General features: G+C 61.5%; 36 protein-coding genes (1 of these 36 running past the window's edge). 20 read left to right on the forward strand and 16 right to left on the reverse strand.

Annotated features, from left to right (window positions below; all coding sequences use genetic code 11):
• Positions 1–192, forward strand: the end of a protein-coding gene (locus tag KZX66_RS23265; protein WP_248083588.1) for a DUF726 domain-containing protein. 1,362 nt of this gene lie to the left of the window's left edge; the window shows 192 of its 1,554 coding nt (coding positions 1,363–1,554); the start codon falls outside the window, past its left edge; its stop codon occupies positions 190–192.
• Between the two features lie 41 nt (positions 193–233).
• The gene (locus tag KZX66_RS23270; RefSeq protein ID WP_248083589.1) at positions 234–1,553 is read left to right on the forward strand and encodes an Nramp family divalent metal transporter; all 1,320 of its coding nucleotides are present in this window, start codon (positions 234–236) and stop codon (positions 1,551–1,553) included.
• Positions 1,554–1,607: 54 nt separating this feature from the next.
• On the opposite strand, the gene KZX66_RS23275 is transcribed toward KZX66_RS23270, so the two are convergent.
• The gene (locus KZX66_RS23275; RefSeq protein ID WP_248083590.1) at positions 1,608–2,540 is read right to left on the reverse strand and encodes a LysR family transcriptional regulator; all 933 of its coding nucleotides are present in this window, start codon (positions 2,538–2,540) and stop codon (positions 1,608–1,610) included.
• 117 nt (positions 2,541–2,657) lie between these two features.
• Between KZX66_RS23275 and KZX66_RS23280 the strand changes: the two genes are divergently transcribed.
• The 3 genes from KZX66_RS23280 to KZX66_RS23290 all read left to right on the forward strand — a co-directional run bounded on the left by KZX66_RS23280 (position 2,658) and on the right by KZX66_RS23290 (position 3,863).
• On the forward strand, positions 2,658–3,146 hold the full coding sequence (locus KZX66_RS23280; protein WP_248083591.1) for a DMT family transporter: 489 nt from the start codon (positions 2,658–2,660) through the stop codon (positions 3,144–3,146).
• A 4-nt stretch (positions 3,147–3,150) separates the two neighbouring features.
• Positions 3,151–3,603, forward strand: coding sequence for a DMT family transporter (locus KZX66_RS23285; RefSeq protein ID WP_248083592.1), 453 nt, complete (start codon positions 3,151–3,153; stop codon positions 3,601–3,603).
• 89 nt (positions 3,604–3,692) lie between these two features.
• Positions 3,693–3,863, forward strand: coding sequence for a metallothionein (locus KZX66_RS23290; protein ID WP_248083593.1), 171 nt, complete (start codon positions 3,693–3,695; stop codon positions 3,861–3,863).
• A 42-nt stretch (positions 3,864–3,905) separates the two neighbouring features.
• On the opposite strand, the gene KZX66_RS23295 is transcribed toward KZX66_RS23290, so the two are convergent.
• From KZX66_RS23295 to KZX66_RS23315, 5 genes are all read right to left on the reverse strand, one after another.
• On the reverse strand, positions 3,906–4,178 hold the full coding sequence (locus tag KZX66_RS23295; protein WP_248083594.1) for a hypothetical protein: 273 nt from the start codon (positions 4,176–4,178) through the stop codon (positions 3,906–3,908).
• Positions 4,179–4,198: 20 nt separating this feature from the next.
• Positions 4,199–4,441: a DUF6555 family protein gene (locus tag KZX66_RS23300; protein WP_248083625.1), complete on the reverse strand. Its 243-nt coding sequence runs from the start codon at positions 4,439–4,441 to the stop codon at positions 4,199–4,201.
• A 212-nt stretch (positions 4,442–4,653) separates the two neighbouring features.
• Entirely contained in the window at positions 4,654–5,682 is a 1,029-nt protein-coding gene (locus KZX66_RS23305; RefSeq protein ID WP_248083595.1) for a purine nucleoside permease, read from the reverse strand.
• A gap of 14 nt (positions 5,683–5,696) precedes the next feature.
• Positions 5,697–6,644 carry a nucleoside-specific channel-forming protein Tsx gene (locus KZX66_RS23310; RefSeq protein WP_248083596.1) on the reverse strand — a complete coding sequence of 316 codons (948 nt, stop codon included), beginning with the start codon at positions 6,642–6,644 and terminating at the stop codon, positions 5,697–5,699.
• Positions 6,645–6,799: 155 nt separating this feature from the next.
• Positions 6,800–7,738: an AraC family transcriptional regulator gene (locus tag KZX66_RS23315; protein ID WP_248083597.1), complete on the reverse strand. Its 939-nt coding sequence runs from the start codon at positions 7,736–7,738 to the stop codon at positions 6,800–6,802.
• Between the two features lie 209 nt (positions 7,739–7,947).
• Between KZX66_RS23315 and KZX66_RS23320 the strand changes: the two genes are divergently transcribed.
• Together KZX66_RS23320 and KZX66_RS23325 are read left to right on the forward strand one after the other, a co-directional pair.
• Positions 7,948–9,258, forward strand: coding sequence for a sugar ABC transporter substrate-binding protein (locus tag KZX66_RS23320; protein ID WP_248083598.1), 1,311 nt, complete (start codon positions 7,948–7,950; stop codon positions 9,256–9,258).
• A gap of 20 nt (positions 9,259–9,278) precedes the next feature.
• Entirely contained in the window at positions 9,279–10,052 is a 774-nt protein-coding gene (locus tag KZX66_RS23325; protein WP_248083599.1) for an L-iditol 2-dehydrogenase, read from the forward strand.
• Between the two features lie 42 nt (positions 10,053–10,094).
• Here KZX66_RS23325 and KZX66_RS23330 read toward each other — a convergent pair whose 3' ends face one another.
• Positions 10,095–10,787: an NUDIX hydrolase gene (locus tag KZX66_RS23330; protein WP_248083600.1), complete on the reverse strand. Its 693-nt coding sequence runs from the start codon at positions 10,785–10,787 to the stop codon at positions 10,095–10,097.
• A 146-nt stretch (positions 10,788–10,933) separates the two neighbouring features.
• On the opposite strand from KZX66_RS23330, the gene KZX66_RS23335 reads away from it, so the two are divergent.
• From KZX66_RS23335 to nadE, 3 genes are read left to right on the forward strand one after another with little or no spacing between them, the layout of a single operon-like run.
• The gene (locus KZX66_RS23335) at positions 10,934–11,581 is read left to right on the forward strand and encodes a nicotinamidase (RefSeq protein ID WP_248083601.1); all 648 of its coding nucleotides are present in this window, start codon (positions 10,934–10,936) and stop codon (positions 11,579–11,581) included.
• A gap of 11 nt (positions 11,582–11,592) precedes the next feature.
• Positions 11,593–12,810: a nicotinate phosphoribosyltransferase gene (gene pncB / locus KZX66_RS23340; protein ID WP_248083602.1), complete on the forward strand. Its 1,218-nt coding sequence runs from the start codon at positions 11,593–11,595 to the stop codon at positions 12,808–12,810.
• A gap of 1 nt (position 12,811) precedes the next feature.
• Positions 12,812–13,618, forward strand: coding sequence for an ammonia-dependent NAD(+) synthetase (gene nadE, locus KZX66_RS23345; protein ID WP_248083603.1), 807 nt, complete (start codon positions 12,812–12,814; stop codon positions 13,616–13,618).
• 21 nt (positions 13,619–13,639) lie between these two features.
• Here the strand turns inward: nadE and KZX66_RS23350 are convergent, their stop codons facing one another.
• From KZX66_RS23350 to KZX66_RS23390, 9 genes are all read right to left on the reverse strand, one after another.
• Positions 13,640–14,728: a DUF3396 domain-containing protein gene (locus KZX66_RS23350; protein WP_248083604.1), complete on the reverse strand. Its 1,089-nt coding sequence runs from the start codon at positions 14,726–14,728 to the stop codon at positions 13,640–13,642.
• 15 nt (positions 14,729–14,743) lie between these two features.
• Positions 14,744–14,977, reverse strand: a complete 234-nt coding sequence (locus KZX66_RS23355) for a hypothetical protein (protein ID WP_248083605.1) — start codon at positions 14,975–14,977, stop codon at positions 14,744–14,746.
• Positions 14,978–15,776: 799 nt separating this feature from the next.
• Positions 15,777–16,808 carry an ABC transporter substrate-binding protein gene (locus KZX66_RS23360; RefSeq protein WP_248083606.1) on the reverse strand — a complete coding sequence of 344 codons (1,032 nt, stop codon included), beginning with the start codon at positions 16,806–16,808 and terminating at the stop codon, positions 15,777–15,779.
• A gap of 14 nt (positions 16,809–16,822) precedes the next feature.
• Positions 16,823–17,920, reverse strand: a complete 1,098-nt coding sequence (locus tag KZX66_RS23365; protein ID WP_248083607.1) for an FAD-dependent oxidoreductase — start codon at positions 17,918–17,920, stop codon at positions 16,823–16,825.
• A complete protein-coding gene (locus tag KZX66_RS23370) occupies positions 17,917–19,260 on the reverse strand; it encodes an FAD-dependent oxidoreductase (protein ID WP_248083608.1) in 1,344 nt (447 codons plus the stop codon). The genes KZX66_RS23365 and KZX66_RS23370 overlap by 4 nt, the downstream gene beginning before the upstream one ends.
• On the reverse strand, positions 19,257–19,547 hold the full coding sequence (locus KZX66_RS23375) for a (2Fe-2S)-binding protein (RefSeq protein ID WP_248083609.1): 291 nt from the start codon (positions 19,545–19,547) through the stop codon (positions 19,257–19,259). The genes KZX66_RS23370 and KZX66_RS23375 overlap by 4 nt, the downstream gene beginning before the upstream one ends.
• The gene (locus KZX66_RS23380; protein WP_248083610.1) at positions 19,547–20,341 is read right to left on the reverse strand and encodes an ABC transporter permease; all 795 of its coding nucleotides are present in this window, start codon (positions 20,339–20,341) and stop codon (positions 19,547–19,549) included. The genes KZX66_RS23375 and KZX66_RS23380 overlap by 1 nt, the downstream gene beginning before the upstream one ends.
• Positions 20,342–20,345: 4 nt before the next feature.
• The gene (locus KZX66_RS23385; RefSeq protein ID WP_248083611.1) at positions 20,346–21,191 is read right to left on the reverse strand and encodes an ABC transporter permease; all 846 of its coding nucleotides are present in this window, start codon (positions 21,189–21,191) and stop codon (positions 20,346–20,348) included.
• Entirely contained in the window at positions 21,188–22,216 is a 1,029-nt protein-coding gene (locus KZX66_RS23390) for an ABC transporter ATP-binding protein (protein ID WP_248083612.1), read from the reverse strand. The genes KZX66_RS23385 and KZX66_RS23390 overlap by 4 nt, the downstream gene beginning before the upstream one ends.
• Positions 22,217–22,458: 242 nt before the next feature.
• Here KZX66_RS23390 and KZX66_RS23395 point away from each other — a divergent pair, with 242 nt between their 5' ends.
• The 10 genes from KZX66_RS23395 to KZX66_RS23440 form a co-directional block, all read left to right on the forward strand.
• The gene (locus KZX66_RS23395; protein WP_248083613.1) at positions 22,459–23,292 is read left to right on the forward strand and encodes an IclR family transcriptional regulator; all 834 of its coding nucleotides are present in this window, start codon (positions 22,459–22,461) and stop codon (positions 23,290–23,292) included.
• A 214-nt stretch (positions 23,293–23,506) separates the two neighbouring features.
• Entirely contained in the window at positions 23,507–24,862 is a 1,356-nt protein-coding gene (locus tag KZX66_RS23400) for an MATE family efflux transporter (RefSeq protein WP_248083614.1), read from the forward strand.
• Positions 24,863–24,902: 40 nt separating this feature from the next.
• Positions 24,903–26,075, forward strand: coding sequence for an MFS transporter (locus tag KZX66_RS23405; protein WP_248083615.1), 1,173 nt, complete (start codon positions 24,903–24,905; stop codon positions 26,073–26,075).
• A 212-nt stretch (positions 26,076–26,287) separates the two neighbouring features.
• A complete protein-coding gene (locus KZX66_RS23410) occupies positions 26,288–36,574 on the forward strand; it encodes a non-ribosomal peptide synthetase (protein WP_248083616.1) in 10,287 nt (3,428 codons plus the stop codon).
• Complete coding sequence (locus tag KZX66_RS23415) at positions 36,571–39,732, forward strand: amino acid adenylation domain-containing protein (protein WP_248083617.1); 3,162 nt, start codon at positions 36,571–36,573, stop codon at positions 39,730–39,732. The genes KZX66_RS23410 and KZX66_RS23415 overlap by 4 nt, the downstream gene beginning before the upstream one ends.
• Before the next feature lie 177 nt (positions 39,733–39,909).
• The gene (locus tag KZX66_RS23420; protein ID WP_248083618.1) at positions 39,910–42,342 is read left to right on the forward strand and encodes a TonB-dependent siderophore receptor; all 2,433 of its coding nucleotides are present in this window, start codon (positions 39,910–39,912) and stop codon (positions 42,340–42,342) included.
• A 244-nt stretch (positions 42,343–42,586) separates the two neighbouring features.
• Entirely contained in the window at positions 42,587–44,308 is a 1,722-nt protein-coding gene (locus tag KZX66_RS23425; RefSeq protein WP_248083619.1) for a ShlB/FhaC/HecB family hemolysin secretion/activation protein, read from the forward strand.
• A gap of 33 nt (positions 44,309–44,341) precedes the next feature.
• On the forward strand, positions 44,342–56,758 hold the full coding sequence (locus KZX66_RS23430; RefSeq protein ID WP_248083620.1) for a hemagglutinin repeat-containing protein: 12,417 nt from the start codon (positions 44,342–44,344) through the stop codon (positions 56,756–56,758).
• Positions 56,755–57,039 carry a hypothetical protein gene (locus tag KZX66_RS23435; protein ID WP_248083621.1) on the forward strand — a complete coding sequence of 95 codons (285 nt, stop codon included), beginning with the start codon at positions 56,755–56,757 and terminating at the stop codon, positions 57,037–57,039. The genes KZX66_RS23430 and KZX66_RS23435 overlap by 4 nt, the downstream gene beginning before the upstream one ends.
• Positions 57,040–57,135: 96 nt before the next feature.
• On the forward strand, positions 57,136–57,535 hold a 400-nt coding region (locus KZX66_RS23440), incomplete at its 3' end, for a transposase (RefSeq protein ID WP_248083622.1).

The following is a 57,535-nucleotide window of genomic DNA, read 5'->3' on the forward strand; positions in this document are numbered from 1 at the left end:
CTGGTGAGCGGGGTGCGGGCATTTTCGGGGCCGGCCTATTCGATCACCACCCTCGCCGTGCTGGTGATCGGTGTGATTCGCCAGCGCATGGAGCGTGAGGCGCTGAACCAGGAGATGGACCTGGTGGTGCAGGTGGTGGAAGCGTTCGACCTGCCGCGGGATACGGTGATGCGCACGGTTGCATCCGACTGATAAGCTGCGCGCCTGTCTAGTGTGTTTGCCTGGGATACCGCGTGAAATTCAGCCTGCCAAAAATCGCTACCGCCCCGTTCTGCCCGCCGGAAGTGGCCGGTTCCGTCGCCGTTGATCCCAAGGCGTCGTTCTTCAAGCGCGTCCTGATGTTTGCCGGCCCTGGCTTGCTGGTCTCTATCGGTTACATGGACCCCGGCAATTGGGCCACCGCCATCGAGGCGGGTTCGCGTTATGGCTACAGCTTATTGTTTGTGGTGTTACTCGCCAGCCTGGCGGGCATGGCGGTGCAGTGTCTGTGCTCGCGACTGGGCATCGCCACCGGCAAGGACCTGGCGCAACTGTGCCGCGAGCGCTACAGCAAACGCTCCTCACGCACCCAGTGGGTGTTGGCGGAAATCTCGATCATCGCCACCGACCTTGCCGAAGTGCTCGGCTGCGCCCTGGCGTTTCACTTGCTGCTGGGCGTCTCGCTGACCACCGGCATTGTGATTACCGCGTTCGATACGTTGTTGGTGTTGGCCCTGCAAAACCGTGGATTTCGTCGCCTGGAAGCGATCATGCTGGCGTTGGTGGCGACCATCGGTGTGTGTTTCTTTATCGAGCTGGCGCTGATCAAGCCTTATTGGCCGGACGTGTTCAGCGGCTTTGCGCCGTCCCTGTCGGCCATCAGCGATGCCGCACCGCTGTACCTGGCCATCGGCATCCTAGGGGCGACGGTGATGCCCCATAATCTCTACCTGCATAGCTCGATCGTGCAGACCCGCCTGATCGGCAAGGACCTGGCCAGCAAGCAGGACGCGGTCAAGCTGGCGCGTATCGACACCATCGGCTCCCTGGCCCTGGCGTTGTTGGTCAATGGTGCCATCCTGGTACTCGCCGCCGCTGCCTTCCATAAGACCGGGCATACCGACGTGGTGGAAATCCAGGACGCCTACCACCTGCTCGACCCGTTGGTCGGCGGTGCGTTCGCCAGCATCCTGTTTGGTATTGCCTTGCTGGCGTCCGGGCAAAGCTCGACGTTTACCGGCACCATCGCCGGGCAGGTGATCATGGAAGGTTACTTGAACCTGCGCATTCCCTGCTGGCAACGCCGTTTGATCACCCGTGGGCTGGCGCTGATCCCGGCATTTGTCGGTGTGTGGGTGATGGGCGACGATGCGATCGGCAAGTTGCTGATTCTGAGCCAGGTGGTGCTGAGCCTGCAGCTGCCGTTCGCGCTGTACCCGCTGATCCGCATGACCGGCGACAAGCAACTGATGGGGCCGTTCGTCAACCGGCTGCCGACGCGGGTGCTGGCGTGGTTTCTGTTCGCCGTGATCAGTGGCGCGAACGCGTGGTTGATCGCTCAGTGGCTGTTTTGAGGTGCAGGGGCCCGGAAATCAGCACGGGCCTCTCTCAACCCTTCTGTACATTCCTTACCGGTCCCAATACGGCACCGCTCCAAAACACTCTACAAAGTAATCGATCACCGTCCTGACCTTCAGCGACAGGCGCCGGCTGCCCGGCCACAGTGCCGCAATCTGTTGAGGTTCCAGGGTGGTCGCCACGTCGTATTCCGTCAGCACTGCCTGCAAGGTGCCGGCGCGCAGGCTTTCACCGATCAGCCAGGACGGAAACACCACCAGCCCCAGGCCCTGTTCGGCGGCGTGGGTGAGGGTGTCGGCATGGTTGCCGGTGACCGGGCCTTTGACGCTGTAGGACGTCCAGTCGCCCTGATCGCGGCGAAAGAACCAGCGTTGCTGGCCGGTGACACCTTTGTAGGCCAGGCATTGATGATGTTTGAGTTCGTCGGGGTGCGTGGGCGTGCCGTGCTCTGCCAGGTACGCCGGGCTGGCGGCGATACGAAAGCGCTGCGGGGCGAAGATGCGGGCCTGCATGCTGGAGTCGTTGAGCACGCCGATGCGAAACAGCAAATCGGTGCCGTCCTGTAGCGGGTCGACGTAGGTGTCGGTTTGCTGGATATCCAGTTGCAGCTTCGGGTAACGCCGGCATAGCTCGCCCAGCCAAGGCGAGAGATGCCGCTGGCCGAACACCATCGGTGCATTGATGCGCACCACGCCGCTGGGTTCGCTGTCCTGTTCCTGCAAGGCCTGGCTGGCGGCTTCCAACTGTTCGAGCATCAAGCGGGCATGCCCGCCCAGCAGGCGACCGGCTTCGGTGGGGCTCACCGCGCGTGTGTGGCGATAGAGCAACTGCTGGCTGAGGGCCTGTTCCATCAGTTGGATCTGGCGCGAGATGGAGGAGGGCGCCAGGCCTTCGCGCCGCGCCACTTCAGAAAAACTGCCGTGGTCGAGCACTGCGACGAACAGGCGCAGGGCCTTGAAACTCAATTCATTCAAACCGTGCATCGGGGCTCCGTGCGGTGCGTTTTACGCAAAGGTGTTATCCGTATGCTCCCATTTATCGCACAGCACAGCCATCGGATAATGCGCGCCATTCAAAACAGCGTTCAACGCAGGTGATGTATGCAATCCAGATCTATCGAAGGCGTGGCACCGGCCAAGCCGAAAATTAACCTGTTGCGGCTGCTGCTCTTGCCGCTGGTGATCCTGGCCGGCATGGGCTTGTCGGTGGAAGCCGGTTTGCTCGGGCCGCTGGGCGAGCAGGTGGGGCATTTATGGGCGACCCTGAGCATTTTTGGCGTGGGCTCGGCAATTCTGGGGTTGCTGCTGCTGTTCAGCGGCCCGCAAAAGGGCCCGGCACTCACCGAGCTGCCGCGCTGGCAGTTGATCGGTGGTTTTCTGGGGCCGATCTACGTGGTGGTACTGACCCTGGCCACCCCCCATATCGGTATCGCCATGACCATGATCGCGATCCTCTCGGGACAGGTGGGCAAGAGCGTATTGATCGACCATTTCGGCTGGTTCGGCACCGCGCGCAAGCGCGTCAATGGCGAGCGCTGGATTGCCCTGGCGTTGATTGTGGCGGCACTTGTTTTGATTGCACGAGGATAAGGCGATGAATCTGATTCTGTTATTGGTCGTGGTGGTGGCAGCGGGCGCGGTGTTGAGCGTGCAGGCAGCCATCAACGGGCGTCTGGGCCAGACGGTGGGCGTGCTGCGCAGCAGTCTGGTGACCTTTGGGGTCGGCGCCGTTGTGACGGCTCTGTTGATTTTTTTCTTCGAGCCCGTCCAGGCCGTGAGCTTGCTGGAAGTGCCCAAATGGCAGCTGACCGGTGCGCTGTTCGGTGTGGTGTACATGATGGTGATGGTCGGTGCGGTGCCGGTGGTTGGCGCGGCAGTGGCGACCGTTGCGGTGATCACGGGGCAGTTGGCCATGGGGATGTTGATCGATAACTTCGGCTGGCTGGGCAACCCGGCGATTGAGCTGTCAGGCAGTCGGATCGTGGCGATGGTGTGTCTGGCCCTGGCCCTGGTGTTCATGTATCGCAGCAACACGCGCACCGACTGATGGTTTGAACGAACGGCGCGGGCGTGCAGTCATTGCTTAAGGTGCCGGCGTTCGCCGCACCGGGACGACCATGAAGAAGGAGTCTGAACATGCCGGATCAAACGTGTGCTTGCCCCCACTGCAAATGCGTACTGGGGGTCGATGCGATCATGAAAGATGGGAAGGGCTATTGCTGCCAGGGGTGTGCGGAACATCATGCCCACGGTGAGCCTTGTGCCGCGCCGACAGGCTGTGAGTGCGCTAAATCGGCTCACGGCTGACGCTGTTGCCAGGCGGCCGGTAGCGCCGGCCCCTGGCGCGATTCATTGGGTTTCCAGCTCCAGCTGCAAGCTGTGGTCGGCCAGACGCTGGCGGTCTTTGACCACACCACTGGTACGCCGCCCCTGCAGCGCGAACACTACCGTCTGGGCATCCTGCAGGTCTTCCGGCAACGGCTGGAACACCTTCACCACCAGCCATCCAGGTGTTTTTTGCAGGCTTACCTGACACTCCGCATGCTTGGACAAGGGGCCAAGCAGCGTGTCCTGGGTGTAATCGATCCGCGCTTTGCCATGGATCTGTTCGGGTAACGTCATGATTCATACTCCTTGCTTGATCAGGCCTGGGCGCGCGCGTCCGAGCGGCGCCATTGCACGTTATGGATGCCGAACTTCTCGGCTTGAGCCTGGCTGGTCTTTTTCACTTTCTCGCGGGAGAAACGTCCGATACGTCCCACGCCGGCGTCACAACTTGCCCAATGCCAGGCCTCTGCTGCATCAAGCTTATCCAGGCGGATGATGAATGACTTGGCATCGCCATGCAGGGTGTAGTCGATGACAAACAATTTTGCGTTATTCATTGGCCCGTTAACCTTGGTGGTGTAAGCAAGTGATCCCCGGTGCTGGTAAAAATTCACTCGGATGGTCGAGCGGTCATCATTTTCACGACCGCCTTTCCCTTGATCGATGCGCACGCCACGGGCCTGGGCGTCCCCCCCGCTGGCCGTTGGGGCTGCCAGGGACGTGAGTCGAGGCAGCGCGGACACAATCTCCGGCTGCCTTGATTGCGCGGTTATACCTCGGGAACGCCCTTTTCCCAGGCCGACCAGTTGTTGAGGATCGCCTGTACCAACGGATTGCCCGTGCGGTACAGGTTTTCCAGGGCCGGTACGAAGCCGCCCTGATCCGCGTATTTGAGCAGGTTGTCCACCTCGCTGTAGCCGGGGTAAGGCCGGTCGAAATCGGAACCGGCACGCACCACGGCCAGGCGCTGGATATCCACCAACCCTTCACGGCTGGCGCGCAGCAGAGCCTCATAGGTGGAGTTGTCTTCCTGTTGGGTGGTGCAGTACTCGCCTTTATTGTCGGTCAGCAACTTGGTCCAGACTTCGGCGCGTTCACTCAGGCGCGTGCCGGAGAACCAGGTATTGCCCGCCAGCGTGTCGCAGCGCGTGACCTGCGGCGGCTGGTTGGCCGGCGCGGCGGGGTAGTGCTTGCGCCAGGCGCTGGACTCCTTGCTTTCCGTCAGTTCGACCTTGTGCGACAGGGCAAACGCCTTGGCTTGCAGCTTGGGGTTCAGCTCGAACACTTCGGTCTTGTAGTCCAGCGGTGGTTTTTCGTTGGGACCCTTGGTGTTGATGCCGATATAGCCGGTCGGCCAGTCTTTGGGCGCATCCCGTGAATCCAGCTCCCACTGAGTGCCGAATTCCACCAGGTAATGGGCCCAGGCAGCGGTGCCGATCGTGCCGTGCTTGGGGTTGATGCCGGCGATCCCGGCAATCAGGAAGTAGCTGTGGCGCAGGTCGAACCTGGGCGACAAGGCCAGGGCCAGAGTGGATGCTGCGGCGTTGGTCTGGCCCATGCCGGTGACCAGCAGGCACACGTCCTGAGTATTGCAGCGGATCACCGGGTATTCGGCGGACAGGCCCGGCACACGAACTTCCTGCGTGAGTTGCAGGCGCTCGATCCAGGTTTGCGCCTCGGGGGCGAACATGGTGATCAGCATCACCTTGGGTTTGATCGGTGCCGGGGCGTCAGCCAGCACCAGGTGCGGCAGCAAGCTCAGGCCAGCGGCCATCGACAGACGGGTAAAGGTGTTCATCTCATGCTCCTTGATCAGAATTGGTAGCCCACGCCGGCGTAGTAACCCCAGCCGTCGGAGCGTGCGCGGAAATTGCCTTCGCCGAAGTTCAACTCGCTGCCATCCTCCCAGTTGCCGCCGTTATGGAAGTAACGGCCGACCAGGGTAAAGCGCAGGTGGGTGAAGGCATACAGCAGCACGTTGGTGGCCACCGTGGAATTGGCGGTGCGTGCCGGGTTGTCATGGTGCAGGTTCGATCCGAAATCGTGGTTAGTGAAGCCGATGTAGGTCAGCGAGGCGCCGTTGTCGAAGGTGCCGATGGGCACGATGTACTTCATCTGCGCGCGGTAGCCGTCCCAGGAGTATTCATTGCTGGCGCCGTAGTTTTCCCACTGGTAACGTCCGTAGAAATTGGCTGAAAGGTTAACCCGCGAGTGGGTGTCGATGTCCGTGCCCAGGCCGCTGTAGAGGGTGTTGGCGCGGTTTTCCTTGTTGCTGCCGTGGTCGTAGATCCAGTCGAACGCCACGTACCACTCCTTGAACGGCCCGATGGCCAGGCTGCGTCCGGCGAGGTAGTCGATCGAAATACGCGGCTCATGCTCCATGAACACCGGCGAGCCATGGTCCCATACGCCTTTGTCATTGCTGTTGCCGATGCCGAGGACCTTTGGCACATCAATATAGCCGTACAACTCGAAAGGCCCCTTGCGGCCGAAGTACTCGTATTCCAGGTAGATGTCGTCGGATGGTTTGGGGCCGAAGCTGATGTCCTTGCTGCCGATCAGGGTCAGGTCCTGGTTGAACCATTCGGAGAGGTAGGCGCCTTTGTTCGGGCTTTGTGTTTCAGCGCTGAGGGTTTCGCCCTGAGCTGAGTCATTGACGGGCAGGTCCTGCGCCAAAATGGGTGCGCTGAGTACTCCCGTAACGGCGGCCAGTAGCACGCAAACAGCAAAGAGAGGACGAGGCCTTGAGGTGGGGTGCATGGAAAGTCCCTATTCGTACGCGGTTTGAACCCGCTGCTGCGGGCCGTGGTGAACTTGATGCTCAAGTTCGTACCGCAAACGTTTGCACAGGCTGTACCAACTTCTCTCAATGGCTTGAATGGCCTGGGAAAAAGCCGAATTAGTCGACCTTTCGGTCAAAAATGACTGGGTGGCATTTTTTCGATGCGGTTGTACAGATGCATCGCGCTTTCGCGGCGGTAGTCACTCGGGGTCTGGTTCATCTCGATGCGAAAGTGCCGGTTGAAGTTGGACAGATTGGCGTAACCCACCTCAAAGCAAATGTCCGCCACCGACCGGTCACTTTGCAGCAACAGCCGGCAGGCGCGCTGCACGCGGAACTTGCGCATCAGGTCGATAAAGCCGTGGCCGGTGTTGCGCTTGAAGAACCGCGAGAAGCCCGGTTCGCTCATCTCCAACTGTTGGGCGATCACCGACAGGCGTACGTCACCGGTGAGTTCGCGCATCAAGTAGTCGAAGGCTTTGTTGATGCGCTCGGCGCTGCGCGCGTCCAGGGTTGGCGCATAACAGGCGCTGGCCAGGGTTTTTACCTGGGGCGGCGGGGCGTTTTTCAGGGTGTCCAGCAACTGCAGGAACAGGATCAGCCGCTGCAGGCCGTGGGCATGGCCGATGGCCTCCATGTGTTGGGCCGCCCGTATCGCGGTGTCGCCTGTAAACTCCAGGCCGCGCCGGGCCTGTTCGAACAATGGTTGCACATCGCCCAACTCGGGCAACGTCTCGCGCAGGGCGAGGAGGGCCGCGCCGTCGAATTGCAGCACCACATCGCGTCCGCTCAGGTGTTCACCGGGGGCCAGTTCGCCGATCCAGTCGTGGGGCAGGTCCGGGCCTATCAGCGCGACATGGCCGGCACCGAACGCACCGATATAGTCGCCCGCGACCAACTTGCCGCTGCCTTGGCGGATCAGATGGATTTCGAATTCGGGGTGGTGGTTCCAGCGCGCCAGGTCGTAGGGGTAGTCATGTTCGAACCAGCGGAAGCAGTGGTCCGGCTCGGGCAGGATCACTTCGCGTTCGGCAGGGCGGTGTTCAAACAGCTGGGCGCGGCTCACGGGCATGGTGCGGCCTGTTTTTTATCGGATTGCCTTAAAAATACGCGCCCCGGCCCTTCAGGCGCTACCCCGGATTTTGTTCGATGCTGGTACTTTTTTGATCCTGGCAGCAGGGTTAAAAAAGTACCACTCGGGCATCCGCCATTCGTTTGTGAGGGCCTGTCCAAGCTGCTGTAATCGGCGTTCAACAACAAAAACAACAGGTGGAAACCGCCATGTCAACGTTCCCTAAAGCACTGTTCCTGCTGTCCGGTCTGGCTCTGGCCATGCCCAGTCATGCGGCTGATACGGTGACCATTGCCACGGTCAACAACAGTGACATGATCCGCATGCAGCGCCTGTCCAAGGTGTTCGAGCAGCAGCACCCGGACATCAAACTCAATTGGGTGGTGCTCGAAGAAAACGTGCTGCGCCAACGCCTCACCACCGATATCGCCACCCAGGGCGGGCAGTTCGATGTGCTGACCATCGGCACCTACGAAACCCCGCTGTGGGGCGCCAAACAGTGGCTGGAACCGCTGAACCAACTGCCGGCCGATTATGACGCCGAGGATATCTTCCCTTCGGTGCGTCAGGGCCTGTCAGTCAATGGCACCCTGTATGCCTTGCCGTTCTACGGCGAAAGCACCGTCACTTACTACCGCACCGACCTGTTCAAACAAGCTGGCCTGAGCATGCCCGCGCATCCTACCTGGACCCAGCTCGGTGAGTTCGCCGCCAGGCTCACGGCCAAGGACAAAGGCCAATACGGCATGTGCTTGCGCGGCAAGGCCGGCTGGGGCGAAAACATTGCATTGCTGAGCACCATGGCCAATGCGTTTGGCGCGCGTTGGTTCGATGAACACTGGAAAGCCCAACTGACGAGCCCCGAGTGGAAGGCCGCCGCCAACTTCTACGTCAACACCCTCCAGCAGTACGGCCCGCCGGGCGTCTCCAGTAACGGCTTCAACGAAACCCTGGCCCTGTTCAACAGCGGCAAGTGCGCGATCTGGGTCGACGCCAGTGTCGCCGGCTCCTTCACCACCGACACCCGCCAGAGCAAGGTCGCCGACAGCGTCGGTTTTGCCGCGGCGCCCACCGAGGTGACGGACAAAGGCTCTTCCTGGCTCTATGCCTGGTCCCTGGCTATCCCGGCCACTTCTAAACATAAGGACGCCGCCAAGGCCTTCATTATCTGGGCCACGTCCAAGGACTACATCCAACTGGTCGCCGACAAAGAAGGCATCACTAACGTACCGCCGGGCACACGCCAGTCCACCTACAACGACGCCTACCTCAAGGCGGCACCGTTTGCTCAGGTCACCCTGGAGATGATGAAACACGCCGACCCGGCACACCCTTCGGTCAAGCCGGTGCCGTACGTGGGCATCCAGTACGTGACGATTCCCGAGTTCCAGGCCATCGGCACCTCGGTCGGCAAGCTGTTTTCGGCGGCGCTCACCGGTGGCATGACGGTTGATCAGGCCCTTGAACAGGCGCAGTCCACCACCGAGCGCGAGATGAAACGCGCCGGCTATCCCAAGTAACCTTGACGGACCCCCACACCATGAAACGACTCGAAGGTAAAAGCGCGCTGATCACTGGATCGGCGCGCGGGATCGGCCGCGCGTTTGCCCAGGCGTATATCCAGGAAGGCGCGACCGTTGCCATCGCCGACATCGACCTGCAACGCGCCCAGGCGACGGCCACCGAACTGGGGCCCCAGGCCTATGCGGTGGCGATGGACGTCAGCGATCAGGCTTCCATCGACGCGGCGATTGCCGCCGTGGTGGCCCACGCGGGCAAGCTGGATATCCTGATCAACAACGCGGCGCTGTTCGACCTGGCACCCATCGTCGACATCACCCGCGACAGCTATGACCGGCTGTTCTCGATCAACGTCGCCGGCACGTTGTTCACGCTGCAGGCTGCGGCCCGGCAGATGGTCCTCCAGGGCCGCGGCGGCAAGATCATCAACATGGCAAGCCAGGCAGGGCGGCGCGGCGAGGCGTTGGTGGCGGTGTATTGTGCGACCAAGGCGGCGGTGATCAGCCTCACCCAATCGGCGGGGCTCAACCTGATCAAGCAGGGCATCAACGTCAACGCCATCGCCCCCGGTGTGGTGGATGGTGAGCATTGGGACGGCGTGGATGCATTGTTTGCCCGGCATGAAGGCTTGGCGCCCGGTGAGAAGAAGAAGCGGGTAGGGGCCGAGGTGCCGTTTGGGCGGATGGGTACGGCTGAAGACCTCACCGGAATGGCGATCTTCCTCGCTTCGAAAGAGGCTGACTATGTGGTGGCCCAGACCTACAACGTCGATGGCGGCAATTGGATGAGCTAGCGTCACACAGCCATTTGATTGCCGATGCTCGTTAAATCGGGGCTACTCGGCAAAGCTGCGATCAAACAAATAGATTTCCCCAGGCTTCAGGTTCTCCATCGTGGCCTGGGGCCTGCCGCCTTCACCGTGTTTCTTGCGGCCGGTCTCGCGCAAATAACCCGCCTCGGTCAGCTTCAACAAACGCTGGCGAATACTGGTCTTCAACACGGGGCGTGCCAGCACCAGGGAAAAGATCGTGGTCGCTTGCGGCGCGCTGAACTCCTCTCCCAGGAACATCAGCGGCAAGCTGCTGTACAGCGATTTGGACACCAGCCGCTCCTGCACCGCTGCCACGATCAGGTTGTGATCGAACGGCAGCTTGAAACGGCCTTCCGCCACGGCGTTCAGTGAAAACCAGCCCTGATGCTCACCCAATGGCACCTCATCCGCCACGATTGCCAGGTAGAACGTGGACGATGACCAGCATCTCGGGTCGCGAAACGCATCACCCACCGTACCCACCTGCTCGCTCCAGGCCAGGTCCAGGCCGATTTTGTCACTGGCGCGCAACCGTTCTACGGCAGCCTGGAGGCTCAGATCTTGCACGCCGCCATTGACCACCACGCCCGGCAACGCCCAATGCCCGGCAAAGGGCTCGGCCTCGCGTTTGTTCAACAGCAGTTTCAGTTCGCCCGACGCGCGGCAGTAAAACAGCACGCACAGGTCGACGGTGTGGAGGTAGGCGCTAAGTGGCATATGACGTCCTTCTGAACAGCGGTGGGGCACAGTCTAACGGAACGAACAGCGATGTCATGTACTTGCTTGGGCACATATAAATAAATGTTTCTTGCTATGAAAGTACATGACGTGTACTTTTGTGTTCAGGCCACAGGAGAACCATCATGACCCTTGCGAAATCTGCCCTTGCTTCATTCGATGTCGATGCCCAAAAGAGCTTCACACCGCTGTGCCCCGATGAGTTGCCTGTGGCCGGTGGCGACCAGATCGGCGCCGAACTCAACTACATGGCCAGCCTGGCTGGCCACCGTGTCGGCAGCAAAGACGCACACACCCCGCATGCCCCCTGGGTGGTCACACAGCCGAGCCAGATGTTGAAAGCCACCGGCCTGGAGCATGCCGACCTCACCTGGGTCGCCCACTGCGTGCCGGGCACCGAAGGCTTCACGTTGCTCGACGAACTGCCCACGCCCTATGACTACGACTACTTCATCTGGAAAGGCGTCGAACCCGACCTGCACCCCTACGGTGCCTGCTACCACGACCTGCACGACAAGCTCTCCACCGGGGTGATCGAGTACCTCAAGGCCCAGGGCGTCAGCCGTGTACTCGTCGGCGGCCTGGCTCTGGACTACTGCGTCAAGACCACCGCCTTGCAGTTGCTCAAGGCCGGTTTTGAAGTGGTCCTGCATCTGCCGGCATGCCGGGGTATCAGCGAGGAGGGCGGTGTCGAGGCCGTCAATGCGTTGCTCAAGGCCGGTGCCGGCATCAGCCGCACCCGCGAAGAACTGGCCACGATGGCCACGCGTTAAGGAGAACCACCATGGAAAGTGCCTACGACTACGAATCCCCGGTGATCCAGGGCTTGCTGGACACCGACTACTACACCTTCACCATGATGCAGGCGGTGTTGCACCAGCACCCGAATGTGGATGTGGAATACAACTTCATCGTCCGCTCCCAAGAAAAACTCGGCCACCTGATCCCGCAATTGCGCGACGAGCTGGAAAAACTCGCGGGCCTGCAAATGCGAGAAGGCGAGCTGCGCTTTCTGTTCAACCCGCGCTTTCGCGAATACCTCACCCCGGACTACGAGCGCTTCCTTGGCCTGTTCCGCTTCAACCTGCGTTATATCCATGTCAGCGAAGTCGACGGCCAGTTGAACATCCGCGTGGTCGGTCCGATGCTGCACTGCATCATGTTCGAACAGCCGGTACTGGCGCTGGTGAGCGAGTTGCGCAACCGCGACAAATACCCCGACGTCACCTTGGAAGACGTCACCCGCAAGCTCTATCAGAAGTTCGACTGGCTGGAGAAAAACCTCAGCCGCGATGAACTCGCCGACCTGCGTGTTTCCGATTTTTCCACCCGCCGGCGCCTCTCGTTCAAGGCCCAGCGCGAAGTAGTGGACATCATGCGCCGTGACTTCCCCGGCCAATTCGTCGGCACCAGCAACGCGCACCTGGCCTACGCATTCGACCTGCCGCTGATCGGCACCATGGCGCACCAGTGGATGATGGTGCACCAGCAACTGGGTCGCTTGCGTGAGAGCCAGAACGCCGGGTTGGAAAACTGGGTGCGTGAATACCGTGGGCGCCTGGGTGTGGCCTTGACCGACACCATCAGCACCGACTTTTTCCTCAAGGATTTCGACCTGTACTTCGCCAAGCTCTACGACGGGCTGCGTCAGGACTCCGGCGACCCCATCGCCTGGGCCGACAAGGTGCTGGCCAAATACAAGGAACTCGGTATCGACCCCATGACCAAAGACCTTATGTTCTCCGATGGCCTGAACTTCGAAAAATGCCTGCCGATCCTGCGCCACGTGCGCGGCAAGGCCAGGTTCGGCTTCGGCATGGGCACCAGTCTGGCGTGCGATGTGGACGGTGTGGCGCCGCTGAGCATCGTGATGAAACTGGTGCGGGTACACGGCGAACCGGTGGTGAAATTCTCCGATGACCCGATCAAGAACGTCTGCGAAGACGCCTCGTTTTTGCAGTATGCAGCCAAGGTATTCAACGTCGGCAACGTGGAGGTGTGACATGCAGGATCGTATCGCTCAGGAACTCAATATCGACCGCACCTTGGGGAAGGGCGGTGAGGCCAGGGAAATCCAACGACGCATTGATTTCATCAAGACCACGCTGCGTCAGTCGCGCTGCCAGGCCCTGGTGCTGGGTATCAGCGGCGGCGTCGACTCCCTCACCGCTGGCCGCCTGTGCCAGTTGGCGGCGGAGCAACTGCGCAGTGAAGGCTACGCCGCGCGCTTTATCGCCATGCGCCTGCCTTACAAAACCCAGGCCGACGAACGCGATGCCCAGGCCTCGCTGGACTACATCGTCCCGGACCACATCGATACCCTCAACATTGCCGCCGGCGTCGACGGCCTGATGGCGAGCCTGACCGCCCCTGAGGCCAGTGCTGCCCAGCTCGATTTCATCAAAGGCAACGTCAAGGCCCGCACCCGCATGATCGCGCAGTACGCCGTGGCCAACCTGCACAACGGCCTGGTGGTCGGCACCGACCACGGCGCCGAAGCACTGATGGGGTTTTTCACCAAGTTCGGTGATGGCGCCTGCGACCTGGCACCGCTGTCGGGCCTGACCAAAACCCAGGTGCGCCTGCTGGCCAGCGCACTTGGCGCCCCGGAAAACCTGGTGCACAAACACCCCACCGCCGATCTCGAAGAACTGGCGCCGGGCAAGTTGGATGAACATGCCTATGGCTGTTCTTACGAAGAGATCGATGCGTACTTGATGGGTGAGCCGGTGAGTGAGCGGGTGCGGGCGATTGTCGAGGCGGCATACAGCAAGACAGCGCACAAGCGTGCGCTGCCGATTACGCCTTGATTTCAGCAATGCACTCCATATCTACAAGCGCCCTGGCAGAGTGTTTGTAGCGTCCAGGCAGGGTTCGTCGCGAAGTAACTTGGCACGCCAGCCGGGTAGGTCGTCTGCATCCACATCCAAGCGCTTGAGCCACTGGTCAGCCGACCAGTCCACCAGACGCAACTCGCCATCATGAGAGCCACCGTGCAATGAACCCACCGTCTCGTAGCGAATGCCCTTGAGTACATGGTTCAGTAATACATAGGCGGCGGGCTTCGGATCATCGGCATCACCGGCAAGGTACGGGTATGCGCCGGCCTGAATCACGACGCCGTTACCGTAGTCATAGAAGGCAAAATGGCTTGAGGGTAGCTGCGCACGCAGCCCCACCAGGCCGCCAACAAGATCCAGGCGCGCTTGGTCGAGCAAGGTCAGCCAACTGACCGTTTTGATTTTCGTGGGTTTGAACTCGGGGATATTAACCAGCAGACCGGCTGTTCCTACGTCCAAACCAGGCATGCGCGCCGCCATAAAGGCTTCGGTAGGCTCGTTGCCATCCCGGTTGGTGACGGAAAGATTGAAGGCATGTCCGGCGTAGCCCTGCTCTGGAGCCAGTCGGCGTGCTGAGTCAAGAAACAAGCGCAGGAAGCTGAGTGGGTTCTGCTCTTGGTACAGAAGCGGTATTGAGAACTCCAGAGCGCTTAGGTCATCTCCCATCTTTGCCTGCCATCCCCGCATACCAAAAACATCGAAGAGCCAAGCGCTGGCGTCGTTGGATTGCTTGCCGCTGGTGTAGTAGAAACTGAGGTAGTCGTCTTCATCCATTGCGCCCAGCATTTCACGCAGTGACTTTGTCTCACCATACGCTGACAGTGGTTGACCCTGTCTAGGCTCCTCACGCCAGAGCCAAGTGAGATGGGGCTCGGCTAGACGCTTGAAGTCGTCGAAGCACTTGCATAAGGCTTCGCGCACTAAGGGTGTATGGGCCTCCTTGAAATACAGTGTTCCTCGCAGACAGAGTACCGCGCCGATATAGCTCTGGGGCCCGCCCTTCATCAACAGGTGACCGGGTATTTCCAGCAGGTGGGGTTGCTTGGCAAGTTCTTCGGCTACATTGAATTCCGGTTCCATGGGTGCTCCTTCGAATCAGTAAGCGGGGATCATTGGCCGAGGGGAGCGGCCACGCGTCAGGATAAACATCACACTCCCAGCGATGGCTGCGGCCCACCCGAGCTGTTCCACCGGCACATTGGACTGCTGATGTTCTTGGCTGCAGTCGCATTCGGTGGATGTCATCTCAACGACCTTGTTTTTGTTGCCGGCAATTTTTGCATAGCCCTGCGCCTGTCGTGTATCCGGTGGGTCAGGCGGAAACTTCATTTCCACCACTTGTTTGATATTGTCCTGAGTTGGCGGCCTGCTGGCATAGCGAGAACGGGAAGTGTCCGTCAGTAAAAAGGAAAATCTCCTACATGGTTATGGGATATTGATTCTTTACGCTCTGCGCTCTTGTGAATTCAGGAGTAAAGGAATGGCTGCCAGCGTATTGAAGGACGGTTTCCCCAAGGCCTGATCTTGCGGGAGATGCCGAGGTCGATGGCGCGGTTGGATTCTGTGCGGCGGTGGGAGAATGAACCGAGGGAGTCGCAGCTTGTATGCGAGCGGGGGGACTGCCGAAGCGTTACAGCTGCGACCAAATTCGTCGTGCCACGTTGACTCAGTTAAAGATATTTTGGGAGGGATTCTGGACTTGGCCGGAAGTTACCGAAATGGTCATATTGGAAGTGCAACGACGATGGTAATTGGTTTGTACGAGGAGATTGCAGAGTGAATGAATCACTTATTAGCTTTCTCATCCGTTACTTTCCAGTGTTCATGGGCAGCTAGTTTGTTAATGGGCTATTTCGCTTTCTGCCTGATGCTAGTGATATCAACGATTCAATCCGGCCCGCATACCGTAGCGTTTTCTCTCGGGGTAGTGTTTTCCCTCCTGGGGTTACTTCTGCTCAATACTGACCGTCATCGAGAAATGAGGCAGAAGTTGTTTGAAATCCGCATTCAGCGCAATGCGGTGAGAACGACCTATAAAAAATATTCCAATAAACTCAAAACCAGGGCGCGCAGGCCAAGGTAGGCGTAGCTCCCACGTCAACGACGTGGGAGCGACCGCCAGGCCAGCCTACCGCTCAATCGACCGGCTCCACCGCGCATTCCACTCCGGCCGTGCCTGGTTCACCTGGTCCCAATCAATCGAAATCGCCGTTTGCAAGTAACCCTGCATCGCTTCAACCCGTGCGCGGGTCTTGTCGGTGGTGGGCGTGGTCGGGTTGGACGGGATCTGGTCACCTTCCTCCAATGCCGGCGCCTGGGCCTCTGCGGTGAGCAGGAAGGCTGCGAGCTTTTGCGCCAGTTCCGGCTGGTCGTTACGGGCGATCACGCACTCGGCCACGTTAAGCACCACCGCGCCTTCTTTGGGTTGCGCGTATTCCATCGGCACGCCCAACAGCTTTTGGGTGGCGACTTGAGTTGGCGTCAGCGGGAAGATCGCGGCTTCGTCGGTCTGCACCATCTCAGAGATCTTCGCCGAACTGGCGATGTATTCCAGCACATTGGGGCCGACGGTTTTCGGCCAGGCCTTGAAGCCCGGTTCCACGTTGGTTTCATCGCCGCCCTGGAGGCGGTTGAACATCAGGAAACCGTGCAGACCAAAGGTGGAGGAGGCCAGGGACTGGAACACCACTTTGTCCTTGAAGCGCGGGTCGGCCAGGTCCATCCATGAGGTGGGCGCGGCCCAGCCTTTTTCCTTGAACATCTTGGCGTTATACCCCAGGCCAGTGACGCCCAGGGTCACCGCCACGGCTTGGTCCTTGATCCTGGCTTTGGCCGGGATCTGCTCCAGGGGCGTGCTGGCGGCGAGCTTATCGCACAGGCCCATGGAGATGGCGCGGTACATGATGCCGTCGTCGAGGAACATGACATGCATCTGCGGGTTGTCTTTGTTGGCCTGGACCTTGGCGAGAATGTCCGACGAGGTGCCGGGCACGATCACCACCTTGACGTTATTGGCCTTTTCGAACGCCGGCAGCACTTTGTCGGCGTAGACCCGTTCCATGGTGCCGCCGTTCATGCCCAGGTACAGCGTTGGTGCGGCATGGGCGGTAGACGCGAGCAGGGCGAGGGACAAGCAGGACAGCGCAATACGTGTGTTCATGGATGTTTTTCCTCTCAGGCTTGGAAACGACGGATGGAAAACGCTTCGATGGGTTGGCGGCTGGCGCCCGTGCAGACAATCTCTGCCAGGGCTTCACCGACGGCGGGGCCGAGCTGGAACCCGGCACCGGCAAAGCCGAAGCCGTGGAGCAGGCCAGGTGTGGTGCTGCTGGGACCGATCACCGGTTCATGATCGGGTAGATAACCTTCGGTGCCACTCCAGGTACGAATGGCCTGGGCACCTTTGAGAAACGGATAAAGTTCGCCGGCATTGCGCAGGATCTCCAGGACCGCCGCCTGACCCGGCCGGGCCTGCAAAGGCCCAAGCGCAAAGCCGCGACCGCCGCCCAGGATGCAATTGCCCCGGGCCACCTGGCGCGCATAAATGCCGCCGCCTTCAACGCCGGTGCTCACGTCCATCACCACCGGCAGCGGCTCGGTGACCAGCATCGCCGGGTGCGCCGAGGTCATCGGCACCGGTTCGCCAAACTGCGCGGCGACATGGCCGGCCCAGGCGCCGGCGCAGTTGAGCAGCCACGGCGCCTGCAGCTGCAGGCCGTTGGCGCAGTGCACCTGGAACAGCTGCCCGTCGTGTTCAATTCCAACCACCTCGGCCTGCTCAAACACGGCCGCGCCGAGTTGCCGCGCTGCGCGGGCAAAGGCGGGCGAGACCAGTCGTGGGTTGGCATGCCCGTCCTGCGGGCACAGCGAGGCGCCGACCGCCACGTCCCCCACCCACGGGAAACGCGCGCGCAACTCGGCGTGATCGAGCAGTTGCAAGCCCAGGCCAAAGCCTCGGGTGTGCTCGGCGTAGGCCTGCAGCGCGGCAAAGTCGGCGTGGCTGCGCGCCAGCTTCAAATGCCCGGAGCGCACATATTCGCCATCGATCCCAATCAGCCCCGGCAGATCAGCCCACAGCTGATGCGCCCGTTGCGACAACGGCAATTGATGCAGCGGCCGCCCCTGGCGTCGCACGCCGCCGTAGTTCACGCCACTGGCGTGCGAGCCGCAAAAGTCCCGATCCACCAACGCGACGCGCTGGCCTCTGTGCGTAAGCATCAAGGCGGCCGACGCGCCGACAATCCCGCCACCCAGTACGATCACGTCGATCATGGCTGCACCTGCACACCAAACGGCAGCGGCTTGATCGGGGCCTGGCCGCGCAACCGGCCGACCTGTTCAACCCCGCGCCCACTGCGTTCAGCCACGATCTCGGCGGCCGCCAGCCCGCACATGCGGCCCTGGCAGCGGCCCATGCCCACGCGGCAATGGGCTTTGACCCGATTGATTTCCCAATGCCCTTCATCCACCACCGCGCGCACGTCGCCCGCGCTGACCTCTTCGCAGCGGCACACAATCACTGCATCCGGTGCCTGCGCCGCCCAGTGTTCAGGGAAGGGGAACGCGGTTTCCAGGCCATGGCGAAAACGTTGGATGCTCGCCAGTTGCTGCTCCAACTGCGCCGCGCGGCGTTGCTCAATGGCGACCCCTCGGTCTTCCAGCAACGCCAGTGCCGCACGCTCGCCGGCCATGTGTGCGGCATCCGCGCCCATGATGCCGGCACCGTCGCCTGCCAGGTACACGCCTGCGACGCTGCTGCGCCCGGCACTGTCCCGTTGCGGCAGCCAGGCGCGGTTCAAGGCGCTCCAGGCAAACCCACAGCCGAGCAGGTCCGCCAGTTGTGTCTCGCTGCGCAGCGCGTGGGCAAAGGCCACCGCATCGCATTCCAGGGTGCGCTGGCCAAAACGAATGGCGCTGACGCGTTGCTCGCCGTCGATCTGTTCGAGCGTCGCGCCCTGATGCACGGGAATGCCATGGGCCGTCAGCCAGGCGCGGTAGTACATCCCTTTGGCCAAGGTTGCCGGTTGCCCAAGCAAGGCCGGTAGCGCACGGCATTGGGCGCTGAAGGGTGCGCTGTCGAGCACTGCCACCACGTGCGCCCCGGCCTTGGCGTACTGATACGCCACCAGGTACAGCAACGGCCCACTGCCACAGAACGCCACGCGCTCACCAATCGCACAGCCCTGGTATTTCAAGGCGATCTGCGCCGCGCCCAGGCTGTAGACGCCGGGCAAGGTCCAGCCCGGTACCGGCAGAATCCGGTCGGTTGCGCCGGTGGCGACGATGATCTGGGCATAGTCGACGCTCTCGGCGCGGCCGTTATTGAGCATGTCCAGGCGGTCGTCTTCGGCGTTCCATACCAGGGTGTCGGGGCGGTAGTCGATCAACGGCGCCAGTGTATCCAGCGTGTTGTGCGCCGCTTGGGCCTTGCGTGCATCAAAGCCGTAGATCTGCTTGGCCGTGCGTTGGAAGCCGGGCGGTTGACGTCGATAAATCTGTCCGCCACCGCGCAGGTTTTCATCCACCAGGCAGGGGCGAATGCCATGGTCGAGCAGCGTGCGCGCGGCGCTGATACCGGCCGGGCCTGCGCCCACAATCACAATCGGCTTCATGCCTGGCGCCCCGTATCGCGGCTGATCGCCTGGCCTTCTTCCAACAGCGTCGAACAGGCGCGCACTCGCCGCCCATCGTCCAGGCGTACCCAGCAGTCCTGGCAGGCGCCCATCAGGCAAAAACCCGCACGGCGTTCGGCGCTGAAATCGCTGCCGCGCAGGTGCTCGGCGCAGGTCAGCACGGCGGTCAGCAGGGTGTCGCCGAGCAGGCCGGTGGCGGGTTGGCCGTCGAGGGTAAAGGCCACAACCGGACGCCGGGTCTCGGCCAAACGTTTAAACAAGGCCATCAGTGTTTCCCCACCAGCACGCGGTCCAGGCCATAGACCCGGTCGAGCAGGATCATGGTCGCGGCGGTCAGCGCAATCACCAGCGCCGACACCGCCGCCATCATCGGGTCGATGGATTCGGTGGCGTACACATACATGCGCACCGGCAGAGTTTGCGTGGCCGGTGAGCTGACGAAGATCGACAGCGTCACTTCATCGAAACTGTTGATGAACGCCAGCAGCCAGCCCCCGGCGACACCGGGCAGGATCATCGGCAGCGTGACCAGCCGAAACAAGGTAAAGCGGCCCGCGCCGAGGGATTCGGCGGCCTGCTCGGCACTGCGGTCAATCCCGATGGCCGCCGCCAGGACCAGGCGCAGCACATACGGCGTGATGATCACCACATGCGCGAGCATCAACCAGGTAAAGCTGCCATTGACCCCCATCAGCGCAAACAGCCGCAGCATCGCCACGCCCAGCACAAGGTGCGGGATGATGATCGGCGACAGGAACAACCCACTGAAAAAGTTGCGCCCCGGAAACTGATAGCGGCTGATGGCCAAGGCCGCCGGCACCGCGATCAATGTCGCCAGGGTTGCGGCGGTGAACGCCAGGATCAGGCTGTTATAGAACGCCTGGATAAAGTCGGCGCGTTCAAACACCGCGCGAAACCAACGCAGGGAGAAGCCCGAAGTGGGCAGGCTCAAGGTGTTTTCCGGCGTGAAGGCCACCAGGCACACCACCACCAGCGGCGCCATCATGAACAGCACCACCAGGCTATGAAAGCCGAGGGCCAAAGGACCGTTTCTGGACATGTGCTTAAACCCCCAGGGACTTTTTGTAGCGGCGTTCGACCATGCGGTTCCAGCTCAGCATGATCAGCAGATTCACAGCCAGCAGCACCACCGCAATGGTCGCGCCCATGGGCCAGTTGAGTTCCGAGAGGTACTGGTCGTACACCACTGTGGCGACCATCTTCAGGCGTCGTCCGCCGAGCAGACCGGGGATCGCGAACGAACTGGCGGCCAACCCGAACACAATCAACGTGCCGGAGAGCACACCAGGCATCACCTGGGGCAACACGATCTGGCGCATCACCGTGGCTTGGCTCGCGCCGAGCGACAACGCGGCCTGTTCGGCCGACGGGTCGAGTTTTTGCAGGGAGGTCCACACGGGGATGATCATGAACGGCAGCATCACGTGCACCAGCGCGATGATCACCGCGAAGGGCGTGTACAGCAGCTTCACCGGGCGCCCGCCGAGCAACTGGATCACTTGGTTGATCAGCCCGTCGGCGCCCAGCAGCAGGCTCCAGCCGAATGCGCGCACCACCACCGAAATCAGCAGCGGCGTGAGGATCAGAATCAGAAACACCGAACGCCACGGCGTGCCCATGCGGCTGAGGATGTAGGCCTCCGGCACGCCGATCACCACACAGAGCAAGGTTACCAGCGCGCTGATCCAGAAGGTGCGCCAGAAGATCTCGTAGAAGTACGCGTCGCTGAACAAAGACAGGTAGTGGGCGAACGTCCATTCATCCGCTTTGACGCCCACTTGGTAGTCGAACACGTTGAACGACAGCACCAGCGTCAGGCCCAGCGGCAGGATCAGCAGCCCGGCAAACAGCACCAGCGCCGGCAATGACAGCAGGTAGCCGCGACTCATGGGCGCACCTCATCGGCCGCCAATACCCGCAGCAAGTCCGCCTGCCAATCCAGGCCCACCGACGCACCGTTGCCCAGCGGCGCGCTGCCGTCATTGCTGCGCACCACGGTGATGTCGCCCAAGGACGTGTGGATGCGGTACAGCCACTGGCTGCCGAAGAAATAGCGGCCGAGCACCTGGCCCTGCAGGCGCCCGGTGCCGGCCTGCACCAACTGAATTTTCTCCGGGCGCAGGCTCAGGGTCAGATCGCCGTCGCCGCTTTCGTGGCGCACTTGGGGGATGCCCAGTTGATCGTAATCGCCTGGCAGCAGGTTGGCCTTGCCGACGAAGTCCGAGATGAAGCGTGTGCGCGGGTGCTCATACAGGTTGTAAGGGGCGTCGATCTGGGTCACGCGCCCGGCCTGCATCACCACCACGCGGTCGCTGATGGACAGCGCTTCCGCCTGGTCGTGGGTAACCATCAGCGTGGTGATGCCCACGGCGCACTGGATGCGGCGAATCTCGAACTGCATTTCTTCGCGCAGGTTGGCGTCGAGGTTGGACAGCGGCTCATCGAGCAACAAAACGGGCGGTTCGATCACCAGGGCGCGGGCCAGGGCCACGCGCTGGCGTTGGCCGCCGGACAGTTCCCGAGGGTAGCGCTCGGCGTGTGGAGCCAGCCGCACCAGCTCGAGCACGGTCTTGACCTTGTTGGCGATATCGGCGGCCGGAACTTTGCGCATCTTCAGGCCAAAGGCAACGTTGTCGCGCACACTCATGTGCGGGAACAGCGCATAACTTTGGAACACCACGCCCAGGCCTCGGCTGGCGGGCTTGGCGTGGGTGATGTCGCGACCGTCGAGCAGGATCTGCCCGCCGCTCACGTCGACGAAGCCGGCGATCATTTGCAGGGTGGTGGTCTTGCCGCAGCCCGACGGGCCGAGCAGGGAAACGAACTCGCCTTTTTCCACCGCAAGGTCGGTGGCGACCACCGCGTCGACGGCACCGTAGCGTTTGCTCAAGGCGTTGAGTTGGAGAAATGCCATGTCTGCGTTCCACCTTTTTTGAGTCGCGTCGAAACGCGCTTTTTTGTTTTGGGCAGATGCGAAAAGGGTGTTGCGGGTGCGTTGGCGCTCGATCTCAAGTCGGCTGCCGGTTGTTGTTCAATTCGCCCCTGTGGACGCAGATTAGGACGAAGACTAGGATGGGCGAAAGATGGAATTTCACTGAATGGATGATTAATTTCTGTTTTATTCATTCAATAGAATAATTAATGAGATAAAGAGAGATGGATTCCACTGAGCGGAATGAGAGCACCAAAGAGGTCGGTGCAGGCGGGGTGTCCCGGCTGTTTGCGCTGCTGCGTGCCCTGGGTGAGGTGCCGCAGGGCGGCGAACGGGTGACTCAGCTTGCGCAGCAGGTCGGTCTTTCCCAACCCACCACGCACCGTCTGCTGCGCAGCCTGATGGACGAAGGCATGGTCGAGCAGGATGCGCGCAGCAAGCGCTATCGCCTGAGCCTGGAGTTCTTTGCCCTGGCGGCGAATGCGGGCAAGACCGACAACCTGCGCGACCTCGTACGCCCCAGCATGCTGCGCTTGAGCGCCTCACTGGGCGACTCGCTGTTCCTGCTGGCGCGCAGCGGCTTCGATGCGATCTGCCTGGACCGCAGCGAAGGCCCGTACCCTATTCGCACGTTCACCGGTGACATCGGCGGGCGCGTGGCCCTGGGCGTGGGGCAGGGCAGCCTGGCGATCCTGGCGTTTTTGCCGGAGCAGGAGCGCGAAACGGTGATCCGCTACAACCTGCCACGGCTCAAGGACTTCCACCTGTATGACGAAGTGCTGCTGCGCTCGGAGGTGGAAAACGTGCGGCGCCTGGGCTACGCGGCGCGCAACACCGGGGTGCTGGAAGGCATGGCGGGCTTGGCGGTGCCGATCCTCAACCGTGACGGGCACGCGGTGGCGGCGTTGAGTGTGGCGACCATCAGCGACCGGTTGGGGCCCGGCCGCTTGCCGATGGTGGTGGAGTTGTTGAAACGCGAGGCGGCGGCGATCGGGCCCAGGATCAATCCGTTTGATCCCACGTTACGCAGGCCCTCGCAAACCTTCGACGCCCCTTGAGCGTCAACCTGTTTGCCGGGGCTGGATGGATTACGGGTCGAACTGGAACCGGCACTGGCCGAATGCATCGTGCAAGGCGACCCTCGGCACCTGACGGGAACCGTGCGCAACGCCCGGCTGGTGGTTGAACCGATACCGTGATAAAGCACGGGAAGATTGGATCCAGTTACGGTATAAACCTCGGACGCTTTCGTCCTCCGAGGCCCCGTTTTTCATGCAAAGCCCCTTGCAACGCCCGCTGTGGCAGGTCTACCTGATCTTTCTGGCGCCGATGGTGCTGTCCAACTTCCTGCAGAGCTTTTCCGGCACCCTCAACGGCATCTACGTCGGGCAAATGCTCGGTACCCAGGCGTTGGCCGCGGTGTCGGGGATGTTTCCCATCGTGTTCTTCTTTATCGCGCTGGTGATCGGCCTGGGGGCGGGCGCCTCGGTGTTGATCGGCCAGGCGTGGGGCGCCCAGGAAACCGCGATGGTCAAGTCGATCACCGGGGCCACCCTGACGCTGGGGGCGCTGGTGGGGTTGATCGCGGCGGTGTTGGGCGGCCTGTTTGCGCGGCCGGCGTTGCAGGCATTGGGGACGCCGATTGACGTGCTCGATGACGCCGTGGGCTATGCGCAGATGATGATGCTGATCATGCCGCTGCTGCTGGTGTTCATCCTCTATACCCAGTTGTTGCGCGGTGTCAGCGACACGATTTCACCCTTGCTGGCCTTGATGGTCTCGACCCTGGTCGGCCTGCTGCTGACCCCGGCGCTGATTCGCGGGTGGGTCGGCCTGCCGCCCCTGGGCATCCAGAGCGCGGTGTATGCGGGCCTGGTCGGTAACGCCCTGGCGATGCTGTTCCTGGTGCTGCGCCTGCGGCATAAAAGTCATGTAATGGCGCCGGACCGCGAACTGCTCGCGGCCTTGCGCCTGGACCGCGTGATCCTTGGCAAAGTCCTGCGCATCGGCCTGCCCACGGGCCTGCAGATGGTGGTGCTGTCGCTGTCGGAGCTGGTCATCCTGGCGCTGGTCAACGGTCACGGCTCCCAGGCGACAGCGGCTTATGGCGCGGTGACGCAGATCGTCAACTATGTGCAGTTTCCGGCGCTGTCGATTGCCATCACTGCGTCGATCCTCGGCGCTCAGGCGATTGGCGCCGGCCGTCTGGAGCGCATCGGGCCGATCCTGCGCACCGGCCTGTTGATCAACACCGGCCTCACCGGTGGCCTGATTGTGCTGGGCTATGGGCTGTCTCACTGGTTGCTGGGCCTGTTCATCACCGACGATGCGGCGCGGGTCAACGCCGAACACCTGCTGCATATCATGCTGTGGAGCATCCTGGTGTTCGGCTTCCAGGCGGTGATCGGCGGGATCATGCGCGCCAGCGGCGTGGTGTTGATGCCGGTGGCGATCTCGATCTTCTGCGTGCTGTGCGTGGAGCTGCCGATGGCCTATCTGCTCAACGCCCACTTTGGTCTGGAGGGCGTGTGGATGGCGTTTCCGGTGACGTACCTGGCGATGCTGGCGTTGCAGACGGCGTATTACCGTCTGGTGTGGCGGCACAAGCAGATCAAGCGGTTGGTGTGACAAACCGTTGCGAAATTTAAGTACAGAAGGCATTTGAATCATGGCGAACCCCTACGCCGAATTGTTCCAGGTCCCCGGCGCCCGCGCCTTTGTATTGGCAGGTATGTTGGCGCGTATGCCGGTGTCGATGACCGGTATCGGCGTGATCACCATGCTCTCCCAGGTGCATGGCGGCTACGGCCTGGCGGGCTCGGTGGCAGCGGTGTTTGCCCTGGCCACCGCGTTTTGCGCGCCGCAGGTGTCGCGCCTGGTGGACCGCTACAGCCAGGGGCGGGTGCTGCCAGTCGCTGCGCTGATCGGCGGCGGCGGGTTGCTGATGCTGTTGCTGTGCACCCGCATGCAAGCGCCGAACTGGACGCTGTTTCTGTTCGCCGCACTGGCGGGCTGTATGCCGAACATGTCGGCCATGGTGCGGGCGCGTTGGACCGAGGTGTACCGTGGCCAACCCAAGCTGCAAACCGCGTTCGCCCTGGAGTCGGTGCTCGACGAGGTGTGTTTTATCGTCGGCCCGCCGCTTTCCGTGGGCCTGAGCGTGGTGCTGTTCCCGGAAGCCGGGCCGCTGGTGGCCGCGCTGTTACTGGCGGTGGGGGTGACCACCTTTGTGCTGCAACGGGCGACCGAGCCCCCGGTGCACGCGCATCACGATCACCACGCCGGGTGGCTGATCGCGTCGCCTTCGGTGCTGATCCTGATGATTCTGCTGCTGGCCATGGGCGTCATCGTAGGGGTGGTGGACGTGGTCAGCGTCGCGTTTGCCCAGCAGCAGGGCCAGCCGGCCGCGGCGAGTATCGTGTTGTCGGTGTATGCCATCGGCTCGTGTCTGGCGGGCCTGGCCTTCGGCACCCTCAAGCTCAAGGCGTCGTTGCCCCGTCAATTCCTGTTCTGCGGGGTGGCCACGGCGCTGACCACCTTGCCGTTGCTGCTGGTGACCAATATCCCGGGCCTGGCGGCAGCGATCTTCGTGTCCGGGCTGTTCTTCGCGCCTACGCTGATCGTGTCCATGGCGCTGGTGGAACGCATCGTCCCGGCCAGCCGCCTGACCGAAGGCATGACCTGGTTGATCACCGGCCTGAGCATCGGCGTTGCCCTGGGGGCCGCCAGCTCAGGGTGGATGATTGACCACTTCGGTGCCGCCAGCGGTTTCTGGGTGGCTCTGGTCGCCGGTGCGGTGGTGCTGGGCTCGGCGGTGCTGGGTTATCGCCGGTTGGGTTAATCAGCCAATCGGTGTGTAGCCCGGTCGACGCCACAGCATGACGCGTTGGGCCAGGTAAACGCTGTTTGCGCGTTGAGCCATTTGACGCGCCGTTTTTCATGGTGGGACGCGCCGTCCCACACCCAAGCCGCCGCTAATTTTTCTTTGCGAGATTCGTTTTATAGGGACGACGTGCCTTTGTGCTTCCTGCCTATTGCTCCGGATCCCAACAAATGAATGCTGAAGACTCCTTGAAACTTGCTCGCCGGTTTATCGGGTTGCCCCTGGAAAAACGCCAGCTGTTCCTGCAAGCGCTGCAGAAAGAAGGGGTGGAATTTTCTCGGTTTCCGATTCCGGCAGGTGTCGAGGTGGAGGATCGCCAGGCGCTGTCCTATGCACAGCAGCGCATGTGGTTTCTCTGGCAATTGGACCCGGCCAGCGGTGCCTACAACTTGCCGGGCGCGGTGCGGCTCAGGGGCACGCTGAACCTGAAGGCGCTGGAGCAGGCGTTCGCCAGTCTGGTGGCGCGGCACGAAACCTTGCGCACGGTGTTCCAGCGTCAGGCGGATGAGCGCCTGTTGCAGGTGGCGGTGGCGCCGGTGCTGGCGGTGGACGGGGTGGATCTGAGCAACTTGGCGCCGGCCGAGCAGGAGCAGGCGGTCAACGCGGCCGCGACCCGTCAATCGGAGCTGCCGTTCGACCTGGAGCATGGCCCGCTGCTGCGTGTGCAATTGCTCAAACTGGCGGCGCAGGAGCACGTGCTGCTGCTGACCCTGCACCATATCGTCTCCGATGGCTGGTCGATGAACGTGTTGATCGAGGAGTTCATCCGCTTCTACGACGCCCATGAGCGCAACGAAGCGCCGCAACTGCCGGCGCTGCCGATCCAATACAGCGACTACGCCCTCTGGCAGCGGCGCTGGCTGGAAGCGGGGGAACAGGCGCGGCAGTTGGAATATTGGCAGGCACGCCTGGGCACCCAGCATCCGGTGCTGGAGCTGCCCACCGACTACCCGCGTCCCGCCATGCCCAGCTACCGCGGCACCCGTCACACCTTCGCGGTGGACACCGGGCTGCTCGAGCAATTACGCGCCTGTGCCCAGCAGCATCAGGTCACGTTGTTCATGCTGTTGCTGGGGGCGTTCAATGTCCTGCTGCACCGCTACACCGGGCAGGGCGACATCCGTGTCGGGGTGCCCATCGCCAACCGCAACCGCGGTGAAGTCGAGGGGTTGATCGGTTTTTTCGTCAACACCCAGGTGCTACGCACTGAACTGACCGGGCAGACCCGCGTTGACGAATTGCTGCGCGACGTCAAGGAAGCGGCGCTGGGCGCCCAGGCCCATCAGGACCTGCCCTTCGAGCGGCTCGTCGAAGCGCTGAACGTCGAGCGCAGCCTGAGCCACACGCCGCTGTTCCAGGTGATGTACAACCACCAGCCCCATGTGGCCGATATTTCCACGATCAGCACCGCGTCGGGCCTGGAATTAAGCACGGTGCAGTGGCAAGGCCGCACCACACAGTTCGACCTGACCCTGGATACCTACGAACAGTCCGGCACCCTGCATGCCGCGCTGACCTATGCCGATGACTTGTTCGCGCCGTCCACGATCGAACGCATGGCCGGCCACTGGTTGCGCCTGTTGCAGGGCATGGTCGACGACGCCCGGCAAACGGTTGGTGCCTTGCCACTGCTGGACCCGCTCGAGTACCGACTCATCATCGTTGACTGGAACCCCAGCCAGGACACGTTTGACCGGCACCTGTGCATCCACCAGCGCATTGCCGCCCAGGTGGCGCAGCACCCGCACGCGCTGGCGGTCACCTGCGGCACCCGCACCCTGAGTTACCAGCAGGTGGACCAGCAGGCCAACCAACTGGCCCATCTGTTGGTCGCCAGTGGCGTTGGCCCGGAAGTGCGTGTCGGCGTGGCGATGACCCGTTCCGAGCACCTGCTGGTCGCACTGCTCGCGGTACTCAAGGCCGGCGGCGCCTACGTGCCCCTTGACCCGGATTACCCGGCCGAACGCGTGGCCTACATGCTCGAAGACAGCCGCGCCTTGGTGCTGCTCACCGAACACGCGGTGGCCGCCAGCCTTCCTGCCGCGACCGGCACTCAGGTGGTGCTGCTTGACGACTGGCCCGCGCTGCTGGCGCCGTGGCCGCTGACGGCACCCGACAGAGACGTGACACCGGACAACCTGGCCTATGTGATCTACACCTCGGGCTCCACCGGCAAGCCAAAAGGCGTGGCGATTGCCCACCGTAACGTGCTGGCCCTGATCGACTGGTCGCAGCGCGTTTACCGTCAGGACGACATGCAAGGGGTGTTGGCATCGACCTCGGTGTGCTTCGACCTGTCGGTGTGGGAGCTGTTCGTCACCCTGGCCCTCGGCGGCTCGCTGATCATCGCGCGCAACGCCCTGGAGCTGCCGGACTTGCCGGCGCGTGACCAGGTGCGCCTGATCAACACGGTGCCGTCGGCTATCGCGGCCCTGCAACGCACTGCGCAGATCCCGGCCGGTGTGCGCATCATCAACCTGGCGGGCGAACCCCTCAAGCAAACGCTGGTGGAGGCGCTGTATCAACAGCCGGGCATCGAGCACGTCTTCGACCTTTACGGCCCTTCTGAGGACACCACTTACTCAACCTTCACGCTCCGCACGGCGGGCGGCCGCGCCAGCATTGGCCGGCCGATCACCCATACCGCCGCGTACGTGCTGGACGCCGAACTCCAGGCCGTTCCCCAAGGCATCTGCGCCGAGCTGTACCTGGCGGGCGCCGGGATCACCCGTGGCTATTTGGGGCGCGCCGCGCTCACGGCGCAGCGCTATGTACCCAACCCGTTCGCCGTGGACGGCGAGCGCCTGTACCGCACCGGCGACCTGGTGCGCTACCAGGACGGCGGCGTGTTGGAATACCAGGGGCGTATCGACCACCAGGTCAAAGTGCGCGGTTTTCGCATTGAACTGGGGGAAATCGAAGCACACCTGCTGCAACACGAGGGCGTGCGCGAGCTGGCGGTACTGGCCCAGGACAGCGCCAGTGGCCAGCAACTGGTGGCCTGGATCGTACCGTCCGACGCCGGCGTGCTGGAGGATGCCGCCGCCCAGCAAAGCCTGCGAGAAAGACTAAAGGGCGCGCTCAAACAGGTGTTGCCGGCGTACATGGTGCCCAATCATTTGTTGTTCCTCTCGCACCTGCCCTTGACCCCCAACGGCAAGCTCGACCGCAAGGCGCTGCCGGCCTTCGACGCCAGCCAGCCGCTGCGTGAACATGCCGAGCCGCGCAACCCGGTGGAAAAGGCCCTGGCGGCGATCTGGCAAGCGCTGTTGGGGCTGGAGCGTGTCGGCCTCGACGATAACTTCTTCGAGCTGGGCGGCGACTCTATCGTGTCCATGCAGGTGGTCAGCCGTGCGCGCCAGGCCGCCATCGGCCTGAGCCCCAAGCATGTGTTCCAGCACCAAACGATCCGCAGCCTGGCGCAAGTCGCCGAGCAACGCCACGAGCCGCAGGTCGACCAAGGCCTGGCCAGCGGGGCCGTGGTTCTCAGCCCGGTGCAGCAATGGTTTTTTGCCCTGGATATTCCCCAGCGCCAACACTGGAACCAGTCGTTGCTGCTGGTGCCTCGGCAGCCGGTGGTGCCGGCACTGTTGGAGGATGCCCTGCAACGCCTGGTGCGCCACCATGACGGTTTACGCCTGCGTTATGAGCCTGGCAACGATGGCTGGCAGCAACACTACGCCGAGCACACCGACGCGCCGCTGTTGTGGCAGCGCCAGATAGACAGCGCCGACGCGCTGACCGAGGCGTGCACCCATGCTCAATGCAGCCTGGATCTGCAGCAAGGCCCGTTGCTGCGCGCGCTGCTGGTGGACATGCCCGATCACAGCCAGCGCCTGTTGCTGGCCGTTCATCACTTGGTGGTGGATGGCGTGTCCTGGCGGGTATTGCTTGAAGATCTGCAGCAGCTCTACACCGGTGCTGAACTGGCGCACAAGACCAGCACTTATCAGGACTGGAGCGCGCGCCTGCAAGCGTGCGTGCCACGCTTTGTGCCGCAACTGGACTACTGGCAGACATCGCTCGGCGGCGCGCCGGTCCACGACCTGCCATGCGACAACCCCCATGGCGCGTTGCATCAAGGCCTGGAGCGCAAAGTCACGTGCACCCTGGATGCCGACACCACGCGCCAGCTTCTTGCCCAGGCCCCGGCGGCCTATCGCTCGCAGGTCAACGACCTGCTGTTGACCGCGCTGGCCCGCGTAATAACGCGTTGGAGCGGGCAGGGCAGCACCCTGATTCAGTTGGAAGGGCATGGTCGCGAGGACCTGTTTGACGGCCTGGATCTGACGCGCACCGTGGGCTGGTTCACCAGCCTGTTTCCGGTCACCCTGACCCCCGCCGACGACGTATCGACTTCGATCAAGGCGGTCAAGGAACAACTGCGTGCCGTGCCCGACAAAGGCGTGGGTTACGGCGTGTTGCGCTACCTGGCCGAACCTGCAGTCGCCGCGACGTTGGCGGGCCTGGCGCAGCCGCGTATTACCTTCAACTACCTGGGGCAGTTCGACCGCCAGTTCGATGAGCAGGCGTTGTTCTTGCCGTCCAGCGAAGGCCATGGGCTGGCCCAGGACCCTCTGGCACCGCTGGCCAACTGGTTGACCGTGGAAGGCCAGGTCTACGGCGGGCAATTGTCGATGAGTTGGGGCTTCAGTGGCGAGATGTTCCAGGTCTCGACCATTCAGCAACTGGCCGACGATTACGCGGTCGAGCTCAAAGGCCTGATCGAACATTGCTGCGTCACGCCCGCCGGGCAAGTCACGCCGTCCGACTTCCCGTTGGCGAACCTGACCCAGCAGCAGCTTGACCAGTTGCCGGTGCCGGGGCCCGCCATCGATGACATTTACCCGCTGTCGCCGATGCAGCAGGGCATGTTGTTCCACACGCTGTATGCACAGGGCGACGACACCTATGTCAACCAGTTGGCGGTCGATGTCGAAGGCCTGGACGTGCAGCGTTTTCGTCAGGCCTGGCAAGCGACGCTGGAGGCCCATGACATTTTGCGCAGCGGGTTTATCTGGCAGAACGGCAGCGAGCAACCGCTGCAATGGGTACGACGCAGTGTCGAGCTGCCGCTGACGGTACTGGACTGGCGCGACCGTTCGCCCGCCGCGCGGGATGTCGAGGCGTTCGCCGCCGAGGATCGCCGGCAAGGCTTCGACCTGGCACAGGCGCCCTTGCTGCGCTTGACCCTGATCCGCCTGGATGAACAGCGCTATCACCTGATTTATACCCACCATCACATCCTGATGGACGGTTGGAGCAACGCGCAGTTGCTGGCGCACATGCTCGCCCGTTATGCCGGCGAGCCCTCGGCCAAGGCGCCAGGGCGGTACCGCGACTACATCCAATGGCTGCAGCGCCAGGACGCGGCGGCGAGCCAGGCGTTCTGGCTCGAGCGCCTTGGCCATCTGGATGGCCCGACCCTGCTGGCCTCGGCGCTGCCGCGCCAGGACGCGCCGGGCCGGGGCTATGCCGAAACCGATCTGCTGCTGGAGGCCTCAGCCACTCGGCGCCTGGCGACGTTTGCCGGTGAACAGAAGGTCACCGTCAACACCTTGGTACAAGCCGCCTGGCTACTGCTGTTGCAGCGCTACACCGGCCAGCAGTGCGTGACGCTGGGCACCACGGTCTCCGGACGTCCGGCGCAGTTGCCCGGCATCGAAGAGCAGGTCGGCCTGTTCATCAACACCTTGCCACTGATCGCCGAACCCCAGGCGCACCAGTCGGTCGGTGAGTGGATTGTCCAGGTCCAGGCGTTGAACCTGGCCCTGCGTGAGCACGAGCACACGCCGCTGTACGACATCCAGCGTTGGGCCGGCTCCGCAGGCGAGGCGTTGTTTGACAGCATCCTGGTGTTCGAAAATTTCCCGGTGGCGCAGAGCCTGCAGCAAGGCGGCAGCGACGGGTTGCGGTTCAGCGCCGCGCAGAATCACGAGCACACCAACTACCCGCTGGCCCTCACCGTCCACAGCGGCGAACGCCTGTCATTGAGCCTGGGCTATCAGCGCGAGCGCTTTGGCGAGCAGACCGTCGAGGGGTTGCTCGGGCACCTGCGGCATCTGCTGGAGCAGTTCGTCAACGCCCCGGCGCAGGCACTCGGACAGCTGTCGACGTTGTTGGCGGCTGAACATCAGGCCATGGTGCACGCCTGGAACCCACCGCAAGACGCCCCGGCCGATGCCTGTGTGCACCAGACATTCGAGGCCATGGCGCGGGCATGCGGTGCAGCCCCTGCGCTGATCTTGGATGCGCAGCAGTTGTCCTATGCCGAGCTCAACCGGGACGCCAACCGGTTAGCGCACACGTTGCGCGAACTCGGGGTTGGCCCGGATGTGCTGGTGGGTGTGGCGGTGGGGCGCTCCCTGGACATGATTGTCGGCCTGCTGGCCATCCTGAAGGCCGGCGGCGCCTACGTGCCGCTTGACCCGCAATACCCGAGCCAGCGCCTGGGCTGGATGATCGAGGACAGCGGCCTGCACCTGTTGCTGACCCAATCCGACCTGCAGGCGCAGTTGCCGATTCCGGCAGGTGTCCGCGTGCTGTGCCTGGACACCCGCGAACAATGGTTGGCCGATTCCCCGTCCCATGACCTGACGAACCTGGCCCAGCCGACGCACCTCGCGTATGTGATGTTCACCTCCGGCTCCACCGGCCGCCCCAAAGGCGTGGGGATCAACCGGGGTTCCGTGGCGCGGCACGTGCAGGTGATGCAGGCGCTGTTCAAGTTGACGCCTGAAGACCGTGTATTGCAGTTCGGTACGTTCAACTTCGACGGTTTTGTCGAGCAACTCTACCCGGCACTGTGCACCGGCGCCTGTGTGGTGCTGCGCGGCGGCGAGCTGTGGGACAGCGAGACGTTCTACCGGCAGGTCATGGCCCACGGCATCAGCGTGGTCGACGTGACCACCGCGTATTGGCACATGCTGGCCCGTGACTTCGCCGCCGTCGGGCCGCGCAACTATGGACGCCTGCGCCAGGTTCACGCGGGGGGCGAGGCGATGCCACCGGAAGGGTTGCATGCCTGGCGTGACGCCGGGCTTGGGCACATTGCGCTGTACAACACCTATGGCCCCACCGAGGCGACAGTGACCGCCACGGCGCTGGACTGTGCCGACTACGTATCCGGCGCGCGGGCCATGCCGCTGATGATGCCGATCGGCAGGGTGCTCGATGGCCGTGCGATCTACATTGTGGACGATGCGCTCAACCCGGTGCCGGTGGGCGTCGTGGGCGAGCTGCTGATTGGCGGTGAGCTGCTGGCGCGCGGTTACTTCAACCGGCCGGCCCTGACCGCGGAAAAATTCATTCCCGACCCGTTCGGCAGCGGGCGTTTGTACCGCACCGGCGACCTGGCGCGCTATCGCGCTGACGGGGTGATCGACTATGTCGGACGTGCCGACCATCAAGTGAAAATTCGCGGGTTCCGTATCGAACTCGGCGAAATCGAAGCCCGTGTGCAAGCGTACCCAGGGGTTCGCGAAGCGTTGGTCATGACCGTGGAGGGGCCGGGCGGCTTACAGATTGCCGCGTGGGTGGTGCCGCGCGAGGCCGGGCTGGTGCACGCCGAAGCAGAGGTGCAGGGCGTGTGGCGCGATGGCCTGCGAGCGCAGCTCAAGGGGGTGTTGCCCGACTACATGGTGCCGACTCACCTGATCCTGCTGGCGGGCCTGCCCCTGAGCCCCAACGGCAAGCTGGACCGCAAGGCGCTGCCACTGCCGGACCTGAACCAGGGACGTACGTCGTACCTGGCGCCGGTCACGCCATTGCAACGGCAACTGGCGGCGATCTGGGAGCAGGTCTTGCAGGTGCCGCAAGTGGGCCTCAGCGATCATTTCTTCGAGCTGGGCGGGCATTCGCTGCTGGCCACTCGTGTGGTGTCCTGTGCCCACGCCGCAGGGCTCGATGCAGTGCGCCTGCGCGATGTGTTTGAGTGCGCACAACTGGGCGCCCTGGCTGAACGCCTGGAACAGCGCCGCGTGCAGGCCGAACCCAAACGGGCCCTGCCGGCCTTGACGGCGCAGCCACGAGAGGGCGTGCTGCCGCTGTCGTTGGCACAGCAGCGGCTTTGGCTGGTGGAGCGTATTTCCAGCGACAGCGCCGCCTACAACTTGCCGGCTGCACTGAGTGTGCGCGGCGAACTGGACCTCTATCGCTTGCAGCGCAGCTTTGTGCAACTGATGGACCGCCACGAAATACTGCGCACCAGTTACCACGAAGACGAAGACGGCAACCCTTTGGTGCGGGTCGCGCAGCAGGTGGACTTGCCGATCCGCCTGCTGGATATCAGCGACCTGGACGCTCAGGCACGGCAGCAGGCGAGGCAGCAATGGTTGCTCGACTGCGCCGCCGAGCGCATCGACCTGGAGCAGGTGCCGCTGTTGCGTGTGCACCTGCTGCGCCTGGGGGCGGGCGAGCATCTGATCTTCTTCGCCATGCACCACATCATCTCCGACGGTTGGTCGATGGCCGTGCTCGTGCAGGAATTGCTCGCGTTGTACGACGGCTCGAAACCCTTGGCGGCGTTGCCGGTGCAGTACCTCGACTATGGGTTCTGGCAGCAACGCTTGCTCAACGAGGGTTGGCTGGCCGCCGACACTGCCTATTGGCGCGAGACGCTGCGAGGCGCGCCGGCCTGCCTGCCATTGCCCCATGACTTTGCGCGTCCGGCCCAGCCGAGCCATGACGGCGATGGCCTGGCGTTGCGCCTGCCGGCGCCGTTGTATCAATCGATCAAGACCCTGGCCCAGGAACTGAGCTGCACGCCTTACTTGCTGATGCTCGCGGCGTTCCAACTGATGCTGCACCGGACATGCGAGACCGCGGATCTGGTGATCGGTACCGACATCGCCGGTCGTCAGCAACAGGCGCTGGAAGGTCTGATCGGGTTCTTCGTCAACGTCTTGCCGATGCGCTCGCGGCTGCTGCAGGAGCAACCGTTCAGCGACTACGTGCACACGGTGAGTCGCGACGCGTTGCACGCCTTCGAGCACCAGGAACTGCCGCTGGACCTGATCATCGATGCCTGCGCGGTGGAACGTATCAAGGGTGTCAATCCGCTGGTTCAAGTGCTGTTCGTGATGAACAACACCCCCAACGCGACCTTGCAGGTCGATGGCTTGGAATTGGAGCCCGTGGAATTAAAAGAGCGCCACTCGAAATTCGAGATGGGCCTGTTCGTTGAAGAACTAGGAAATAGCCTTGTTTGTCATTGGTCTTACGCCGTCGCGCTGTTCCGTCGCGAAAGCATCGAAAGAATGATGCGCAGCTGGATCGGGATTCTCGAGCAAGCGGTGCAGGACCGACACACACTCTCAGGAGAATTCGTCATGTCTGCTGCACAACAAGTGCCTGCCACGGAAAAGGTCGCAAGCAAAAAGTTCGACAAGCTCAACAAGTTCCTCAAGAAGGGCCCTGCGGCAGCCCCGGCCGGCGCGGCGCAGGTGCGGTTCTCGCCGTTGCGCCCGGATCAGGTGTTCCCATTGCTGGCGCAACCGGCGGACAGCGGCCTGGATGTCATCGAATGGGTGCGCAACAACCGCGCACTGGTGGAAGAAAAACTCGCCAGTCACGCCAGCATTTTGTTCCGCGGTTTCGCCCTGAACGGTATCGAGGAATTCGAGCAGTTCGCCGAAGCGTTGCAGCCGGGGCTCTACGGTAACTACGGCGATCTGCCGAAAAAGGACGGCGGCAAGAATACCTACCGGTCCACGCCGTACCCGGAAAAGAAAATGATCCTGTTCCACAACGAGAGCTCGCACCAGGACCGTTGGCCGCGCAAGCAGATGTTCTATTGCGAGTTGCCGTCGCCGGTGGGCGGCGCGACGCCTATCGTCGATTGCCGCGAGATGTGCCGCCGGCTTCCGGCGGACCTGCTGGCGAAGTTCGAGAGCAAGGGCCTGCTCTACGTGCGCACCTTCACCGACAAGCTCGACGTGTCGTGGCGGCACTTTTTCAAGACCGACAGCCGTGAAGAGGTCGAAGCGCGATGCCGCGCCGCCGGCATCCAGTGGCAGTGGCTGGACAATGATGAATTGCAGACCCGCACCCACTGCCCGGCGGTGATCCGCCATCCCTTGACCGGTGCGCGTTCGTTCTTCAACCAGGTGCAGTTGCACCACATCTACTGCCTGGACGCCGACGTGCGCGACGACCTGATCGGCCTGTTCGGCATCGATAACATGCCCCGGCACGTCTACTACGGGGACGGTACGCCCATTGAGGATGAAGTGATGGAACTGGTGGGCCAACTGTACGAGGCGTGCGCGGTGCGTTTTGACTGGCAGCAGGGCGATGTGGTGTTGATGGACAACATGCTCGCCGCCCATGCGCGCGATCCGTTCGAGGGGCCGCGCAAGATTGTGGTGGCGATGGGCGATATGTTTGATCGGGCCGATCTGAATGCCTGCTCCACAGCGCCAAACCGCCAGACGCTGGAAGAGGAGGTGGGCCAATGAGCACTGCCTTTGACCAGGCCCTGAGCCCGGAACAGCAGGCCGCCCTGGGCACTGCCGCCGAGGGCCGCCATTCGGCCTTGTTGTTGCTGATAGAGGTGCGTGGCGAGCTGGACCCGGCGCGGTTGCAGCGCGCGGCAGACCAGGTGCTGGCCCGGCAGCCGATCCTGGCCACCCGCCTGATTCGCGTGGCGAGTTATCGCGGTGTGCGCCAGACCCTCGAGCCGCGTGCCCATTGGCCGCTGGTGCTGGAACCGGCGGCGATGCCGAACCTCGCGTCGTTTGAACAGCATATGCGCGACCTCCAACAGCAGGGGTTCGCCGAAGATGCACAGCCGTTGGCGATGCTGCATCTGTGCCGTCTGGGCGAGCAGCATTACGGTTTGGCGCTGCGTATTTCGGCGCTGCTCAGTGATCGTAACGGGTTGCAGGTGTTCCACCGTGCTTTGCACCAGGCGTATGCGGCCGATGAAACCACGGCGATCGACGAAGAGGCCGCGCAGTACGCCCAATACGTCGAGTGGCGCGGGGAAATGGCTCAGGATGAAGATGCCGCCAGCGGTCGCGATTACTGGCGGCAGCAGGGCACCGCGGCCGCTCCGACCCTGGCCTGTCGGCGCCACAGCCCGGCGGGCGCGCAGGTCAGCAACCGCCTGGCGGTAGACCTCGACTCTGACCTGCAGCGCGGGCTTGGCGCTTACGCACAGCACCTGGACCAGCCGCTGGAGCGGATTGCCAGGGCCGCGTGGTGGGGCCTGTTGGCGCGGATCAGCGGCCAGACCCGCATGCAGGTGGGCTGGCGCCACGATTGTCGGCTCGATTATGAGTTTTTTGCCGACTGCATGGGCCTGTTCGAAAAAACCTTGCCGCTGGTAATCGACGTGCCGTTGCAGCACAGCCTTGGCCAATGGTTGCCGACCCTGGACGCGCAGGCACAGGCGCACCTGACCTGGCAGGAGCACTGGCCGGTGGAGGCGCCGCCCAGCGCCGCGCACCTGGCGTGTGGCTTTGCCCACGAAGGCGTGATGGCGCCCGTGACGGTGGGGGGCGGCAGTTGGTCGGTGGTGGCGTTGGACGACGGCGTTGCACCGTTTGAACTCGAACTGCGCTTGGTCGAAGCGCGGGCCTTGCACTTGCGCTTTGATCCGGCGCATTACGACGAGGCGTCCATGGCGGCGCTGCTGGAGCAATATCAGACACTGTTACGCAGCCTGCTGGCGAACCCCGCCACGGCGCTGGCAGACCTGGGGTTGATCAGTGCGCGGGAAGGTGCGCTGCAACAGCAGTGCATCGGAGCGCCCTTGTCGTTGCAGGGGCCGAGTCTGCCGACACGCATTACCGAGTGGGCCCAGCGTACTCCCGAGGCGCCGGCGTTGAGCTTTGCCGGTACTCAATTGACCTATCGCCAAGTGGATGAGCGGGTCGAGCAACTGGCGCGGCACTTGCGCCTTCAGGGTGTGCAGCCGGGCGATAGGGTTGCGCTGCTACTGCCGCGCTCGTTGGAGCTGGTAATCGCCTCTCTTGCTGTGTGGCGCGTCGGCGCGGCATGGGTGCCGCTTGACCCGCAATGGCCGCAGCACCGCCAGGCGCTGGTCATCCAACAGGCCGGTGCCGTGCGGGTACTCAGTGACGCCGATCACGCAGACGGCGACGTGGCGGTGGTGCGCGTCGACGGGTTACCGCCGCTGGATCCTGCCGAGCGATTCGATTGGGCGCCGGCCGCGCTCGACCAGCCCGCTTACGTGCTGTTCACCTCCGGCAGCACCGGTGTGCCCAAAGGCGTGGTGGTCGAACATCGGCAATTGCTCAACTATGTGCAGGCGTCTACGACAGCGCTGGGCCTGGCTGAGTGCAGCGCGTTTGCCATGACCTCCACGGTGGCTGCCGACCTGGGCCACACCACGCTGTTTGGCGCGCTGTACCTCGGCGCTGCGCTGCATATTGCCAGCGACGAGCACATGCAGGACGCCAAACGCTTTGCCGATTTCCTGCGTACTCACGCGGTCGACTGCCTGAAAATCGTGCCGTCGCACCTCAGTGCCCTGCTCGATCAGGACAGCACTGACTTGCCAGCCACGCTGGTGCTGGGCGGCGAAGCCGTGGCGCCAGGCCTGGTCGAGCTGATATTCAAGGTGGCGCCGGCGTGTCGCGTGTTCAATCACTACGGGCCGACGGAAACCACGGTCGGCGTGCTGTATCAACCGCTGTCGCGTAACAGCGACTTGAGCGCCGGCGTGCCGTTGGGACGGGTGTTCGACGGTTGCGCGGTCTACCTGTTCGATGAACACCTGCGTGAAGTGCCCTTGGGTGCCGTGGGCGAGGTGTATATCGGCGGTCAGCAAGTGGCGCGCGGCTACCTGGGTGAGCAGGGGCGCGACGCGTTTATCGAGCACCCGCGGCGCCCCGGTGAACGTCTGTATCGCAGTGGCGACCTGGGGCGCTATCGGCCACAGGGCGGTGTGCAATTGATGGGCCGGCGCGACCATCAAGTCAAAGTGCGGGGGTTCCGTATCGAACTGACGGAGATCGAACAGGCCTTGCTCGCGCTGCCGGGCGTCGCCCAGGCGGTGGTGGTGCCGTGGCGCGCCGGTGCCGCCGTGGACGGCGATGTGCAACTGGTTGCTTACGTCGAAGCGCAAGGAGCCTCTGGGCCCGACTGGGCCGACGAGCTGCGTGCAGCGTTGGCGGCCAGTCTGCCGGCGGCGATGGTGCCCACCCATTGTTTCGTGTTGGATCACCTGCCTCGGTTGGCCAACGGCAAGCTGGATCGCCAGGGCCTGCCGGCGCCTGAGTCATTGTTGACGGCACAGGTGCATGTCGCGCCCAGCAGCGCGCTGCAAACCCTGCTGGCCGAGGGCATGGCGCAGTTGCTGGGGATTGAGCGACTGAGCGTCGAGCAGAACTTTTTTGCCATCGGCGGGCATTCGTTGCTGGTGATCAAGCTGGTCTCGGCCCTGCGCAAGCAATTGCAGCTCGAGGTGCACCCAGGCGTGGTGTTCGACCACCCCAGCGTGGCCGAGCTTGCGGCGGCACTGACCCGCGATGAAAGCGTCCCGGGCGCCCTGGAACGTACCGCCCAGGTGCGTTTGAAGCTCAATAGCCTGTCGCCGGAGCAGCGCGAAGCGCTGTTGGCCAAGTCCCGCGCCAACGCTACTGCGTAAGTCCTTAGCCTGCGCGCCCGACGAGGGCGCGCAGGCTTTTTCGGTGACGACCTGCTTTTTTCGCAAAAAAACTTTCCGGTTTTACGGCGATGATCCGTCTCATGTCTGACTTCAAACAAGTAGCATTCTCATTCGTGATAGGTGTTACTGACCAACCTCACTCATAAGGGCATATAAATGTCTGCTGAACGACACACCACCACCGCACTGCGGCGGTCTTTCGATGCAATCATGGGGCGTTCCACCTTCACTGCGGCAGTTTTCGGCCTGTCCCTGGGGCTCTCCGGCTCCCTGGCGGCGGCAGAACTGAACATTTCCGCCCAGTCACTGGAAGGGGCATTGCGTGAGCTGGGCCAGCAATCCGGTCGTCAGATCCTGTATTCGCCGGATCTGGTCCAAGGCAAGCGGTCGGTCGCCCTGCGCGGCGATCTGGATGTGTCGTCGGCGCTGCAACAACTGCTGCGCGGCACGGGCATTTCCTATCGAATTGAGGACAACACGGTATTGCTCAGCGGGCCACCGGAAGACGGCGCGCTTCAACTCGATGCTGTGAAAATTGGCGGCCTGGCGATGGGCCAGACCACCGAAAACACCGGTTCCTACACCACCGGCGCGGCCACCACCGCCACCAAGTTGCCACTGAGCCTGCGTGAAACGCCTCAGTCGGTCACCGTGATCACCCGCCAGCAGATGACTGACCAGGGCCTGGGCACCATTTCCGATGTGCTGCAGCAAACCCCGGGCGTGGCGGTGATGCACGATGACAGTGAACGTTTCAACTTCTACTCCCGTGGCTTTGCGCTCAATAACTTCCAGTATGACGGCGTACCCACCTCGGACTTCACCACCAACACCAATGGCCTGGGTGTGCGGGACATGGCGATTTACGACCGGGTCGAGGTCGTACGCGGCGCCACCGGTTTGATGAGCGGCGTCGGCAGCCCGGCCGGTGTGGTCAACCTGGTGCGCAAGCGTCCGACCAAAGAGTTCCAGGGCTACCTTTCCGCCAACGGCGGCACCTGGGACCGTTATCGCACCGAGATGGACTTGTCCGGGCCGCTCACGGAAAACGGCGCGTTGCGCGGTCGCGTGGTCGCGGCGTACGACGATGCCAACTCGTTCATCGATTACTACTCGTCGAAAAAGAACGTGTTCTACGCCATGGGTGAGGCGGATATCAGCGACAACACCATGATTTACGGTGGTATCGACTATCAGAAGATCAACTCCAACGGTTCGAGCTTCGGCCAGTTGCCGCTGTTCTACTCCGACGGTACGCGTACCGACTTCTCCCGTTCCAAAAGCCCGGCGGCCAAATGGGCCTACGGCGACAGTGAAAGCACCAAGTACTTTGGTGGTGTCGAGCATCAGTTTGACAATGACTGGATGCTGCGTGTCGAAGCCAGCCACTGGAAAGGCGACACCGAACAACTGCAGGGCAACATCATCGGCTGGGGCCCTTACCCCGACCGAACGACGCGCCAGGCCCAGTTGTTCCGCAGCCACAAGACCTACGTCATCAACACCGATTCGGTCGATGCCTATGCCACCGGGCCGTTTTCCCTGTTCGGTCGCTCCCACGACCTGATCCTGGGGCTCAACGTCAGTGACCGTCGCTCGGATTACTTCTCGGAAAACGCTGACCTGAACTCCTCGCGCCTGAGCGTGGACTTCGACAGCTGGGGCAACAACCCGCCCAAGCCTACGTCCTACGCCACCTGGACCACCCAGGATTACCACATCAAGGAAGTCGGTGCGTTTGGCGCCGTACGCCTCAAGCCTACCGACGATCTGTCGGTGATCCTCGGCAGCCGCGTGGTCAACTACAAGCGTGAAGGCGAGCTGGGCTACAACTCGGACCCGGCAAACCCGGACCACGATGACGCGAAGAAAACCGGTAAGGTCATTCCTTACGCCGGCGTGGTCTACGACCTGACCGAACAGCATTCCGTGTACGTCAGCTACACCGACATTTTTGAACCGCAAAGCAACATCGACATGAGCGGCAAGGTCTTGGAACCGATGGCCGGGAAAAACTACGAGGCCGGTCTCAAGTCCGAGTTCTACGGTGGCGCGCTGAACACCAGCGTCGCGGTGTTCAAGACCAAACAGGACAACTACGCGCAGTACGTTGGCAGCACCGACCAGGGCCTTGACGCCTATGAAGGCGTGACCAACACCACCACCGGTTTCGAACTGCAGGCGTCCGGCGAAGTGTTGCCGGGCTGGCAAGTGCTCGCTGGCTTTACCTATTCCCGGCCGCGGGATGAGCAGCATCAACGTCTCGACACCCAACGCCCGGAGCGTCAGTTCAAACTGGCCAGCACCTACAAGCTCGACGGTGCGCTCAAAGACCTGACGGTTGGCGGTAATCTCAATTGGCAGGGCAAGACGTACTACGTCGACAGCTCTCTGGAAGCACAGGCCAAGGAAGGCAGCTACGCCGTGGTGGGCCTGCTGGCACGCTACGACATCGACAAGCACCTGAGTGCCTCGCTCAACTTCAACAACATCTTCGATCGTCAGTACTACTCGGGCTATGGTCTGTACAACAGCTATTACAGCGGTGATCCGCGCAACATAATGGTGGGGCTCAAGTACCAGTTCTAATCCTGGCAGCCGCCTCCGATACCCCCGTGCCGCAAGGCTCGGGGGTATTTTTTTGCGATTCGAGTAATGGAGGCGCGGGTTATTTTTTGGTTAAGCAATTGATATCAAAGGACATGACCTGAAAAGCCGATTTTCTTCTGTCTCTAGATCGGAATAATTACTTACAATTTAATTGGCGCCATTAAATTGCCACCATAGGATCGCCGCCAGTTGATGGCATAACGCCATGCGGAGGGATCTGGAAATGTGGCGTTCGGTACCTCGGGCCAGGCTCAGCCTGCTGTCCGCTTTTTTTTGCCTGGGATTAGCTGGGACGGCTCAAGGTGCCACCCCGCAGAACACGCCGGGCGTCACCGACCTGATCCGTGATCGTCAGGACCGCCTGCTCGAAGAGCAACAACGGCGCCTCGAAGAACTCAAGGACCTGCCCGGCAAGGCCGCCCCTCCTGCAAAGCCGACAGCGCCCGCCGACACCCGTTGCTTCCCTATCAAAACCATCGAACTCACCGGTGCCGACGCGCTGTCTGAAGGCGAGCGCTCCAGCCTGCTCAAGCCCTATATCGGCCAATGCCTCGGTGTGCCGCAGCTAAATGAGCTGCTCAAGGTCATCACCGACCGCTACCTTGAGAAAGGGCTCGTCACCAGCCGCGCCTACCTGCCGCAACAGGATCTCTCCAGCGGTAACCTCAAGGTGCAAGTGGTCGAGGGCCGACTGGAAGGAATGAAGGGCGCCGAAGGCAGCGGCATCACCGACCGCCAACTGTTCATGAGCTTCCCAGGCAAACCGGGCGACCTGCTCAACCTGCGCGAGATCGAGCAGATGGTCGATCAACTGAACCGCCTGCCATCGAACCAGGCGCAGATGGAATTGGCGCCGGGCAAGGCCGTCGGCGGCAGCGACGTGCTGGTCAAGAACACCCCGCAAAAGCCTTGGCGCGTCGGCCTGTCTCGTCACAACGGCGGCCAACGCAGCACTGGCGAACAGCAGTGGGGCGCCAGCCTGGACTGGGATAACCCGCTGGGCTTGGCCGATCAATTGTCGCTGCGCGGCGGCCACGATGCGCTCAGCGATCACCAGAAAACCTCGCGCAATTCGATGCTCAATTACAGCCTGCCATTTGGCTGGTGGAACCTCAATTACAGCTACAGCGAAACCGAATATCGCTCTCTGGCCCAGGCCAGCGGCTTCAACTTCAAGCAGTCCGGCGACAGCCAAAACCACCAGTTGCGCCTGGAGCGGGTGATCCACCGCGACGCCCTGAGCAAAACCTCCCTCAGCACCGGTGTGGCCTACCTGCGTACCAACAATTTTATCGAAGACAGCAAACTCGCCCTGAGCAGCAACCGCCTCAGCGAAGCCCAGTTTGGCATCAACCATGGCCGACGCATTGGCGGTTCGTTCCTCAACATCGACCTGGGCATGCAGGACGGCATCGGCGCGTTCGACGCCCAGGCCAACCACAACCCACGGCCCGGCCAGGCCGATGCGCGCTACCGCAAATACACCGCGACCCTGAGCTACCTGTACCCGTTCAAGCTGTGGGGCGAGTCGTTCAGTTTCAGCAGCCTGATGACCGGCCAGCGCAGCGAAGACGTGCTGTTCAGCCCGCAACGCATGAGCCTGGGCGGGCAATCGTCGATTCGTGGCTACAAGGATCAAAGCCTGGCCGGCGACAGTGGCGGCTACTGGCGCAACGACCTGCGCTGGAGCCGCCCGGTGACCTGGGCCTGGATCCAGCCGGCGTTCAGCGAGTACGGCACCAGCCTCGGCTACGACCAGGGCGTGATCAGCCATGGCCGCTACAACGCCGAACAGCACGGGCGCATGACCAGCAATTCGCTGGAGCTGTTTGCACGCAGCCAGAACGTCGCCGCCACGGTGACCTTTGCACACTCTTTGGAACGCCCGGGGCCGATCACTGAACGTGAAGCGCCGGTCTATTTTCGCCTGGATTTCTCCCTTTAAATTTTGACCGCCCCTTGGGCATCGAGACATCACATGGACGTTCGCCAGTTCGCTTTCCTCGCGCGCCAACCTTCTGCGGCCTTGAAAAGTCGTTCCAACTTTCTGGGCTTGCCCAAGCGTGGCTTAGCGTTGGTGTTGGCCAACGCTATGTTCTGGCAGCCGTTGCTGGCCCAGGCGGATGGGATTGTGGTCAGCGCACCGGGTACGACGCTGGGCCAGGCGGGCAATGGCGTACCGATCGTCAACATCGCCGCGCCCAATGGCAGCGGGCTGTCGCATAACCAGTTCAGTGATTACAACGTCGGCGCCAACGGCGTCATCCTCAATAACGCCACCGACCGTACCCAGTCGACTCAGCTCGGCGGCATCATCGTCGGCAACCCGAATTTTCGCGGCAGCGCCGCCAACGTCATCCTCAACGAAGTTAACGGCGGCAGCCCCAGCCAACTGCGTGGCTACACCGAAGTGGCGGGGCTGTCGGCCCATGTGATCGTGGCCAACCCGTATGGCGTCAGTTGCAACGGTTGCGGCTTTATCAACACGCCCCAAGCAACACTCACCACTGGCAAGGCGGTCATCGAAAACGGCCAGGTCAGCCGCTATCAAGTCGATCAAGGTAGCGTGTCCATCGAAGGCGCCGGCCTGAATGCCAACAACATCGACAGCTTCGAAATCATCGCCCGCTCGGCCAAGCTCAATGCCGAGATCCAGGCGAAGAACCTGACGATCATTGCTGGTGCCAACGACGTCGATGCCAAGACCCTAAAAGCCACCACCCGCGCCGCCGATCCTGCGACCAAGCCGCAACTGGCCATTGACTCCTCGGCCCTGGGTGGGATGTATGCCGGGGCGATCAAGCTGGTCAGCAGCGAAGCCGGTGTCGGGGTGAAACTCGATGGCAAGATGGCTGCTAGTGCGGGTGACATTCAGCTTGATGCCAATGGGCACCTGAGCGTCGTCGATACTGCGGCCACCGGTGCAGTCAACGTCACGGCTGACAGCCTGGAAGCCAAGGGGCCGGTCTACGCCGGCACCACCCTGGATGTGAAAACCCAAGGTGACCTGACCAGTCAGAACAACCTTGTCGCCAAGGACCGCATCACCCTCACCAGCGGCGGCCAGTTGACCAACAACGGCATCATCGAAGGCGGGGTCAATGCCGATAACACTCGTAATGCCACGGGCGATGTCAGCATCAGTGCACAGAGCGTCAACAACACTGGCAAGAACATCATCGCCAGTCGTGACCTGGTTGCTAACGCAACTCAGACCCTGACCAACCAGGGTGGCACGCTCAGCGGACAAACCACCACCCTCAACGCCAGGACTCTGGACAATCAGAACAACGGTCGGGTGTTGGGGAACGGTACGCTGAATCTCGCTGCTAATCAGGTGTTCAACACACAGGGCGTCATCACCAGCCAAGGCAACCTGACCGCCAATCTTGGGCAGTTGAACAACCACAATGGCGAGCTTTCCAGCGCCGGCAATACTACGGTGAATGCCTCCTCGCTGGATAACAGCGATGGTCAGGTGACCGGGGACGTTGCACTGAACATTGGTTTGATAGGCGCCCTGAATAACCAGAACGGTGTGCTGGGCTCCGGCAAGAACGTCAGTATCACTGCCGCCAGTCTGGACAACAGCCATAACGGCAGCCTTATCAGCGATGGCAGTCTGACCGCACGCGTCACTGGCCTGTTCGATAACCAGAGCGGCGACCTGAGCACCAAAGGCGTAGTCGATCTTCAGACTGGCAGCCTCGACAACCGTAATGGCAGCCTGAGCGGTAAGGATCGCCTGACCCTGCGCAGCGATTCACTGGACAACCGCGCCGGTAAAGTACGCGCCACCCATGACCTGCAACTGAATGTCGGGCAACTCGATAACCGTCAGCAAGGCCTGCTCAACAGCCAGGCAGCCATCGACTTCAACGGTACGCATCTGGATAACCGTGGTGGCTTGCTCAGCGCCACAGGTCCGTTGCGTCTGGAGGTCACGAGCACTGATAACAGCGGCGGTCGCATCGCCAGTCAAACCGATCTGATCGCTAACGTTGCGCAGTTCACCAACCAGGGCGGCGAACTGGTCGCTCAGGGCGCGTTGACCCTGAACGGTAAGGTATTGGATAACAGTGGCGGCGGTCTGGTCGGCTCCACAAATACACTGAAACTCAACGTCGATACGGTGGACAACCGTGGCGGGGAAATCTCCAGCGCCGTCGATGTCAGCCTGCAAGGCTCACAACTGAGCAACAGTGATAGCGGCAAGATCCTCGCCGGTACCGATCTGGCCCTGCGCGTGGCACAGATCATTAACCAGACCAAAGGCCAGCTGTTCAGCAAAGGCGTGATGACGGTTATTGGGCAGAGCCTGGACAACAGCGGTGGCAACCTTGTGACTCAGCAAGGTCTGGATATTCGCCTCGACAACGCCCTGAGCAACGTCGCTGGTCTGATCAGCAGTGAAGGGACTCTGACGGTCAATGCAGGCAGTCTTGATAGCACTGGCGGCAGCCTGTCGAGTGCCGGAGCACTGGCATTGGCCACCACGGGCGTGCTGAAGAATCAGGGCGGTTCTATCAGTACAGACAGCACCCTGACTCTCAACAGCGCCAGCCTCGACAACAGCCAAAAAGGTTCGATCAGCGGCAAGAACGCGACCGTTGTAACGACCCGTGCATTCGACAATACCCAGGGTGGTCAACTGATCAGCGGCGATACCCTGGACCTGAGCGCGACTCAGGTGAGCAACGGTGTTGCCAGCCGAATCGCCAGCGATAAAGCATTGACCGCCAGTGTCACCGGTTTCGATCAGCAGGGCGGTCAACTGTTCAGCAAAACCTCCCTGAGTCTGGACCTGAATCAGGGTCAGTTGAACAACCAGAGCGGCCTGATCAACGCACCGTTGCTGATGCTGAAAAACCTCAAGGACATCAACAACCAGGGTGGTGAAATCTCCAGTGCCCAGGCATTCGCACTGAACGCACGCAACCTCGACAACAACAACGGCAAGTTGATCAGCAATCAGGGCCTGACGCTGCGCATCGAACAGTTGCTGACCAGCGTCAAGGGACTGATTTCCGCTCAGACCCTGGACCTGCACAGCGCCGGTCTGGACAACACTGGCGGTCTGATCAGCAGCCGCGGCACCCTCGGGATAACGGTAGACGGTCAGGTCGTCAACCAGGATGGCACCCTGATCGCCGACGGCAATGTGCAGGTCAGCGCCGACAGCGTGGACAACCTCCGTGGCCAGATCGCCGGTAAAGCCGATGTCACGACCAGCGTCGCAAACTTCAATAACCAGGGCGGGCAGTTGATTGCAACCGGTGGCCTGACGCTGACCGGTACCAGCCTCGACAACCGCAAGGGTGGCCTGGTCGAGGCAAACAACGCACTGAACTCGAACGTCGGCTCCGTCGATAACCGTGGGGGCGAGTTGTCGAGCGCATCCGACGTTAGCCTGGTGGGTAATCGCTTGGACAACAGCGATGGCGGTCAGGTCGTTGCGCAGGGCGCGCTGGCACTGACAGTCGATCATGTCATCAACCGCGTCAAAGGCTTGCTGTCGGGCAAGACTGACCTGACGCTGATTGGACAGGACCTCGACAACAGCGGTGGTTTGCTGTTGAGCCAGAAAAATCTCAAGGCCGGAATCTCCGGCTATCTGACCAACAGCCAAGGTCTGCTGAGTGCCGAAGGTAGGCTGGACGTCACCTCATCCAGCCTGACCAACACCCTCGGCAGCCTGTCTGCTGCGGGGCCGCTGACGTTGACCACTACGGGCGTCGTACTCAACCAAGGCGGTGAGATCGTTACCGACGCCGGCCTCGTGCTCAATAGTGCCAGCCTCGATAACAGCAACAAAGGCAGCATCAGCGGCAAAGGCGCCGTGCGCGTGAACACAGGGGTGCTGGATAACAGCCACAACGGGCGGCTGAACAGTGGCGACACGCTGGACCTGACAACCTCTCAACTGACCAACCAGGACAGCGGTCGAATCGCCAGCTCCGGCGCCCTGACCGCCAGCGTCACTGGCCTGGATCAACATGGCGGTCAACTGTTCAGCAACACCGCCCTGACGCTGGACATGAACCAGGGCCAACTGAACAACCAGAACGGGTTGATCAGCGCGCCGTTGCTGATGCTCAAAAATCTCACCGACATCAACAACGATGGCGGTGAAATCTCCAGCGCCCAAGCTTTCAACGTGACGGCTCGCAGCCTGGACAACAGTAATGGCAAGCTGTTGAGTAATCAGGGCGTAACCCTGCGTGTTGATCAGGCGCTGACCAACCTCAAAGGCCTGATAGCGGCCGCGGCACTCGATGTCAAAGCGGCCAGCCTGGACAACAGCGGCGGCACGCTGACCAGCCGTGCCAATCTGGACCTGAACCTCGACGGAGTGCTGAATAACCAGAATAACGGCCTGATCAACGCCACCAGCGGTCTGACCATCAACAGTCGCCGCCTCAATAATCAGAATGGCTCACTGTTGGGCAGCGCAATTGCCATCGATTTTGGAGCGGCCACGGCAGACCTGGACAACAGCGGCGGCCTGATCAACACCGCAGGCGTTTTGAGCATTCAGCACTTACGCGACCTGAGTAACCGCAACGGTGAAATCTCCAGCACTCAAAGCCTCGGTCTGAATGCGCGGGCGATCGACAACACCGCTGGGAAACTGATCAGCAACAACGTACTGACAGTGAATGCCGACGCCGTGCAAAACCTCGGTGGCTTGCTGTCCGGCTGGCAGGGCCTGAACCTGACCAGCAACGGTCTTGATAACCGCAACAAAGGTACGCTGTCGAGTCGCGACGGCGATGTTTCCGTCGCCGTCAGTGGTGCGGTACTCAATAGCGGTGAAGGCGCAATCGTCAGCCGCAAAAACCTCAATCTCAACGCGGCGAGCCTGGATAATAGCAACGGCGGCGTGGTCTCCAGTGGCGGCGACCAGACCCTGACCGTCGGCGGCCTGCTGAACAATACCCAAGGCGGGCTGATCGACAGCGGTTCGGCGCTGGTGATTCAGGCGATGACGCTGGGGAATGCCGGCGGCACCGTCAACGCCCATCAGGGCCTTGGCTTCACCGGTACCACGCTGGATAACACCGGTGGCAACCTGGTCGGCAACGCGGCGGTGACCCTCGACTTGTTGGGCGTGCTGACCAACACCAATGGCAAACTGGCCGGCGTTGGCCCGTTGCGGGTTCAGCGTTCGACGCAAATCTATAACCAGGGCGGCCAACTCGTCAGCCAAGGCTTGATGACGCTGCTCACCGGCGGCCTGGACAATCGTAATCGGGGCACCGTCGCGGCCAACGATCTGCTGACGATCACCACATCGGGCGCCCTGCAGAACAGTGCTGACGGCTTGATCTACAGCCAGACAGGCGACTTGAATATCCAGGCGGCCAACCTCGCCAACGCCAAAGGTACCTTGCAAAGCCAGGGCGCGTTGACCGTCGTCACGGGCGGCGATATCGACAACCAGAGCGGCCGGATTATCGCCAAGGCCGGTGACCTGTCGATCAACGCCAACAACCTCGACAACCGCGGCGGCGTGCTTTCCAGCCTGCAAGCCGCGTTCAACACGCACCTGACCGGTGCGCTGAAAAACGGCTATGACCTGAACAACAACCGTCAAGGCGGCTTGACCCAGGCACAGCGCTTGAACCTGACCGCTTTGGGTAGCATCGATAACTACGGCGGGCGAGTGTCGGCGCAAAGTGGTGATGCGATCATCACCACCGGCAATTTCGACAACCGTAACGGCGGCCTGTACGCCAAAGGCAAGATCAACGTCACCGGCAGCAACTTTGACAACAGCGGCGACAACGATGGCCAGATTGCCGGTCAGCAGATCGACCTCAACCTCAGTGGCGCACTGAACAACCGGCTGGGCATCATCGAAAGCGACAGCACCCTGGCAATCAAGGCCGCGAGCCTCGATAACCAGACAGGCCAACTGCGCGCCCTGGGCGGCAGCGGCAAAACCGACTTCCAGATAGGCGGGCTGTTTGACAACCGCAACGGCACGCTGGAAAGCGCGAACACCAACCTGAGCCTGGCGGCAGGTGGCTTTCTCAATGCTGGCGGCAGCTTGCTGCATGTGGGCGACGGCACGTTCGACATCTCTACCGCCAACGTCACGGGCGCCGGCGGCTCGATCGTCACTCGCGGCGGCCTGACGCTTAACGCCGACAGCTGGAGCAACAGCAACGTCATCCAGGCCGCGCGCCTGAACGTCAACGTCAAGAATTTCAGCCAGACCGCCAGTGGCCAACTGTTGGCGTCCACCAGTCTCGTCGGTAGCGGTGGCAATTGGACCAACGACGGACTCATCGCCAGTGACGGTGCGCTGAGCCTGAACCTCGGTGGCACGTACTCAGGCAATGGCCGGCTCAGCAGCCTTGGGACACTCGGACTGAGTGCCGGGCAAGTGAGCCTGAACTCTGCTTCGAGCATCGCCGGCGGCGGGGACACGACGGTGTCAGTCGGAGGTCAACTGAGTAACGTCGGTCGCCTGACCTCGGCGACTAACCTGACCGTCAACGCAGCGGGTATCAACAACCAGGGCACGCTGGGCAGTGCTCAAGCGCTGACCGTAACCACCGGCTCACTGGCCAACGATCGCGGGCTGATCTTCAGTGGCGGCAACATGGGCCTGCGGGTCAACGCGCTGAACAACAATTACGCCAACATCTACAGCTTGGGCAACCTCACGATTGACCGTGACGGCCAAGGCGCCCAGGCCACCAGCATCCTCAATAATTCCGCGTCGATTCAGAGCGACGGCAGCATGAGCCTCTCGGCGAGCACCATCCAGAACACTCGGGACGTGCTCACCGTCAACAACGCAGGCATCTACACCGCCAGGATCGGAGAAGTGACCTGCATCCAAGGGTACAACGCAGGTGACTGCAGCGGAAAACAGAACCACGTTTGGGAGATCGTCCAGCGCGAGAAACTTGAGGTCACTGCGGCCAGCGCTGCGTCAAGCATCACGGCTGGCGGCGACCTGACCCTGAACGGTGGTGACCTGCTGAACCAGAGCAGCACCATCGCAACGGCGGGGAAATTGAGCGCCACGCTGGTCAACCTGACCAACAGCGGTGTTGAAACCGGTGAAACTGAAACCACCCGTATCTTCTTGTCCGAGCGAACCAGCAACGCGGGCGGCTGGTACAGCGCCGCAAATGCCTTCACGAACCAGTATTGGTATCAAAGCAGCGGCTACAACGCCGCTAACCTGAGTGGCCTTCAGGGCGGGATGGCCAACTTTATTGGCATGACCGAATCCGAGCTTGTGGGGTTGGGCAGCACCCGCAAACTGGCTTCTGGCGACCAGAGCTACGCGGCGATCATCCAAGCCGGCGGCACGGTCAACGTCAACGCCCAGAACACTATCGGTAACGGTGCCGTACGCCCTGGTTATACCTATGTAGGCAGCGGCCCGCGCACCGATACGGGGGCGGCGGGCAGTGCGTTCTCCACACGTATCAGCCTCAACCAGCAATTGCCGCCTAACCTCTCACAGCAGCAAGTCAACCCATTGTCCCTGCCGGGCTTCGCGCTGCCCACCGGGCAAAACGGCCTGTTCCGTTTGAGCGCTCAAAGCAGTACTACCCCGGTGACCACCGGTGCGCAGAGCTGGACCATGGGCAGCGGCGCCGTCAGCCCGGACCAGCGTCAGCAAGCACTGCCCAATGTTCAGCCCCGCAGCATTCAGCTGGGCAACAACGCTCAGGCTTCGGCCAGCAGCGTGGACCTGACCGCGACAGATCGTCAGACGCCAAACGTGAGCGCTGGGGCCAGCGCAATCAATGCCAGCACGCCGGCCGCTGACGCGGATAGCTCAGCACTGCCCGGTCGTTCCACGGCGTTTACCGTTAACCGCGTCCAGGGCTTGCCCGCCAGCAGCGGTCAGTCCAAACCGCAGAAATACCTGATCGAAACCAACCCGGTGCTCACCGACCTCAAGCAGTTCATGAGCTCGGACTACCTGCTGTCCAACCTCGGTTACGACCCGGACCAAAGCGCCAAGCGTTTGGGTGACGGTTTCTATGAACAGAGTCTGATTCAGCAAGCCGTAGTCGCCCGAACCGGCCAGCGTTACATCGACGGCCAGACCTCCGACGAGGGCATGTTCAAGTACCTGATGAACAACGCCGTCGCCAGCAAACAGGAGCTCAACCTGTCGCTTGGTGTCAGCTTGACCTCCGAGCAAGTCGCAGCCCTGACCCACGACATTGTCTGGATGGAAAACGCCGAGGTGAACGGCGAGCAAGTGCTGGTGCCAGTGCTGTACCTGGCCAACGCCAACAATCGCCTGGCCGCCAACGGCGCCCTTATCCAGGGCAGTGACGTAACCCTGATCGCTGGTAAGGACCTGAACAACGCCGGCACATTGAAAGCCTCCAACAACCTTTCCGCCACGGCCGGCAACGACTTGGTGAATAGTGGTCTGGTCGAAGCGGGCAATCGGCTCGACCTGCTGGCCAGCAATAATCTGATCAACAAGGCGGGCGGTGTCATCGCCGGGCGCGACGTCTCACTGACCGCCGGCCGCGACGTGATCAACGAACGCACCGTCACCACCCACGAAAGCAGCAGCGGCTACCGAACCGAGCGCACTGACTTCGTCGATAACGCCGCCCGTATCGAAGCCGCCAACGGCCTGACCGTCAAGGCTGGGCAAGACGTCAACAACACAGGTGGCGTGCTCAAAAGCGGCACGGACACCACGATCGTTGCCGGACGTGACGTTAACGTTGTATCTGCTGAACAAGTCACCAGCGGCGTGCGTGGTTTGCATACGGACCAGACCATTACCCAATACGGCTCGACCGTCGATGCAGGGCAAGACTTGAAGGTCAGCGCTGGCCGGGATGTCACCGCGATTGCCAGTCAGATTGCTGCCAAGCGTGATGTGAGTATGAGTGCGGTGGGTGATCTGACCCTGGCTTCGGCGGCGGATGAGCAGCATTCGTATGGTAAGACCAAGAAGGTGACGAGTCAGGAGGATCACGTTCAGCAGGTTTCCACGACAGTGACTGCTGGAGGCAACGTTGCCTTGAATGCGGGCCAGGATCTGTTGGTAAGTGCCAGTCGTGTAAGTGCCGGGAAGGAAGCGTACCTGTACGCAGGAAACGATCTAGACCTGAACGCGGCGCAAAACAGCGATTACAGCTACTACCGCAAAATCAAGACCAGCAGCGGTTTGTTGTCCAGCAGCCAGCAGACACGCATCGACAGCAGCAGCTCTATCACTCAACAAGGCTCCTCCATCAGTGCCGACACGGTGGTCGTCCGTGCCGGTCGGGACATTGGCGCTACCGCCAGTGACGTAGTTTCCACCAATTCCACCAGCTTGATTGCTGGGCACAACGTTGTGATCGATGGGGCAACTGAAACCTTCGAAGAAAGCCATTCTACGTCGAGTAAAAAATCCGGCCTGTTGGGGACTGGTGGTATAGGTTTCACCATAGGTTCGACTAGCTTTCAAAATACATCGAGCAGCACTACTGAGAGTAGTAAGGCCAGTACCGTCGGCAGCGTTCTTGGCAGTGTCGATATTCAGGCCGGTAAAGATCTGACCATAAAAGGTTCTGATGTTATTGCAGGCAAGGACATCAACCTCATTGGCCAAAACGTCAACATCATTGCGGCCGAAAATAACAACAAGAGCGAGCAAACCTCTAAAAGCAAAAGCGGTGGGTTGACGCTGGCACTCTCCGGAACTGTCGGCAGTGCGGTCGATACCGCTTATCAAACGGCCAAGCAAGCCAAGCAGGAAGACGACAGCCGTGTATCCGCCTTGCAAGGTATCAAAGCAGGGTTAACTGGCGTTCAGGCTTGGCAGGCTGCTCAGCAGAACGGTGGAATGACTGCTGACAACGCCGGGCAGTTTGTCGGTATTAGCATCTCCCTCGGTGCGCAGAAGTCCAGTTCAAAACAGACCCAAGAACAAACGATTAGCCAAGGCAGTAGCCTGACCAGCGGCAACAATCTCAGCATTGTCGCCGTCGGTAACGGTACTCCTGGGGTAGACGGAGATATCCATGTTCAAGGTAGTAGCCTCAAAGCAGTCAACGACATTTCGCTGGCCGCTGAGCGGGATATCCGTCTTGAAGCAACCGCCAATAGCCAAAAGCTGGATGGCAAAAACAATAGTGGCGGTGGCGCAATCGGGATTAGTTTGGGGGTTGGGCCTCAAGGCGGTGGCCTGAGTATCTTCGCCAACGCGAATAAAGGCACTGGTAATGAAAAAGGTACCGGCACCACATGGACTGAAACCACGCTGGACGCAGGACATCAGGCTAACCTGGTCAGCGGGCGAGACACTGCCCTTAAGGGCGCACAGGTCAGTGCTGACAAAATCGCTGCCAGTGTCGGTCGCGATCTGACACTGCAGAGCCTTCAAGACACCGACAATTATAAGTCTAAGCAAACTGATGTGAGTGGCGGCGTGAGTGTCGCGATCATCGGCACAGGTGGCTCAGCCAGTCTTAGCGTCAGCCAAACCAAGATTGACTCCAAATACCAAAGCGTGCAGGAGCAGACCGGGTTATACGCGGGTAAAGGTGGTTATCAGGTTGATGTGGGTAATCACACACAACTTGATGGAAGCGTCATCGCCAGTACCGCAGAGGCCGATAAGAATCGGCTGAGTACAGGCACTCTCGGTTGGAGTGATATCAAGAACGAGGCCGAATACAAGAGCCAAATGCAAAGTGCCAGCGTCAGCAGTTCCAGCGACGGCAGTGGCGGTTTTACCAGCAACATGCCCAGCGGTACTTTGATCGCTTACAACCATAGTGGTAGCGCAAGCGGTACGACCTCATCGGCCCTCTCCAATGGCACCCTCGATATTCGCGACCCTGCCAAACAACAGCAAGATGTGGCGACTCTTAGCCACGATGTCGAACACGCCAACGACAGCATCAGCCCAATCTTCGATAAAGAGAAAGAGCAGAAGCGCCTGCAACAGGTAAGGCTGATCAGTGAGATCGGTACCCAGTCGATGGATATCATTCGCACGCAAGGTGCCATTAACGCTGCCAAAGCTCAGAAAGATCCAGCGGCGATCGCAGCTGCACGAGACAGTTTGATCGCAGGGGGTAACACCGATCCAACAGCGGAGCAAATTGCGACGCAGATCACCAATACCGTTATGCAGCAGTATGGTACGGGCAGCGATTATCAACGTGCGGCGCAAGCAGTCACAGCAGCGTTGCAGGGGCTCGCTGGCGGAAATATCGCGCAGGCGCTAACCGGCGCCGCTGCGCCCTATCTCGCAGAGCAAATCCACAGTCTGACCGCCGATAATCCCGAAGCCAACTTGATGGCGCATGCGGTGCTAGGGGCGCTGGTTGCGCAAGCGCAGGGCAACTCAGCGCTGGCCGGAGCGGCAGGCGCTAGTGTTGGAGAGCTAATAGCGCGCCAGCTCTATCCAGACAAGAAGACCGCCGATCTGACAGAGAGTGAGCGGCAAACAGTATCGGCTTTGTCCACCCTAGCTGGGGGATTGGCAGGTGCGATTACCGGTGGAAGTGCTGCGGGTGCTGTGACCGGCGCGGGTACGGCTCAAAACGCCGTTGACAATAACTTTCTCAACCAAGGGCGGCCTGATGCCTACGCTGCCCGATACGCCGGTTGCAAAGGTGAGACAGGTTGCGAGCTTACTGTCAGAAAGGACATCGCTAAGGAGTCAGCGGAAAATATCAACAAGCTGAAAGGTTGCTGGGACGCCGGTGACACTGTTTGTGTAGCCAAGATGCGCGAGCAGGTTGAAACCGACAGAAACGCTTACACGAAACTCAAGACCCAAGACGCTATGGTCGGGGGGGCGTACGAACAGGTTGCCGAATTTTATGCAGACGTCATCGACAATTGCGGGGGCAAGTGTGAGTGGCTAGAGGCTGCATTGAAAAAAACGATAGGGGATGGTATTAACATGGCGGCCTACGCTGTGCTCGGAGGTGGTGGTGTTCCGAGGGGGTCGACAGGTGCGGCACCAGGTGAAAAAGCAGCACTTCCTAGTTCGCCTCAGCCAGCGCCACTAATTAGTGATCTCGGGTCAAATTACAGAGTTATCACGCCCCGTGGTCCAGGTGCAGCAGAAGGACCATTGCCCCCTGGATATACACCAGTATCTCGCTGGGTTTCCCCTGAAGAGGTTTCCCAGTGGATGCAAAATGGAGGGACGGCTATTCCTAATGGCGTTGGAGCTGGTGGGCGTGTTTACGTAACAACTCCGGGTGCGGCTAAGCCAGGCGGGACTGGTCCTATTCGCATAGACTTTGCCGTTCCAGAAAAGGCTATCAGTCAGGGTGGAAAACCGGAGTGGGGGCAAATTTTTCAGCCAAATCAGAGTTCACCCATTTATAACGTTAAAATTAATGTGCCTGATGGCATAAAAATTCCAGGGGTAATACCATGAGTTTTATTAATGTTGTTGAATATGGGGTTGTTATTCGCCGGCAAGAGTTGTTATCTAAATTTATAGATATTGATAGGCTGTTAGCTGTGCTTGAGTTTGATGCGCCACTTGATATAAGTACTGATTTGGTTTCCTTTGGGCCTTGTTTTGGAGGAGAGGCGGCGGATGAACTTACTCGGCGCTTAGAGGCACTGGGCTTACAATACGTTGATGATTTTTTTGTGTTTTCTGGCGAGTTTCCATTTTGGTGTAAATTTAAGGTAGGCATAAGTTCTGATTAGAGGAGAAAGGAGCTGCTGTAGAAGGCTTAGAAGGAAATCCTGAAAAAGACTTCCTGATTTGGCAAAATCTCCGGACACCAATCGCCGAGCTTTTCAATGAAGCAAATGACCTTCGCCGATGCCGATTACGCCGGTAAGCGCAAGCAGACCCGCAAGGAATTGTTCCTGATCGAGATGGATCGGGTCGTACCCTGGAAGGGTTTGATTGCCCTGATCGAACCTCATTACCCGACGGGCGAAGGGGGGCGTCCGGCCTATCCTTTGATGGCGATGCTGCGGGTTCATCTCATGCAGAACTGGTTCGGTTACAGCGATCCTGCGATGGAAGAAGCGCTGTACGAGACGACGATCTTGCGCCAGTTTTCCGGGCTGAGCCTGGAGCGGATCCCAGATGAAACTACCATCCTCAACTTCCGTCGCCTGCTGGAAAAGCACGAGTTGGCCGCTGGTATTCTCGGCGTGATCAATGGCTATCTGGGCGACCGTGGCTTGTCGC

Origin of the sequence: Pseudomonas sp. EYE_354, assembly GCF_023148575.1 — a bacterium.
GTDB lineage: Bacteria > Pseudomonadota > Gammaproteobacteria > Pseudomonadales > Pseudomonadaceae > Aquipseudomonas.

What these genes read in the sequence shown, in the direction of transcription:
- KZX66_RS23275 (WP_248083590.1), bottom strand. Translation starts at nt 2,540, where the DNA reads ATGCACGGTTTGAATGAATTGAGTTTCAAGGCCCTGCGCCTGTTCGTC.
- KZX66_RS23280 (WP_248083591.1), top strand. Translation starts at nt 2,658, where the DNA reads ATGCAATCCAGATCTATCGAAGGCGTGGCACCGGCCAAGCCGAAAATT.
- KZX66_RS23285 (WP_248083592.1), top strand. Translation starts at nt 3,151, where the DNA reads ATGAATCTGATTCTGTTATTGGTCGTGGTGGTGGCAGCGGGCGCGGTG.
- KZX66_RS23290 (WP_248083593.1), top strand. Translation starts at nt 3,693, where the DNA reads ATGCCGGATCAAACGTGTGCTTGCCCCCACTGCAAATGCGTACTGGGG.
- KZX66_RS23295 (WP_248083594.1), bottom strand. Translation starts at nt 4,178, where the DNA reads ATGACGTTACCCGAACAGATCCATGGCAAAGCGCGGATCGATTACACC.
- KZX66_RS23300 (WP_248083625.1), bottom strand. Translation starts at nt 4,441, where the DNA reads ATGAATAACGCAAAATTGTTTGTCATCGACTACACCCTGCATGGCGAT.
- KZX66_RS23305 (WP_248083595.1), bottom strand. Translation starts at nt 5,682, where the DNA reads ATGAACACCTTTACCCGTCTGTCGATGGCCGCTGGCCTGAGCTTGCTG.
- KZX66_RS23310 (WP_248083596.1), bottom strand. Translation starts at nt 6,644, where the DNA reads ATGCACCCCACCTCAAGGCCTCGTCCTCTCTTTGCTGTTTGCGTGCTA.
- KZX66_RS23315 (WP_248083597.1), bottom strand. Translation starts at nt 7,738, where the DNA reads ATGCCCGTGAGCCGCGCCCAGCTGTTTGAACACCGCCCTGCCGAACGC.
- KZX66_RS23320 (WP_248083598.1), top strand. Translation starts at nt 7,948, where the DNA reads ATGTCAACGTTCCCTAAAGCACTGTTCCTGCTGTCCGGTCTGGCTCTG.
- KZX66_RS23325 (WP_248083599.1), top strand. Translation starts at nt 9,279, where the DNA reads ATGAAACGACTCGAAGGTAAAAGCGCGCTGATCACTGGATCGGCGCGC.
- KZX66_RS23330 (WP_248083600.1), bottom strand. Translation starts at nt 10,787, where the DNA reads ATGCCACTTAGCGCCTACCTCCACACCGTCGACCTGTGCGTGCTGTTT.
- KZX66_RS23335 (WP_248083601.1), top strand. Translation starts at nt 10,934, where the DNA reads ATGACCCTTGCGAAATCTGCCCTTGCTTCATTCGATGTCGATGCCCAA.
- pncB (WP_248083602.1), top strand. Translation starts at nt 11,593, where the DNA reads ATGGAAAGTGCCTACGACTACGAATCCCCGGTGATCCAGGGCTTGCTG.
- nadE (WP_248083603.1), top strand. Translation starts at nt 12,812, where the DNA reads ATGCAGGATCGTATCGCTCAGGAACTCAATATCGACCGCACCTTGGGG.
- KZX66_RS23350 (WP_248083604.1), bottom strand. Translation starts at nt 14,728, where the DNA reads ATGGAACCGGAATTCAATGTAGCCGAAGAACTTGCCAAGCAACCCCAC.
- KZX66_RS23355 (WP_248083605.1), bottom strand. Translation starts at nt 14,977, where the DNA reads ATGAAGTTTCCGCCTGACCCACCGGATACACGACAGGCGCAGGGCTAT.
- KZX66_RS23360 (WP_248083606.1), bottom strand. Translation starts at nt 16,808, where the DNA reads ATGAACACACGTATTGCGCTGTCCTGCTTGTCCCTCGCCCTGCTCGCG.
- KZX66_RS23365 (WP_248083607.1), bottom strand. Translation starts at nt 17,920, where the DNA reads ATGATCGACGTGATCGTACTGGGTGGCGGGATTGTCGGCGCGTCGGCC.
- KZX66_RS23370 (WP_248083608.1), bottom strand. Translation starts at nt 19,260, where the DNA reads ATGAAGCCGATTGTGATTGTGGGCGCAGGCCCGGCCGGTATCAGCGCC.
- KZX66_RS23375 (WP_248083609.1), bottom strand. Translation starts at nt 19,547, where the DNA reads ATGGCCTTGTTTAAACGTTTGGCCGAGACCCGGCGTCCGGTTGTGGCC.
- KZX66_RS23380 (WP_248083610.1), bottom strand. Translation starts at nt 20,341, where the DNA reads ATGTCCAGAAACGGTCCTTTGGCCCTCGGCTTTCATAGCCTGGTGGTG.
- KZX66_RS23385 (WP_248083611.1), bottom strand. Translation starts at nt 21,191, where the DNA reads ATGAGTCGCGGCTACCTGCTGTCATTGCCGGCGCTGGTGCTGTTTGCC.
- KZX66_RS23390 (WP_248083612.1), bottom strand. Translation starts at nt 22,216, where the DNA reads ATGGCATTTCTCCAACTCAACGCCTTGAGCAAACGCTACGGTGCCGTC.
- KZX66_RS23395 (WP_248083613.1), top strand. Translation starts at nt 22,459, where the DNA reads ATGGATTCCACTGAGCGGAATGAGAGCACCAAAGAGGTCGGTGCAGGC.
- KZX66_RS23400 (WP_248083614.1), top strand. Translation starts at nt 23,507, where the DNA reads ATGCAAAGCCCCTTGCAACGCCCGCTGTGGCAGGTCTACCTGATCTTT.
- KZX66_RS23405 (WP_248083615.1), top strand. Translation starts at nt 24,903, where the DNA reads ATGGCGAACCCCTACGCCGAATTGTTCCAGGTCCCCGGCGCCCGCGCC.
- KZX66_RS23410 (WP_248083616.1), top strand. Translation starts at nt 26,288, where the DNA reads ATGAATGCTGAAGACTCCTTGAAACTTGCTCGCCGGTTTATCGGGTTG.
- KZX66_RS23415 (WP_248083617.1), top strand. Translation starts at nt 36,571, where the DNA reads ATGAGCACTGCCTTTGACCAGGCCCTGAGCCCGGAACAGCAGGCCGCC.
- KZX66_RS23420 (WP_248083618.1), top strand. Translation starts at nt 39,910, where the DNA reads ATGTCTGCTGAACGACACACCACCACCGCACTGCGGCGGTCTTTCGAT.
- KZX66_RS23425 (WP_248083619.1), top strand. Translation starts at nt 42,587, where the DNA reads ATGTGGCGTTCGGTACCTCGGGCCAGGCTCAGCCTGCTGTCCGCTTTT.
- KZX66_RS23430 (WP_248083620.1), top strand. Translation starts at nt 44,342, where the DNA reads ATGGACGTTCGCCAGTTCGCTTTCCTCGCGCGCCAACCTTCTGCGGCC.
- KZX66_RS23435 (WP_248083621.1), top strand. Translation starts at nt 56,755, where the DNA reads ATGAGTTTTATTAATGTTGTTGAATATGGGGTTGTTATTCGCCGGCAA.